Source organism: Acinetobacter tandoii DSM 14970 = CIP 107469 (genome assembly GCF_000400735.1).
GTDB lineage: Bacteria > Pseudomonadota > Gammaproteobacteria > Pseudomonadales > Moraxellaceae > Acinetobacter > Acinetobacter tandoii.
Window position 1 is genome coordinate 56178 of the sequence record NZ_KE007365.1, and the last position, 57671, is coordinate 113848.

The following is a 57671-nucleotide window of genomic DNA, read 5'->3' on the forward strand; positions in this document are numbered from 1 at the left end:
GAAAGCTTCTTTCATACATTGAAAGGTCATGTGGTCCATGGCAGTGTGTTTGCCACTCGAAAAGAAGCGAATACAGTCTTGTTTGACTATATTGAGATTTATTACAATCGGGTCAGAAGGCATTCCGCAAACGGCTGGTTAAGCCCAGAAGCCTTTGAACAGAAATATTTTAAGAATTTAGAGGGATTTGTTGTCCACGATACTGTCTAGGATCAATGTGAATTTTCAGCTAATGACAGCATCCATTTGACCTCGGAGAAATTTTCATGGATCTTTTGAACATTTCAAAAACTCGTTATACCACTAAGGCTTACGACCCTTCCAAGAAAATTCCACAAGAGCAATTTGAACGCCTACTGGAAATTTTACGCCTAACACCTTCTTCAATTAATATTCAGCCTTGGCATTTCTTTATTGCAGATAACCATACAGCCAAAGAACGCATTGCCAAGGCTTTGGTGGGAAAATATGCCTACAATGCACCAAAAGTATTAGATTCATCACATACCATTTTATTTTGCACTAAAGCAGATATTACTGAAGAACATTTAGAAAATTTATTGGCGCAAGATGATGTCAGTGGTCGCTTCAAAGACGCTACTGCAAAACAAGGTCAAAAAGATAGTCGTACAGGTTATGTCGATTATTACCGTAATGAAAAAGGTGATATTCAACGTTGGGCTGAAAATCAAACCTTTATCGCGTTGGGACAAATCCTGCTTGCAGCAGGAATCGAGAATGTTGATGCCACCCCTATTGGTGGTTTTGATGAGGATTTATTAACTGAAGAATTACAACTCACAGAAAAAGGCTTAATTCCCTCTGTGCTACTAACACTGGGCTATCGCAGTGAGACAGATTTTAACGCCAAGCTACCAAAGTCTCGCCTAAAGAAAGAAGAAGTATTCACTAAGCTGTAAAATTTACTTGTAATAATCAGGGACAATTCATTTGTCCCTTTTTTCTCTAAAGGAACAAATCTTGCTTAATTAAAATACATATTCTACCTAAGCAGAGGTTATTGATGTCTTTATTTATTCAACTTCCAATTAAATTTGAATGTAAACATTGTCAAGTTACCTATTTTCATCTCTGTACACAGTCTATGCTGCATGAACCACACTGCCCTCAGTGTCATCATACTGGCTTCCTTATGGGGGCTGCGGAGAAAAAAGACTTACTTCTCTACTCAATAACGTCTGCTGTTAAATTTATCAAACAATCATGGCATAGGCTAAACAAAGTACACTCATAATTCCTAAGCCCAATCCTAGACTGGTGCTGGTTTTAAGTTTTTCCTTAAAGAAAATAAGTCCACTCAAAACACCCAATAACACCACCAAAATATTCATCCCTGCAAATACAATTGCGGGGCTATCTTTAAGTAACATGTGTGCTTTAACGTATAGTGCGATATTGGCAAAATTAACTACCCCCAAACATAATCCCCAAAAAATGTTTGTAGATGAACCAATCTGCTTTGTAGTTAATACAACATATAAAAGTGAAAAGATAAAGGCACATATAAACATTAAGTTTAAAGCCACAGAGAACTGCACCCCCAAACCTGTCGTGTATTTCAGCAAGATATCCACCAAGGCATACCCCACCCAAACACTTACTAAATAGAACATACCTGAGGAACCAGAACTCGCTTGAGTATGACTGCTGCGATGTGAATAAATAATACATAACACTGCTGCAATACCTAAACCAATCCCAATAAGTTTGAGTGAGCTAAAGTGCTCATTAAAAATGAAATAAGCTGCACCCAACGACAAAACCACTGATAAACGCTGTGCGACTTCAGTTTTGACGATGCCCGCAGTTTGTAATGACTTAGATAAAGATAAAAACACACTTGGTAATAACATGCCTAGGCTGAGAATAAGCCACCATGGTGTATTGCTTGGAGAAACATGGCTCAAATCAGGTTTAAACCAATAGAAACACAAAAGACTTGCAATCGCATAATTCCAGCAAATCATCTGCATAGGATTTAAGCCTTTAGCCTTAGAAGCTTTAAGCAGTATTGAGACTAAAACGCTGCAAAGTGCTGCTGCAAGGATCAGTTCCATTAAACATCTACCCCATATGTTCGTCAGTCATATAAAAAGCCCACATAAATTATGTGGGCTTCTATTTATAAATAATTTGTGGAGCGATTATTTATAACGTTCAACCATTTTCTCTAAAGAAATTGGACGAATCTTGTCAGCATTGCCCGCAGTACCAAATGCTTCATAACGGTCGATACAAATTTGTTTCATTGCATCAACAGTTTTTGCGAAGAATTTACGAGGATCGAATTCGCTTGGTTGTTCAGCCATCATACGGCGCATTGCACCCGTAGATGCTAAACGTAAATCTGTATCGATGTTGATTTTACGTACACCATGCTTGATTGCTTCAACCAATTGCTCAACAGGAACACCATAAGTTTCTTTGATGTCGCCGCCATACTGGTTAATTACAGCCAACCATTCTTGTGGCACAGAGCTTGAACCATGCATTACAAGATGCGTATTTGGAAGTGCCGCATGAATTTCTTTAATGCGGTCAATTGCCAAAATATCGCCTGTAGGTGGACGCGTAAATTTGTACGCACCATGTGAAGTACCAACTGCAATTGCAAGTGCATCGACATTGGTATCTGCAACAAACTGACGTGCTTCTTCAACTGAAGTTAAAAGTTGAGAATGATCGAGAACACCTTCAGCGCCCACACCATCTTCTTCACCCGCCATACCTGTTTCAAGGCTACCTAAACAACCGATTTCACCTTCAACAGAAACACCGCACGCATGCGCCATTTGTACTGTGCGACGTGTTACATCAACGTTATATTCATAAGTAGTTGGTGTTTTACCGTCTGCACCCAATGAACCATCCATCATTACTGATGAGAAGCCCAATTGAATTGAACGTTGGCAAACGTCTGGATCTGTACCATGATCTTGATGCATCACCACTGGAATATGTGGCCATTCTTCAATTGCAGCCAAAATAAGGTGACGTAAGAATGGAGCACCTGCATATTTACGCGCACCCGCTGATGCTTGTACGATAACAGGTGAGTTTGTCGCATCTGCTGCAAGCATGATTGCACGCATTTGTTCTAAGTTGTTTACGTTGAATGCTGGTACGCCGTAAGCATGTTCGCCGGCGTGATCCAAGAGCTGGCGCAATGAAATAAGAGCCATAATGTCCTCCCAGGTAATGCGACATATTCTACATGCTGAAAGGTTTCAATTCAGCAATAAATAACACTATTTAAAAAAAATCCCTGCAATTGCAGGGACCTTCTAAGAAAATACGATAATTTATTGAGCAGCAGCCTGTGAAGCTTCTGCTTCTGTAGCAGGAGTCGCCGCATCGGCATCGGCATTGGCGACTTCAGCAGGAACATCTGTATTCTTTTCGTCCATAACTGGCTTATCTAATGAATCGATTGCAGCTTGTTGCTCTGGAGTAACTTTTTCTTCTACTGCTGCATCTGTTTTCGGTGCTTCATCTTTTTTTGCACAAGCCGTTAGAGCCAATGGTGCGATTAATAAAGCAGCAAGTGTTAATTTTAGGTTCATCACATTATTCCTACAACAGGTGATTTAATAGGCGTGATTTTATTGCAGAGATATGACAGTTTGATGACCTAAAGATGAATGCAATAAAAAAGGCTGACCAAAGTCAACCTTTTCATTTATTTCATCTGATTCGATGCATTATTTTTTTTCAAGCACGTTCTAGAAGAACAGCGACTGCTGGAAGTGTTTTACCTTCAACAAATTCAAGGAATGCACCACCACCCGTTGAGATATAACCAATTTTGTCAGCGACATTATATTTATCAATTGCAGCTAAAGTGTCACCACCACCTGCAATAGAGAAACCTTCAGACTCTGCAATCGCTAAAGAAAGCGTTTTAGTGCCTTCACCGAATTGATCAACTTCAAATACGCCTACTGGACCGTTCCAAAGAATAGTTTTTGAAGTTTTTAAAATTTCTGCAAACGCTTGCGCTGTTTCTGGACCAACATCCAAAATCATATCGTTATCAGCCACATCTTCAACTTTTTTCACAACAGCTTTTGCAGCAGCCAATGAACCCAAGAAATCATCAAAATTGATTTCGCTAGCATCTGCAACCACAACATCTGTTGGAAGTGGTACAGATACTTTTGCAGCAATCGCTTTGGCAGTGTCGATTAAATCATTTTCACACAATGATTTACCTACGTTATAACCTGCTGCCGCCAAGAATGTATTGGCAATACCACCACCCACGATCAATTGATCACAGATATCTGACAATGAAGTTAAAACATCAAGTTTAGTCGATACCTTAGAACCTGCAACAATAGCAACCATTGGTTTTTCAGGGGTTTGTAGTGCGCGACCCAATGCATCAAGTTCAGCGGCAAGAAGCGGTCCCGCTGCTGCAACAGGTGCTAAACGTGCAACACCTTCTGTTGATGCTTCTGCACGGTGCGCAGTACCAAATGCATCCATCACGAATACATCACAAAGTGCAGCATATTTTTGTGCAAGTTCTGGGTTGTTTTTCTTTTCACCGTGGTTAAAACGGCAGTTTTCTAAAAGCACCACTTGACCCGCTTGAACGTCAACACCATCAAGGTAGTCAGTCACTAACTGAACGTCTTGGCCTAGAGCTTCGGTTAAGTATGCTGCAACTGGAGCTAATGATTGTTCAGCTTTTGGCTCCCCTTCTACAGGACGACCAAGATGTGAATACACCATGACTGCTGCGCCTTTATCTAATGCAGCTTTGATTGTCGGTAATGCAGCACGTAAACGTGCATCACTGGTAATCACACCATTTTTAACAGGAACGTTTAAGTCTTCACGAATAAGAACTCGTTTACCTGCTAAATCAAGGTCAGTCATACGCTGAAAATTCATGTATAGCTCTCTGAATATATAAAATCGGCACGATTTTAAATGATTATGCAGAAAAAGGTTAGCTTCTTTTGTATAAAAGCTGCCGAAAGCGTTAGTTTTGATTATGATATTGAAAAGCCACAAATTGATTCACTGCTATGTCATTTCATCCTGATCCTAAAATTAACCGCTTAAATGTATTTGGCGAACCCTTAGCCAGTTGTTGTTTTGACCCGATTACGGGTTATTTCCGCAATGGATTTTGCCATACTGCAACGACCGATTTAGGGCAGCACACCCTGTGTGCGCAAATGACTTCTGAGTTTCTAAATTTTTCACAGAAAGTTGGCAATGACTTAATCACCCCTTTACCTGAAGTTGGTTTTCCTGGTTTACAACCAGGCGATTTTTGGTGTATTTGTGTGACACGTTGGGTGGAAGCTTATCAGGCAGGTCAAGCTCCTCCTGTTAAAATCCATGCCTGCCATCAAGCCGTTCTTTCTTATGTTCCACTGAATGTATTAATGGATTATGCCATCTGATGAATACCCAAATCATTCTGGCTTCAAGCAGTCAGACACGCAAAGATTTAATGGATCGCTTAAAGATTCAATATGATTGTGTTGTACCAGAGATTGATGAATCACCACGTGGTGAATTACATGCAGATGATTTGGCTCATCGTTTAGCCTTTGAAAAAGCCAATACCATTGCACAAAAATTTCCAGAAGCCATTGTGATTGGTTCAGACCAAGTGGCTTGGCGTGAAGGTGCTCCTGATATTTTTATTGGTAAACCACTCTCGGAAGATAAAGCCATTCGTCAGTTACAGGCTAACTCTGACAAAATTGTCTATTTTAGTACCGCGCTGAGTGTGCAACAGCAGTCAACTGGCTTTGAGCAAACTCTTGTAGAACACTATAAAGTAAAATTTAGAAAACTGAGTTTGGCAGAGATTGAACGTTATGTCGCGATAGACCAACCGCTACATTGTGCGGGTAGCTTCAAATGTGAGAGTTTGGGCATTAGTTTATTCGAACAAATGATTGGCCACGACCAAACGACTCTCATGGGGTTGCCAATGATTCAATTGTGTCAAATTCTTCGTCAATTAAATATTTTAGTTCCTTAATTTAGGCTGTAATTTATGTCCCAACCTTTAGACATTTTAGGCGGCATCACCGCTGAACAGTTTCTTCGCGAATACTGGCAAAAGAAACCTTTACTTGTACGTAATGCTTTACCTGAAATCATCAACATCTTAGAACCCAATGATGTGATGGAACTGGCTTTAGAAGAGCATGTGACAGCGCGTTTAATTAAGCAAAAAGATAAAGACCCGAATCAGTGGACAGTAAAATCTTCACCTTTAATCAAGGGTGATTTCCAAAAAATGCCAAAACTTTGGACCTTACTGGTTCAAGCCGTCGATCATTACTCTTTTGATTTGGCTGAATTGTGGAAAAAGTTTCCATTTATTCCGCAATGGCGCCGCGATGACATCATGGTGTCCTATGCGCCTAAAGGCGGTTCAGTTGGAAAACATTTTGACTTTTACGATGTATTCCTTGTGCAAGGTTATGGGCATCGTCGTTGGCAGCTTGGGCAAATGTGTGATGCCAATACCGAATTTGTTGCAGGTCAACCATTAAAATTATTACCTGAAATGCAGGTTGATTTTGATGAAGTACTTGCGCCTGGGGATTTGCTCTATGTCCCACCGGGATTATCACATTACGGTGTCGCGGAAGATGACTGTCTCACCTTCTCATTTGGTTTCCGTATGCCAAATATGGCAGATTTGATGGATCGTGTTAGTGACAAGTTTGCTGATAACACTTTTTTAAAAAATCCATTGCTTGATATTGAAAGACAACAAGCCAATCCTATTGGGCAAATCACCAAATCAGAATTAGATTATTTAAAAACCTTGTTACTCGAACGATTACAGAATTCATCTGAACTGGATAATGCCATTATCAGTTTAATGTCAGAGCCAAAATATCCTGACAATATTCCTGAACCTGATGAAATCGAAGCAAATGACTTGCGTGAAATTTTAGATACTGGTTATGAGATTTTGCTTGAACCTGCGTCACGTTTATTGTACGCCGAACAAGACCAAGCATTATTGTTCTGGGCAAATGGCGAGCAAATTTGTATTTCTGAAGATTCTAGCAATCTGTTAAAACAAATTGCAGATGGGCAAGTATTGGCCTTTGATCAACACTTTAATCATGACGACATTTTAGAAGATTTCGCTCAACTGATGAATGATTCAATTCTGATGCTACTTCCACCAGCTGAGGAATAAGTTAAAATGACAAAGGCATTCAATTTCGTTTTGAATGCCTTTTCTAATTATTTGTCTTCTCTAATTTCTAATAGTGCTTGAACCACCGTTCTACCTTTTTCAGAGCTGACCTGTAACTCTGCTCCGACACGTTCTAAACGCATTTTCATACTTCGAATTCCAATGCTCATCCCATTTTGAAAATTACTTTTCACATCAAAACCAACGCCATCATCCTCAATGGTTAAAATTAGTTGGCGTTCATACGGGAATATCATAGAAACAAAGACATGTTTCGCCTGACTATGTTTCACAATGTTGGTTAGACTTTCTTCCAAAACCCGAATCAGAGTTAAACACTGTAAAGCATTCGGCACATAGCCCCAATTTTGTGGAAAAGACCATTTAGACTCGATGTCCAATTCATCCATGAGCTGACTGAAACGATGACGAACTGGTGCCACCCATAATACTGGATTCCCAGGGACGCGTGATTCAAGACTTGACCCACTATCAATGATTTGTCTTAAATCATCCCGCAACAACTTTAAAATAGATAAAAATTGTTGATTCGTCATATTGTGTTCCGCCTGATCGACAATAATCATGGAACGTACCAAAGATGAACCTAACCCATCATGTAAATCATGCGAAAGCTGAATTCGTTCTTGTAAACGAACATTTTCCAATTCCAACTTATGTTTTTCATTCACACTGGCATATAAATCTTGACTGACCTGATGTACTTTTTCTTCTAGTCTTTGATTAAATTTTTCTACACGGCGTGTATTTCTGGCTAATTTCACCCCTAAAATGAGCACGACAAAGACCGTAATAATTGGTGAGGTATAAGGAGAAAGTGGTTTGATATTTTTATGCAAATTTGAACCTAAAAGTAAGCTATCAAATAAGGCACAAATTAAAATACCAGTAAGACATAGCAATAAAAATATATACTCTCTTTTCTTAGCTTTAATTGTAATATAAGCCAAATAAAAATAAGTCGATAAAAATAATAAAAGATAAAGGATAAAAATCTTAATAAAAACTGGTGTGATCCATTGTAGTGGTGTAAAGAAAATAATAATTAATACAATAAACGTGAGACCCCAAATACAGCGCTCTAAGCGTGGAAACTCAATACGAATAAATCGAAGCAGATACGTACAAAAACACACCATATAAAGAATAAAAAAACTGAGATTGGCTTGTGCAGAAATCACGTTATTCGGAAATGGTTTTGTTTCTGTCATTAAAATGTTTGAAATAAATAAAACCCAAAGTATGCAACTTAGTGCAAACCATGCAAAGGTTGTTTCTGAACGCCTAAAAATCCATATCGAAAAACATAAAAGACCTAATACCAATGAAATGATGATATTGATTTCAAATAATGTTCGCCTATTCCAAATCTGCTGCTGATATTGAGCATCAGCAGCTTGTACATTGTGGAAAGAAATCGCTCCTAATCCTGCTTTTTGAAAGGCATAACCATTTGCATAAATTAAAAACTCATTCTCTCCTGCTTTAATACTGGATGGTGTTAATACCCAATACCTTGGCATATTCCAGCTTTTGGATAAGGGTTCAATTAAATTTTTATCACGCCAAAGTACGTTACGATTAAAATAAACCGTACCCGCAGAATTAATATATTCAATTGAAAATGCAAAAGATTCACTAATTGTTCTCGATGAACAATCTGGTTTCCAAAGTATTTTATACCAAGCACCACCATTATAATTTGGTTCATGGATAGCCCAGTTATCAGGCAACTCTACTTCTTTCCAACCCGATGTAGGAATATGATGAATCGAATTTGTTTTTACAAATTGAATAGGTTGTACTTGAATCGTACAATATGGGTCTATGGAATAATAAGTTGATGCTGCGTAAGTCTGCATATGAATGCAAACCAATGCAAACATACCAAAAATCCGCAGAATCAGTCTGGTCATATAATCCCTAAAGTTCTTGCTGCACTTACAGCTTTCGTCCTTTTTGAAACGGAAAGTTTCCGATAAATATGCTTAATATGACTTTCTACCGTATAGCGCGAAACAAATAATTGCTCAGAGATTTCCCGATTACTTAAACCTTGTGCCACCAAATCCAAAATTTCCTTTTCACGATTGGTCAATGCTTCCATATCGGATGGTAACGCTTCCCGATGTTCACTTTTATCTTGTGAATTTTCTTGTGCCGCAATTTGACTTAAAATCTCACGTGCAATAAAAGGATCAATAGGTGCACCGCCACGCAAAATACTACGGATCGCTAACAAAACTTCAGAATCATCACGCTCTTTTAAAACATAGCCTGTCGCCCCAGCTTTAATTGCAGAAAACAAACTCGACTGTGTACTCCAAGCAGAAATCACCAGAATTAAGGCACTTGAATCTCTTTCACGTAATTTTTCAATAAACTCCACGCCATTCCCATCAGGTAAACCCAAGTCAACCAACGCCAATGAAATTGGAATTTCCTCTATTTTTTCAAATGCTTCCTTAAGATTAAAGACAAAGTGTAATGTCTCATTTTCATATCCCAGATCAGTTAGAATTCTTCTTAGACGGTTTTGTATAATTGGTTCATCTTCCAGAATAATGACTGGCACTGGCAATATTGTTTCATCATTGCTCATGTAACACCCCATTTTTGGTATGCACTATACTCAGATTTTTAAGATGACTCATATCCCTATAATTTGGGTAAATTGAAGTTTTCTCCTTAGATTTAATCCTTATTCTTCTAAGATACACTCATCGTTTACTTTTTACACAAAAAAACTGCCCAGTCGCATAAATTAAATGAAAATAAACATGATTGTTATGTAAACCACTCGACTTTTTAAATGATTTATTGAAGGCCCCCCTAACACAAATCGTTACTTGTACTCATCTGCAAATCTTGGCATTGTGAAATCAAATCAACATCAGGCACAAGGATGAATTATAACTATGCCGAATCCTGCACAAATTGTACGCCATAAATTACTGAACACTTTTTTCTCGCGTCATTCTGTTTGGTTCACTTTTATTTTTATCGCACTTAGCATCACTTGGTTTAGACTCAATTATGCTCCTCATTATATTTATTATTTTCTCTCCGATACGACCCTCAACATATTGTGGTTGGTGAGTACTGTCCTAAGCATTGTCGGCTTATATGATTTATTACAAAATCGACACTCAATTTTAAAAAACTACCCGATTATGGGACATTTCCGCTTCTTATTTGAAGAGTTCCGACCAGAAATTCGACAATACTTCATTGAATCCGATGAAGATGCTTTACCTTTTTCAAGAATGCAACGCAGCTTAGTCTATCAACGCGCTAAGAATGAAAACTCAGATAAACCTTTTGGTTCCATCATCGATGTGTATCAGCAAGACTATCGCTTTATGACGCACTCCATTCAACCCTGTCCTCCTGCCGACCCATCTACATTCCGCATTCAAATCGGGAGTTCACAATGTATTCAACCCTATAATGCCTCTATCATGAATATTTCTGCCATGAGTTTTGGTAGTTTAAGCGCTAATGCCATTCGTGCATTAAACAAAGGAGCACAATTGGGCAACTTTTACCACGATACTGGTGAAGGTAGTCTCAGTCCTTATCACTTAGAATATGGTGGTGATATTGTCTGGGAACTGGGTAGTGGATACTTTGGTTGTCGTATGGAAGATGGCACTTTCGATCCAGTAAAGTTCGCACAGCAGGCTATTCTTCCCCAAATTAAAATGATTGAGATTAAGCTGTCACAAGGTGCTAAACCAGGGCACGGTGGCATTCTTCCTAAAGATAAAATCTCTGCGGAAATTGCGCAAATCCGTGGTATTCCACGTGATCGTGATTGTATTTCACCTTCTAAACACTCGGCCTTCAATACCCCTATTGAAATGCTACAGTTTATTCAAAAATTGCGCGAACTCTCTGGTGGCAAACCTGTCGGTTTCAAACTATGTATCGGTCAACCTTGGCAGTTTATGGGGATAGTCAAAGCAATGCTGCATACGCAAATACTCCCTGACTTTATAGTAGTCGATGGTTCCGAAGGTGGTACTGGTGCTGCACCGATTGAATTGATCAATCATATGGGAACGCCGCTCCGTGAAGGCGTACTATTTGTACACAATACCTTAGTTGGTGCTGGATTAAGAAAGCAGATCAAAATTGGCGCTAGTGGGAAAATCATCAGTGCTTTTGATATTGCAAGCACAATGGCAATTGGTGCCGATTGGGTTAACTCAGCACGTGGTTTTATGTTCGCAATTGGCTGTATTCAAGCACAGAGCTGTCATACCAACCAGTGCCCCGTCGGTGTTGCAACCCAAGATCAAGACCGCCAAAAGGCAATACATGTGCCTACAAAAGCCGAACGTGTTTTCCATTTCCACAAAAATACTCTACATGCCCTATCCGAAATGATTGCTGCGGCAGGTCTACGCCACCCTTCAGATATTAAGGCCCACCATTTAGCACAACGTATTAATGATCGTGAAATTAAAAACTATGCTCAACTACATTTTTGGTTAAAAGAGGGTGAACTTCTAAACTGCGAAAATAAAGATCAGGAAAACTTTTATTTCCGTATGTGGAATATGGCAAAAAAAGAATATTTCTAATGATAAATGGACTCGGCTAAGCTTTTAACCGAGTCCATTTTAAACATGAATTTTAATAATACTCGCCTGTACTATGCGCATGTAAAAAAGCAGGGATTAGACCTGTTAAAGCGGCACGAATATCAGCTCGTTCATTAATTAATTGATGAGAACCTTCTTCCAACATCAACAAAGTCTGTAGTCGAAATTTTTGACGAATAAACTCAATGTTGTAGCGCCAGTCGACGGTTTGATCGAGTGCGCCTTGAGCCAACCAAACTGGGATACGACAAGAAGGTCGCTCTTCCATTTGCTGCATCCACTTCGACATAGCCAAAATCCAGTCCATACCCATCATACGAGGTTGCAAAGGATCTTTTAAACGAACAAAGCGTAAAAACTCAGGATTATGATTATTACGACGGAAATGTCTCGGAACTTGACGCTTAATCCGACGAATAATACCCAAGCCGACAGAGTTGTGCCACCAAGCCGATTTTGCAGGACGAATTAAAGGTGACAATAGTAACACACGCTCTACATAGGGATTTTCACGGCGCTCGGCAAACTCAAGTAAATGATGCATCAGAATTGCACCACCTGTACTTTGTCCAATTCCCAACCAAGGTTTAGGAAGTTGCGAAGCATTTTTCACATATTGATATACCGCATGTAGCACACGCTGATAATGATCAAAATCTTGAATACTTGCGGGTGAACCATCGCTTAATCCATGACCTGGAAGATCATACGTAAGCACACTAAAACCTTGTTCAAGCAGTTCACGAATAATTGGTTGATAAATTCCACTGTGCTCTAAATAGCCATGTAAAAGGAACACGGTTCCTTTTATTACAACCTTTCCTTCCGCATTCGCTTTAGGTTGAAACACTTGCACATGCAACTTAAACAAAGGCATTTGCACAAAACCTTGCCAATGCTCACAATCCAGCAGATGTAACCCATACAACTTACGATATGCTTGTAATTCTACAGATGGTGAAAAAGCATGATTCAAATTTAATGGACTTAAAACCTGTGGTGTCGTATCCCGATTAGGTACAGGTAAATCTAATTGTTTCAGAATATTCGGATTTAAGAATGGAATTTCAGGCATTAAGGTACCTCTCGGCAATCACTAGAGCCGAATAACATGTCGCGAATAGTCGCTAACATTTCATAATTTGCACGGCGGCTATGATCATAGTTTTGTTGGCTAGGCTGCCAAGCTGTTAATTGCGTCGGCATAGGTGCTTCAATAGGTACAGTTTCAATGCCATTTAAAGCAAATAAACGGCGTGTTCTAGGCATATGATATTGATCTGTAATTAGAATCACGGTCGGTGCTCCCCCTTTCTTTTGTAATAATAGCGAGCTAAAGCGTGAATTCTCACACGTATTCATACTTCTATTTTCTAACAGCTTGGCATCTACACCGCGCTCTTTTAACCAAGTCTGCATAAAAGGTGCTTCTACACCACTAAGCACAATGGGTAAGTTATACTGCTTCTCGACTTCTAAAGTTTTCTCCAGTCTTAATTTTGTATAGTCATTCACGACAATATCTTTTCTATTTTTGTCCAAGGTTAAACCGCCACCTAACACCACAATCGCATAGGGTTGTGACAAAGCCCCTTTAGGTGTTTCATTTTGTTCTTTAATTTGGGCAATATCTTTTTGAATTTGCTGTGCGTCAACACTTTCAACTACAGGCTCGATTTTATGTGTCTGTAGAAAATCCAGATATTTTTCCATCAAGACTTTATTTTCTTTGCTATCCAATTCTAATAAGTCTTTTACATTTTGTGTTGGATCTTCAGGCGTAGACGCTGTTTGCTCTGGATCTGCCAAAAGCGGAACTTGAGGACGTTCTTCCTCTTCATTCTGTTCTTGCTGCTCTTTATTAATTAAATCTTGCAAGGCTTTATAACGTGCTTGAATTTGCGGTAAATTTTCAGAATTATTTTGCTGAATTTCTTGTTCCATCAATTTAAGATACGCTTGACGTGCAATCCATAAATTAGAGCCTGGTTCAAGATTCTCAGCTTCACTCAGCGCTGCCATTTTTTGACTTTTCGCCGCAACTTCATTCACCTCTACAGGAACAAAGGTATTTAATGCTTTGACCACCAATTTTGAATAAAATGGCGAATAGATAAAAATCACCAGACAGCCCAAAAGTACAAAAAGCAGAGCTGCGATTTGCACAATACGAACCATCCAATGTGTTTTAGCCATTAATTATTCCACGTGTGATTGAATTAAACCAACTGCATTAAAAAGAACAGGTTCTGGCTCTAGACGAATATTGAATTTATTTAGCACATCTTGTTGAACTGCACGATAGGTTGCCTGAACATCCAATAAAGTAGCATCTTCATAATTCACCAAAACCAACGCCTGTTTTGCAAACATACCAACCATGCCCAAACGCTTACCTTTCCAACCCGCCTGATCAATTAACCAGCCTGCAGCAATTTTAATCTGACCGTTTGCTTGAGGGTAATGGGGCAATTGAGGGAATTTCGTATTTATTTGGTCAAAAGATTGTGCAGAGATCACAGGATTTTTAAAGAAACTGCCCGCGTTCGGATATTCTTTTGGGTCTGGTAATTTACTTTGACGAATTTGAATAACCTGATTTTGTAGATTTTCTGCACTTAAATCTTCGCCCACGGCTTGTTTTAAATCACCGTAGCTTAGCTTTAAATTTGCATGTTTAAGAAGCTGAAAAATCACTTGAGTGATGACATAACGCTCAGGTTGATCTTTAAAAATACTGTGTCGATAAGCAAATTGACAATCTGATGCAAGAATTTCAGTAAATTGCTGTGTTACGCGGTCATAAACCCGCACAGCCTGAATAAACTCACCAACTTCTACACCGTAAGCACCAATGTTTTGTACAGGTGATGCCCCGACTAAACCAGGAATTAAAGCTAAATTTTGCAGACCATATAAATGCTGTTCAGTCGTCCATAACACAAAATCATGCCAAACTTGACCCGCACCAACCGCGAGCGTCTTGGTCTGAGCATCTTCATTTAAAGTTTCAATCCCTTGAATATCCATATGGATAACCAAAGCATGAATATGTTCAGGCAAAAGCATATTGCTCCCACCAGATAGAATTAACACATTGAGCTGCTGCTGTTCTGCATAAGACAAGGCTTCCAACAACATGTGTTCAGTTTCAATTTTTATATAGTGTGATGCAACCGAACCCAAATTTAAGGTGTTAAAAGGCTGAAGTTGAACGTTATTTTGAATATGCATGCTAAAACCCGAACTAGCCTTTCAGCTGTTGTTGAAGTACCTGAACCCAAGCCAAACTACTTGATTCACATTGATCAAGTACACGCTCAAACCCATCATCGCCACCATAATAAGGGTCTGGCACCGCTTGTTGAAGGAATTTTTGATCATGCTGACTCATCAGGGCAATCTTTGCGCGAAGCATCCGCTGCCCGAGAACTGATTGAGCCTGTTGCATTAAAACTTGGATATCATCTAAGTTCTCATAATCCATTGCCAAAATCAGATCAAACTCAACAAAGTCTTGAATCTTGAGCTGACGCGCACGCAATGCGGATAAATCATACCCTCGTTTTCTGGCATGTTTTTGGCTTCTTAAATCAGGTGCCTTATTCGGATGATAATTGCTGGTTCCAGCAGAATCGACCTCAATATTTAGTTGATGTGCATCACAGTAATGTCTAAATACCACTTCTGCTGTGGGTGAACGGCAGATATTTCCAAGACAGACACATAACACCTTGTAGGGCGTTTGCGATGACATAAGCACCTCAATAGAACGTTTATTTTGCAATGTCTTATGTTAAGTTATTTGGAGGATGAATCCCACTAAAACTGTATAACAAAAACACGTAAATATTGATAAAGCATGAAGGAATTGCCAATGTATGACTTTCAGTTTCAAACTGTTTCCCGAATTATTTCAGGCCTCGGCTCAATTCAAGAACTCACAACGGTCTTGACTGAGCAAAGTAGTAAAAAAGTGTTGTTGGTGACAGATAACGGTATGCTACAACAGCAGTTACATCACCCTATTTTAGAAATTTTAGAACATCTGTCATTAGCACATGTGATTTATGCCGATGTCATTGCTGATCCGCCCGAACACGTTGTAAATTCAGCTGTAGAATTTGCAAAACAAGAAAAAATTGATACGGTGATTGGCTTTGGTGGAGGTAGCTCTTTAGATGTTGCGAAACTGATTGCAATTTTAGCCCATCCAAACCAGTCGCAAAAATTAGCTGAACTCTATGGGATTAACAATGCAAAATCTCCTCGATTACCCTTAATTCTCATTCCGACGACTGCGGGTACAGGCTCTGAGGTAACGCCAATATCTATTGTGACTACAGGTGAAACCACGAAAATGGGCATTGTCTCACCTGTACTGTATGCTGATGTAGCCATTTTAGATGCAACTTTTACCCAAAATTTACCCGCGCATATTACGGCAGCAACAGGTATTGATGCCATGGTTCATGCCATCGAAGCATATACTTCAAAAATTAAAAAAAATCTGTATGCCGATATGTTAGCCAAACAAGCATTAAGACTACTCAATCAAAATTTAAAGCTGGTATTAGAAGATGGTTCGAATCTTCAAGCACGGCAAAATATGCTGAATGGTTCGATGTTTGCAGGTCAGGCGTTTGCCAATGCCCCTGTAGGTGCAGTACATGCATTGGCCTATCCTTTGGGTGGACATTTTCACATTTCGCATGGCCACAGTAATGCCTTGGTTTTAACTGAAGTCTTGAAGTTTAATGCACCGAATGCCAAGCATTTATATGCAGAACTAATGACATGGATAGATCCTTATAGCAAAGGTTGCACTGATGGATTATGTGATTTATTTATTGATCATATGCAAAATCATTTAGACCGAAGTGGTTTGACTTTAAAGCTCAATGCACTGAATGTACCAAAGACTGCCCTTTCAACACTGGCACAGGATGCCATGTTACAAACCAGACTATTACAAAATAACCCGCGCGATCTAAACTTGAATGATGCTGAACAAATTTATCATGCAATTTACGCTTAATTCATCACTTAGCAAAGGACATGCAAAAAATGAAACCCCAAGCCAAACTTAGAGAAAACTATCCTTTTATTTTTCCCATACAAACACGTTGGTCAGACAATGATATTTACGGACATGTAAATAATGTCAATTATTATAGTTTCTTTGATAGCGCAGCGAATGCGCTGCTGATTAAAAAAGCTCATTTTGATATTCACCGCTCAACAATTATTGGCTTAGTGGTGAGTTCATCTTGTCAATTTTTACAAGAGCTTTGTTACCCCGAAGTGATTGAAGTCGGTGTGGCAATCAAACGTATGGGCAATAGTTCTTTAGAATATGACTTGGCCATCTTTAAAGCCAATCAAAATACAGCTGCGGCACAGGGACAGTTTATTCATGTTTTTGTAGATCGAGAGCAGCGCAAAAGTACACCGATTCCCATGAACATGCGTCAGGCTCTACAAGCTTTTATGCAAGTCGAGCCTGAACCTAAGCTCATCTAAGAGTTATTTCAATTGAATGTTATGTAATTCAGCATCAAAACTTTGGATTAAATCACGTACTACGGGTTCAGTTTGTAACAATTCCTCTGCCCGCTGATAAGCTTGCTCTTTGCGTTGATGCTGCAAAATATAAGGTGTAGTGTCTGTCACTGCACCATATTCAATTTTAAACTGAGTATTGGGCCACTGGTTTTTTAGCGCTTGCTCTAGTGAGTGTTGGGATTGACCCAATAATTGCTGATATTGTTCTGGGATATGAAAAACAGATTCTGCATCAATTTGCCCCGTCATTACACCATGTTGTGCCAACTCTTGTACAGCTGGTGATAATTCACTATGTCTGAACCAGAACTCCCACTTACCGAGCGTCCACTCACCTTCCAAAACTTGTTCTTGTACACGCAAAATATCTTGCGGCATAAGCTTTGCAGTTTCTGTATTCGATACAGTTGGGGCTGGCTGAGATTTAATTTCAGGCTCAGGTTGCTCAATAAGCGGCTGAACCGCTGAATGAGTTTCAACTTCATCAGCCGCTAAACTAAAGAGTGAGTCTTGCTCTGTGTCTACACTGGTAAAACTTGCATCGGCTGCTAATGACTCATTTTCATCAGATGGTTCGACTGGACGTTCTACTTTTTCTTCTACGGCAATTGGTGCAATTTCCTCAAATAAGAAGTCATCACTACTTGCTTCAGATGGAGCTTCGTATGATGTATCAGTGTCTTCATCAAGGTCGAATAAAACATCTTCACTCACAGGGTCAAACACGATTTGATCTGAATGACTCGCTAAATTGGCCGTTTCTTCAACCTGCTCTGGAATTTCTGGTAATGCAGACTCATCTTGTAGATTTGTCTCAACAGCAAAGTTTTCTACAAGTGGTGTAACTTCCGCTATCGCTTGGATTTGATCTTGCGGAGCTGCAACTACAGTATTGATATTTGTAACGACTTGTTCAGTAGCCAACACTGGTGCCGACTGAATTTGTGTAGCAGGAGTTGAAACCAAGACTTCATTTGGTTGCAAAGGTCTAAAGGCCAACAAACGCAATACGCACATTTCAAAACCTTGCTCTTGCGTCACTGCAAGTTGCAAATCTGCACGTCCTTTACATGCAATCTGATAATAAAGTTGTAAATCTTGATCTGCGATGAGCTGAGAAAGCTGGGAAATCTTTTGATTAATTTCCGCACTATATTTCAGGCTTAGATCTGGCAAATATTGCAGCAATGCTAATTCATGCAAAGTTGAAATCAACTGATCTAAAACTAAAGAAACATCTAAAGCTTGCTGTCTAAATTGCAGCAACAATTGACTCACACGCGCTTTCTGATTTTGATGAATCGCCATCAATAAATCATAAATGATCGTACGATCAATCAAGCCTAACATCTCTTTTACATCTTGATGCTGAATCGCACCTTGACCATAGGCAATCGCTTGGTCAGTTAAAGAGAGTGCATCACGCAGTGAACCTTGTGCAGACTCAGCAATTTGCCAGATTGCATCTTGCTGAGCTGAAATCTGTTCTTTTTCCAAAATTTTTGTCAAATGCTCAGTAATTTCATCGACTGCTAGAGGACGCAAGGTAAATTGTAAGCAACGCGAAATCACCGTAATTGGGAGCTTGTGCGGATCGGTCGTTGCAAATAGAAATTTCACATGCTCAGGTGGTTCTTCTAATGTTTTGAGCAAGGCATTAAATGAGTGTGTAGAGAGCATGTGTACTTCATCAATCAAGTACACTTTATAGCGTCCCTGAGTTGGAGCATACGGTACGTTATCTAAAAGTTCTCGCGTATCTTCTACTTTGGTTCGTGACGCCGCATCAATTTCAATCAAGTCGATAAAACGACCTTCATTCACCGCTTTACACGTGGCACAGACTTCACACGGCGTCGCTGTTACACCTGTTTCGCAGTTTAAGCATTTCGCCAAAATACGCGCAATTGTGGTTTTACCCACGCCACGCGTACCTGTAAATAAATACGCATGGTGTAAACGCCCACGTTCTAATGCACTGCTGAGTGCACGCGAGACATGGTTTTGCCCCACTAATTCATTAAAATTACGGGGACGATATTTACGCGCAAGTACTTGATACATGTATGCTCCTTTTCACAGGTCTAAGCATACTGTTTTTTCGCACAAGAGTGAATGAACAATCTCAAAGCGAGTTAATGATTGTGGAAATTAAACACGCTGTTGATACCTTAATCTTAAATTCAGTCAATGTGCACTTTAAATCAATCAGCAATTTGATCGTGTTCACTCTCATCTTTCAGATAATTTAAACAACATTTTCTTTAAGCAGCTTGAGTAGATTTTCCATATTTGACCACCTTCAAATATGCTTACACCAAAGACAATGTCCATCGCACCTATCATTTGTTAAGTATTTGAAGTCTCTATTATCCAATCTAAAAATCTTAAAACCAGCCTTTATGTCCTGTTAGAATTTTATCAGCACAGCGCAAAGTTTCTTGCGTTAAGCCCCACAAACGATAATCCCCAGTAATGGATGCCGTTGCAAAATTATGTGTGTAAGCAAAACTTAATTGGCGCGCTGGGTCACACCAAGCACCTGAGCCATTAAAACCCAAGTGTCCGAAACCTTGTGGGACATGTTTGCCTAAAGTCAGGACACGGTGATACCCCAAACGCCAATGCATAGGAATAGGCATAATTCGGTCACGATGCTGATATTGAATTTGCGACATGCGTTGAAATACTTCAGGTTTAGTCAACTGTTGCTGTTGCCATATCCCCCCTTGTGCCAACATGGCATAAATTTTTGCCAAACTTTCAGCAGAGAAAACACCATTGGCAGCTGGAATTACAGCTTGTAGACCTTGTTCACTAAAAAAACTAAAGTTCTTCATACCTTTAGGAATCATAGCATCTTGGAAATCTTGCGGATTTTGACCAGACCATGCCGTAACACGATCCTTTAAAGTCATTTTCTTGGCTGTATTTTTTCTTTTTGAAGAATCAGAACTTGAGCTTTTAGAGTTCGCTGTGAGGAATGGTCGTGCAACCCGATCAAGTTCTGATGTTGGCACACCAAAATAAGCATCTTGTATCTGAAGAGGTTGAAGCAAATATTGCTGCATTAAATGAGATAAACTTTGCCCTGTGGCTTTTTCCAGAACACCGCCCACTAACCAGCCAAAAGTTAAAGGCTGATACGCTGCATCCTCACCTAGAGCAAACCTTGGTTTGGCCTCAGCAATCCGATTTAACATAAGTTCCCAATCGGCCATTTGCGTTGCGTCTTGAACCAAATTGCGAATATCAAATAAGCCACTTTGGTGGCTTAAAATGTCTGCCAAGCAAATATTAGATTTACCATTTTGTGCAAATTCAGGCCAATACTTTGCAATTGGTTGATCATAATCAAGTAACCCGCGACTCACTAAAATATGAGCCAAGGTTGCCAAAACACCTTTGCCTGTTGAATAACAGACCGACAAGGTGTTCTTTTCCCATTGTTCTGTCGCTGATTTTTTTCCAATAAAAATATCAACAACCTTTTGTCCTTGAAAATACACGCAAAGTGCAGCCCCACCTTGATGCATTCGCGGATGCTGTAAACGACTGAACTGTTTCGCCAAATCTTCAAAATTTTCAGCGACATCACCATGATATTGATTTGGACTCGCTGATAAATATGCTTTTAATTCTTTCATCTTACATCCTTATAATTTTTTAATTATTGATACATACATAAGTAAAAAAGCCCAAATCCTTAAAATTTGGGCTTTTATTCAGCGCTATTAGCGTGCGGTAATATGACCTGTCACATGTGGTTTTTTATTCTTACTATTTTGTATCATAAAATCGATATCCTTACCTACCTGCGTAGTGAGGAACTCAACGTTAGAAGGCAAATACATAGGCAATTTAAACCAAACATCAGCCTCATAGCTGTCGGGTAAAGTTAAATTGGCTAAGGCTTTTGCTTTGCTCCACATACCATGTGCAATCGCTTGTTTGAAACCAAATGCTTTTGCGGTAATAGCATGAATATGAATTAAGTTAAAATCACCCGAAGTTAAGGCATAACGACGACCCGTATTTTCTGAAACTGCCCACTCTGCCTGAAGCGTATAATTTGGGCGAGTTTCTTCTTTTTTTGCTTTAGTAGCCGCTTTAGTCTCAGTTTTTTGACGTACAAGATAAGTCGTCACCCCTTGCATCACGACTTCATTGCCCACTTTTGCGGTAGTAATAAAATCAAACTGCACGCCTTTATCATGCGGCTTTAATTCACCAAACTGGCAAGATAGGCTTAAGCTTTCATTTACACCAATTTTACGACTTTGAGAAACTTGGTTACGAATATGTACCAAACCTAAAATTGCAAAAGGAAATGCCTCTTGCGTCATCATATGCATTTGTAAACTTTGCGACAAAACAGCTAAATAAATCGCTGGAATATAACCATTATTTTTAAATCCACACACAGCGTTATAGGCTTTCAAATGCTTTGGATCAACCTTAAAAGAATCCACAACATATTCAACTTGCGGTAGAACTTTTTCGCCTTTAGGCTTTTTAAAGATGAGTCCCTGCACGACTTTCGGATAAGCCAAATAAGGTTTCGGAAGTTGAGAAAAATGGCGCGTATTCATGTTGAACCTATGTGAAGTTTTTATTTCAATATTTTTTGAAAGCTTCTTCTCCTTCAGGGAGAAGGTTAGGATGAAGGAAGAATTCCATTCCCTTTATTGGCTTTCCCTCTTCTTAAAGAAGAGGGAAAATTCTAAACTTTTATAATTAAGCACCTAATAAACTTTGTCCGCAAACACGAACAACGTTACCATTTAAGCCCGTCGAAGCCGTTGAAGCAAATAAAGCAATGGTTTCTGCAACATCAACAGGTAAACCACCTTGACTCATCGAGTTCATACGACGGCCAGCTTCACGGATAGCAAAAGGAATTGCTGCTGTCATTTGTGTTTCAATAAAACCTGGTGCAACTGCATTAATGGTTATACCATTTTTTAAGATCGGTGCAGTAAATTTCACCACCCCAATTACACCCGCTTTAGATGCAGCGTAGTTGGTTTGACCTAAGTTCCCTGCAATACCCGAAATTGAAGATACACATATAATACGGCCATTGGCATTCAAACCATCATGTTCAAGTAAATAATCATTGACACGTTCAATCGCAGACAAATTGATGTTGATGACCAAGTCCCAAAGTTCTGGTTTCATATTGGCCAAAGTCTTGTCACGGGTAATACCTGCATTGTGCACAATAATATCAACACCACCCTGTGCTACAGCAGCTTCTTTAATTTTCTGACCTGCATCTGCTGCGGTAATATCAATCGCTAAAGTCGAACCACCAATTTCACTCGCAACACGGTCCAAGTCAGCTTGCTGTTGCGGTACATCCAAACAAATGACATGTGCGCCATCGCGTGATAATACATGTGCAATTGCCTCACCAATACCACGGCTCGCACCTGTCACGACTGCAGTTTTGCCTGCAAGCGGTTTCACCCAATCTACATCAATCACATCAGCTTTAGATACTCGAATGACTTGTCCTGAAACATAAGCTGAACGTGGCGATAAAGCAAAACGTAACGTAGACTCTAAATTGGCTTCTGCACCTTCATCTACATAGACCAATTGTGCAGCAATACCTTTTTTGAATTCTTTGCCTACAGATTTAACAAAACCTTCTAAAGCGCGTTGAGCAATGGCTTGCTTTACTGTTTTAGCCGTTTCAGGTGTTGTACCAACGACAATGACACGACCCGAAGCCAAAATCTGGCGTGCGACAGGGTTGAAGAAATTATAAAGCTCTTTGAGCTGTTCAGAATTTTGAATACCAGACGCATCAAAAACGACGGCTTTGAACTTCGACTCACGATCACCATCGTTAAATGCATTCAGTTTTAAACCTTGGGTTGCAGCAACTTGTTGTAATTCTGCATTGTTGCCTGCATAACTGTTGGCATGAATATTAGCCAAAACCTGAGAAATTGCACCAGATAATATGCCTGCTGGTGCAGCACCAACCAAAACTGCACCTTTAATTACAGGCGTCGCAGAGTCAAAACGATCTAAAAAAGTGGGTGCTGGCAAACCTAAATTTTTAATGACAAATTTACCAATTGGAGATTTTGCAAATGCTTGGTATTGGTCAGTCATGTTTATTATCTCTCAAAACGAATTAAATTTATTTGATGGCTTTTAAACTACTGTTTAACTTCAATATCATGTCAAAGACGTAGATTTCAATAGACCCATCAGTTTCCGTTGAATCATACTTGAGTTAATCTAGTGATGACTTGACCTGAATGTATTCTGCAATGTCATTGTAGTCAATTCGAGCTATGCTGTATTGTGTTAATGTACACCTCAAGAATACTGTAACATGCTTGGAAAAGCCTTATGAGCAAAACAACTCAAGATAATCCAGCAGTCGATCATTCTGTGGCAGAAACTGTGTCAAATACATCAAAAGCACGTACTCGTACACGCAAAACAACTGACACAGCTTCTACGTCTGCAACCCCAACGACTAAAACAACACGTACACGTGCAACTTCTTCGCCTCGCAAAAAAGCAGCACCTAGTACAACTAAAACTGAATCTACAACTCAAACTTCTGTCCAACAGGAAAAAATTATGAGTCAAAATACTCCTCGCCGCGTTGCAATTATTGGTGGTAACCGTATTCCATTCGCTCGTTCGAATGGTGCTTATTTCACAGCATCAAACATGGATATGTTTACTGCAGCATTAAATGGTCTTGTTGAACGTTATAATCTTCAAGGTCAGCGCCTAGGTGAAGTAGTCGCAGGCGCAGTGTTAAAACATAGTCGTGACTTCAATATGACTCGTGAGTGTGTGCTAGATACTGCTTTAGCACCTGAAACTCCTGCTTATGATTTGCAACAAGCATGTGGAACAGGCTTACAAGCAGCTTTCCAAGTTGCGAATAAAATTGCCTTGGGACAAATTGAAGTGGGTATCGCTGGTGGCGTAGATACCACTTCAGATGCGCCAATTGCTTTTGGTGATGGTTTACGTAAGGCATTGCTTGAGCTCAATATCGCAAAAACAGGGAAAGACCGTTTAAAAGCCTTAACCAAAATTAACCTAAAAGATTTGATGGATGCCCCTAAAAATGGTGAACCACGTACTGGTCTATCAATGGGCGATCATCAGGCGATTACAGCATTGGAATGGGGTATTTCGCGTGAAGCACAGGATGAACTTGCAGCCTCTTCACATCAAAAAATGGCGAAGGCTTATGAAGAAGGTTTCTTTGATGACCTGATCACACCATTTTTAGGTTTAGAACGTGACAACAACTTACGTGCTGATTCTACAGTTGAGAAACTGGCTAAACTTAAACCTGCTTTTGGTAAAGGCGATGCGCGTACCATGACTGCGGGTAACTCTACCCCATTAACCGATGGCGCATCTTGTGTGTTACTTGCCTCTGAAGAATGGGCAAAAGCCAACGGTCATGAAGTACTGGCTTATTTAACCTTTACTGAAACTGCTGCAGTAGACTTCATTGGCAAGAATGGACCAAAAGAAGGCTTATTAATGGCCCCTGCTTACGCAGTTCCTCGCATGCTTGAACGTGCTGGTATTACTCTGCAAGATTTTGACTATTACGAAATTCATGAAGCCTTTGCTTCACAAGTGCTTTCAACTTTAAAAGCATGGGAAGATCCACAATTCTGTAAAGATCGCTTAGGCTTAGCTGCACCTTTAGGTTCAATTGACCGTAACAAACTCAATGTTAAAGGTTCTTCTTTGGCAGCAGGTCACCCATTTGCGGCAACAGGTGGACGCATTTTAGCAACGGCTGCAAAACTTCTTAACCAAAAAGGCTCTGGTCGCGTACTCATCTCGATTTGTGCGGCGGGTGGTCAAGGTGTAACAGCAATTGTTGAAAAATAATTGACTTACCCCCTCTAAAAAAGCACTTCTACGGAGGTGCTTTTTTTCCCTCTGAGACTTCAATTAACTCTCAACTTCATGATCTATTTGTAGCAAACTCAATGATCTTTAGATTGTTTAAGGAATGAAACCATCCAAAAGAGAAAACGAACCAATAAGATACAGGTAATCACTGCGACAATGATCAAGGCTGAATATTCGTCATGTTGGACTAGCGCTTGCCAGAACAGATGCAACCAATGCGAGACTTGCAAACCAACACTTACAATAACAAATGCCCAAATAAAACAAGCCAATAGATTGATTGCCATATAACGCAAAACTGGGTATTGCTTAATCCCAATGATCATAGGAAGAACTGTTCTTAAGCCCCAAGCAAAACGCATCAATAAAATACTTAAGGTTGGATAGTTTTCAATTAATACACTGGCTTTTTGAAATCTCAGTTTTAATTTTGGATGCTGGTCAATAAAGTCATATCCATATCGTTTCCCAATTTGGTAATACAACTGATCACCAATAAAACCCCCAATCATTGCAGAAACAATCAACAGCCAAAAATTGAGAACATGCTGATGTACGGCATAAGCACCGAGCATGAGTATCGTTTCACCTTCGAAAAAAGAACCAATGACGACGGTAAAATAACCGTAATGTTGCAATAAGTAAGTCCAATCCATCTGCATACTCTTTTATCATTATTTTGGATTTCTTTATTTAAAAATCAAAGCTGAGATACCACTCGACCTTTTAAAGATTATAGGATAGATCATTTAAAAGACTAAAATCGCATTTGAAATATGATTACCAAGCTATTTAATCTAGCTGAGATCCAACTTTAGATGCATCAATTATTTATCCATCGTCAAACGATCAAAATAATGCAATATTTTTATTTTTGTAATGAGTTTGCTGTTAAGAGATTCAGAGTCCATACATAAAAAAGCCACTTATTTGTGGCTTTTTTACTTCTTAGGACTGCTGAATAGGAGAATACCCTAATCGCATTTCAATATGGTCATAACACCATTGAAAAATAAAGGTATATACCAAAATACACATGGTCAAACTCAGATCCAATAATATGGCTTGCCAGATGGTTATGTCCATTGCATACGCCACCATTGGAATAGTGGCTAACATTAAACCACCTTCAAATCCAATCGCATGCATAATACGAACGCCAACAGTACGTTGCAATTTACGGCGTTGCTCAAACTTTTCAAAAAAATGATTAAAAATCATGTTCCAAAATACGGAAGTGATTGCCATAGCTATTCCTAGGCTTCCCGTCACTTCCATGGGCATGTTAAAAATAAAACTTAATGCGATGGCAATGATGACCAACAGGATGATCTCATAGCTTAACGCATGAACAATCCTTCTCTTGGAAATCAACATTTAAAAATACTCTTTGTCTTAGATGTTTGATATTTTATGTTTATGATATTGATTAATCGAGTTAGATTCTTTCAATATTTTTGAAAGGTTCACCATGAAGCTTTTTTTAGTAACTTAAGCAAAATACACGCCAATGAATATAAACCAAGATCAACTGCTTATTTTTCAAACCGTCATTGAAACTGGTTCTTTTTCAGCAGCCGCAAGAAAGCTGGGTAAAGTTCCCTCTGCGATTAGCATGTCTATTGCGAATCTTGAAATTGATCTAGATCTTACGCTTTTCAGCCGTCAAGGTCGTGAACCAATTGCAACTGCACAAGCCATGACTTTATATGAGAAGACTCAACAGCTTCTCATTGAAATGAATCAATGGAAACAACATGCCTTTGCCTTAGCTGGTGGCCTAGAATCGAATTTAAACATTGTGGTGGTTTCTGAATTACTCCATACGCATTGGACGGACTATATTTTGCTACTCGAGCAACGTTTTCCTGAACTTCAAATCAACATTTTTTCGGCACCTCAAGAAGATGCATTGCAAATGCTGCTCGATCAATCTGCACAATTAGCATTAATGTTTGAGCGTGAACAATTACAAAGTGGTGAACAATTTGTAGAGCTCAAACGAGAAACGCTTATTGCAGTCGCATCGAAACAACATCCTCTCGCTCAACATGAAAAAATAAGCTATGAACAATTATTACAAAGTCGGCAAATTGTTGTGGCCAGTCGTGACCGAAGTTTAAAGCCTGAATTACTTTTTTCTAAAAATTATTGGCGTACAGATAATCATCACTCCTCATGTGCCATGATTTTGCAAAATTTAGGCTGGGGTGTACTCCCGTATGAAATGCTCAATGAAAATCCAGCATTACAACAACAATTAAAAATCCTGAATTTCCAAGATTTCTCACCCAAATTTGAATATTCGGTTGATTTAGTCTGGAGCCGTGAAAGTCAGCTTGGTGCGGCAGCTCGGTTTTTGATTGAACATATTCGAAACAACAAAAAAAATACGAATTAAATGTACTCGAAGCCCTGATTTTGCTTGGGCTAAGTAAAGTTTGTGGTATAACTTAATGACGGGTATAACTTTTAAGAAATAGATTTCAATGACACAAAATGCGTTAAACCAATTAAAAAAGATGACAACCATCGTTGCTGATAGTAGTGACTTAGCGGCAATTCAAAAATTTCGTCCGCTCGATGCAACGACCAATCCTTCTTTAATCACAGCAGCAGCCAATCAACCAGAAAATAAAGTTTTAATTGAAGCTGCGTATGATCAAGCAAAGCAAGAAGGCTATACTTCTGATGAATTGATTGAACGTACCATTGATATTCTGACTGTAAAATTTGGGGTAGAAATTCTTAAACTGATTGAAGGCCGTGTTTCAACCGAAGTGGATGCTTCATTATCTTATGACACCGAAGCAACCATCGCCAAAGCCAAAGCGCTTTTAGCACTTTATAAAGCTTATGGTATTGATCAAAACAGAATTCTGATCAAAATCGCATCTACTTGGGAAGGTATTCAAGCAGCTCGTGTGCTTGAAGCTGAAGGTATTCATTGTAACCTCACCTTATTGTTTGGTTTACATCAAGCTCAAGCTTGCGCTGATGCTAAAGTGACTTTAATTTCTCCATTTGTAGGTCGTATTTTGGATTGGTACAAAAAAGCCGAGAATGTACAAAACTATCCTATAGAAAAAGACCCTGGCGTACTCTCTGTAAAACAAATTTACCAGTATTACAAACAACACAACATTCAAACTGAAATTATGGGGGCAAGTTTCCGTAGCATCGATCAAGTCCTTGGTTTAGCAGGTTGTGATTTGTTAACTGTATCTCCTGGATTATTGGCTGAATTAGAACTTGATACCCGTGAAGTACAACTTCAGCTCGACCCAAACCAAATTACAAGCAGTTCTGAACAAGCAGTCATTCTTGATAAAGCTATGTTTAAAGACCATTTAGAACATGATCTAATGGCCTTCCAATTGCTGCAAGGCGGCATTGATGGCTTTATTAAAGCACGTGAACAATTGAGTACTTTATTACGTCAATCATTCGGTTTGGATGCTGAAATTCAAGCTTAAAAATTCTGCACCATAAGTGCGCAAACTTTAAGCTCATTTGGTTATAATAGCAAAATGAGCTTTTTATAATGAGTATATTGTGTTTGGCATTACGGATCTCAGTACCTATATTATTGGAACAATTTTAATTGTTATTCTTCCAGGTCCAAATTCGTTATATGTCATGTCCATTGCATCGCGTTTTGGAACACGGATAGGCTATCTTGCTGCTTTAGGCGTTTTTACTGGCGATCTCATTCTGATACTTTGCACCATCTTCGGTGCTGCTTCTTTATTACATAGTTTCCCATGGCTATTTATCATTTTAAAAGTGGTTGGCGCAGCGTATTTATCCTATTTGGGTAGCCGACTTATCATTGCAAGTATACGAACTTGGAAAGGAACTACTGCTCAGGCTTTAGAGGGTTCCAATACTCAGCTCACCTATAAAGAGGCTCAGCCCTATCGTACCGCTTTGACCATTAGTATTCTGAATCCTAAAGCGATTTTGTTTTATCTGTCTTTCTTCGTTCAATTTGTCGATCCGAACTATGCATACCCAGCGATTAGCTTTACCCTGATGTCTGTTATTTTACAGATCATTAGTATGCTTTATTTAAGTATTCTGATTTTCTCTGGCGTACGTTTTGCAGCATTTTTCAACCAGCGTTATCGCCTCACTTCAGTTGCTGTAGCAATCGTTGGATTTGCTTTTTTAGGCTTTGGCATGAAATTGGCATTTTCAACACTGTAGTTGAAGAAATTTCAATAATGATCTTTAAAACGTGAAATATCGTATAATTTTAAGATATTTACTTTTCCCCAATATAGCTTAAGCGTATGATGCAAGACCTATATTTAAACTTTTGGTCAAAATAGAATAAGTACGGATACATGCAAAAACTCATTCAAGATTTTTCTATTCCCGCAGTCTTCGCTGGTTTCATTACATTTTTAATTGGGATCAGTGTATCTGCGGTGTTGATCATTCAAGCAGCTCAAATTTTAGGTGCAAGTACCGAACATATTACCTCATGGTTTTGGGCTTTAGGGCTTGGTATTGGTCTGGTGGGCATGTTTCTATCATGGAAACTAAAATACCCAGTGTCGACTGCGTGGTCTACCGCTGGTCTAGCGCTCATCATTGCCACAGGCAGTGGTTATAGCTTAAATGAAGCCATCGGTGCTTTTCTGGTTTGTGGTTTAATTACTGCGGTTTTAGGTTATTTAGGCATTTTTGAAAAAATTCTAACGCTTATTCCACAAAGTCTAACCAGCGCAATGTTGGCCGGCGTACTGTTAAAATTCGGCATCGAACTTTTTGCCAGCCTTAAAACTGATTGGGAATTTATTCTATCCTTATTAGCCGTTTATATCGTTGCAAAAAAACTTACACCTCGCTATAGCATCGTATTAACAGTGATCGCGGCGATTGCCTTGTGCCCCGTGTTTTTGGACTTCCATCCCCCTACTGTTACATGGAGTATGGCTCAACCTGTCTGGATGACACCTGACTTTACTTGGTCTGCGATTTTAGGTCTTGCACTTCCACTATTTGTCATTAACATGGCTTCGCAATATTTACCCGGCATTGCCATGATTAAAAGTTATGGCTATCAACCTCATGTCAATCAATTAATTGGTGGCACAGGACTCATTCAAACGCTACTGGCACCTTTTGGTTGTTATAGTGTCAATATTGCAGCCATTAGTGCAGCAGTGAGCTTAGACGATCAAGTACATCCAGACCCAAGTAAGCGCTATATTGCGGGTATTAGTTGTGGATTTTTTTATGTTTTGATGGGGCTATTTGCTGCAACCCTCACTAGCCTTTTAATGTCTTTTCCACATATTTTTATTGTGGCCTTAGCTGGAATTGCACTATTTGGAACCATTAGCCACAACATAGCACTGGCTTTTCATGATGTTTCTGATCGTGAAGCTGCATTGATGACTTTTTTATTTAGTGCTTCAGGCGTTCAGTTTTTTGGCATTGGTTCTGCATTTTGGGGGCTACTATTTGGTTTTGCCGTTGCATTTATTATGAAATTGAACATCAAAAAATAAGCTCTGTCTAATAAAAAAAGCATACATATTTTGTATGCTTTTTTTATATTATTTCGTATCAATGCCCAATTGAGTTTGAGAAAACATTCATAACAATTACTCCACCCACAATCATGCCGATTCCAATTAAAGCAGGTAAATCCAAAGTTTGTTTAAATACAAAAAAACCGACTAAAGCCGTCAATACAATACCAACACCACCCCAAATTGCGTAAGCAATTCCCAAAGGAATAGTTTTGATTACTTGCGATAACAAATAAAAAGAAACGACATAAAACACGACGACCAATAAACTAGGTCCTAATTTTGTAAAACCCTCAGATTTCACTAAAAATGCCGAACCCGTGACTTCAGAAACAATTGCCAAAGCCAACATGGCATAAGCTAACAGTAGGACATTCATGCTTGTGTTACTTCACCAAATTTTCTGGATGCAGATTAACAGTTCATAGATACGGATTATAGAGTTTTTCTACGATGAGGCATCCAAATTACTGAATTGTTCTATAAAAGAAATGGTTTGATCAAAAGTTTGCTGACTGGCTTTTAACCCCATAAAAAATTGATACTCATGAACTAATGGCTCTTTACTTTCAGGATAAAACACAGCAGTTACAGGTATTTCATGCTGCTTTAATGCAGCAACGAAAGGAACAGATTGAGTCTCTGTTAAAAAGTCCTTATGACCTCCACTAATAAATACTGGAGGATAATTTGCAGTTAGATGCTTTATTGGCGATATTTCATTTAAGAAAGCGCCATCGTCCTTACGCTCCCCTGTGTATGCCTTAACGAGGCTATAAATACCCCATTCTATAATTTTATGCTCATCAGGTGCTGTCGTCACAAAAGATGCTATATCGTAAATACCGCAATGTAGAATTAATCCTTTCAACTGTTGCGGTTGGATTGCAGGTACAAAATTTGATTCTCGGGCAAATTGAGGATTTGTAAGCAACGCTGCGTAGTGACTTGCTAAATTAGCACCTGCTGAATCACCTGCCATATAAAGTTGATTGGCATCAATATGATAGCCCTCAGCATGCTTACTAATAAACTTAAGTGCCCGATTTATTTGCAATAACTGATTAGGATAAATCACTTGAGGGGCAAATTGGTACTCGACTGATACAATATTAAAACCTTGTGCAGCAAGCAACTTAAAGTATCCACGAGCATTTTCTTTTGAACCAGAAATCCATCCCCCACCATGAATCCAGATAATTGTCGGTCTTAAACCCAGTTCTTCAATATTTTCAGGTTGATATAGATCGAGTCCTAATTTTGGATCTTTTAGATACTCAATATTTGAATAGATCAACACATTTTTAGGTGCATGTTTATCCAACATTCTTTTCTGTATTTCTGTGGCCGTATTAAAACTTCGTGCAATAACTTTGCTACTTTTTTGAGTATTTTGGCATGCCGTTAACAACACCAAAATACAGCTTAAAATGATAAAAATTGTCTTTTTATACATGAGCAATTCCACAGTTTTTAAATATTTTCATAATGATGTGTTTTAAAGAATCTTTTTCAGCAAGCGTATTTTAGCGAAAAAATAATACTCGATCATAAAAAATGAAAAAAACCATTCCATTTTGATTAAGCCTTTCCTGATAAATCTGATAAAAACACTCAACTTACTAGCTTTTAGAAAGCCTTGAGAAAGATTAAAAATCTCTAATTAATTGAATGAATTTACGCTGTTTTTTCATTTTATAAATTGATCACAATCCGACTATGTGCTATCTATAAATAAGTAGCAATAATGATAAACAACAGGAGTAAATCCGATGTCTTACCAACATATTTTAGTTCCAGTAGACGGCTCTGCAATTTCATTTTCCGCAGTTAAACAAGCCGCGATTATTGCGAAAGCATTTGGCAGCGAATTGACTTTGATTAGTCTTGTTGCAGAAGATCCTTTTACAGAAGTCGACTTTTATTATTCTTCTGCCATTATGAAAGAATACTTTGTACAAGCTTATGCCAATGCTGAAAAAGCCCTAAAAGAAGCCATTGTTTTTGCTCAAGCAGAAGGTGTTGAGCCAACAACACAAATCATTAAAGGACAAGTTTCTGCTGAAGGTGTAGTGCAAGCTGCTGAAGAGAAAAAATCTGATTTAATTGTGATGGGTTCACATGGTCGTAAAGGCTTCCAAAAGTTTTTACTTGGTAGTTTTGCACAAGATGTACTTCGTGGTACGCATCTGCCTGTTTTAATTGTAAAAGAATAAGCCAATAAATCGAGCACCTACTTTTAGGTGGGTGCTTATAGAAGTATCTTTTAAGGATACTTTTAAATTTTACAAATGCAGAAAGCTAAGTTTTTTATAATCATAATCGAAGGTGTGCCCCATGACTTATCAACATATTTTAGTACCTGTCGATGAATCTCCAATCTCATATACGGCTGTTGAGCAAGCACTTTCTTTAGCAAAACTCCTGAATTGTCGCGTAACGGTCATGTGTGTCGTGGCTGTCGACCCCTTTGTCGGCGTCGACTTTTACAAAGTTGCTCCAGCAATTACCGATTATTTCATGCAAGCAGAAGAAAATGCCCAAAAGCGTTTGGCAGACATTAAACAATCCTTCATTCGAGATGAAATAGAGGTCGACACTAAAGTAATTCGTGGCGTTTCCGCCGCAGAAGGCATTATCCAAATTGCAGATGAAGTTAGTGCTGACTTAATTATTATGGGCTCACATGGTCGTACTGGTTTCAAAAAGATGATGCTAGGTAGTGTTGCACAAGCCGTACTTACTCAATCCCCTATTCCAGTTCTTGTTGTAAAAGTCTAAAGTTAAAAAATCCCTCTGCATCGAGGGATTTTTTAAATGATTTAAATAAATGCAATAAAAAGGCTATTTTCCATTGCTGAAAAATAGCCTGAACCAGCTTAAACACTAGAATTTTTTATCAGATGCTCAGCATACTGTTTAAAGTTTCCACCACATTTTTAGATTTCACTTGTGGCTTTAAGGCTTCTAAAGATGCCAGTACATCTGAACGTTGAGGTTCGGCTAAAGTATACCAACGAGATAAAACCTGTAATAAACGTGAACCTAAAATTGGATTTTTTTCGTCTAAATACTTAGCTAAATCTACAAAATGGTCAACACCAAAGCTCCAAGTATTTACAGGGTTGCTATTTAACCCACCACTCACAGCACGAATTCGGTTTGGTACTCCCAAATCATAATCTGGATGATTAATCAAAGTTTGAATACTTTCCGCAGTTGCATTCGGATTTGATGCTTGCACTGTAAACCACTGATCAAGAGAAAGTGCTTCATCTTTGAAGCGCGTATAAAAGTCTTGGAGCGCAGTTGAAGCTTGTGGTGCATCATTCCAGACTAAAACACGTAAAGCCCCTAAACGCTCAGACATATTGGTCGTACTGGTATATTGACGGTAAGCCAAATCAAATACTTCCGTATCACCTTGTCGTGCCAACATCATCAACATGATGTTTTTCAATGCACGCACACCCATTGCTTGTGAAAAATCTTTTTGCAAGTCAGGGTCTAAAGCCAAATATGTTTCTTTACAAAATTGACCTAATTCACGTGCCAAGGTATTTAACAATGCATTACGCTTTTCTTGAATTACCTCAGGATTATAGTTTTCATCAATACGACTGCCCAAGTAACCTTCGCTTGGTACATCAAACAAACGAGAAGCCAGTAAAGGATCTTTTTCGACAAGTGCTGGCAACGTATTTTTAATGGCTTGAACATAAATTGCTACATCGTGATCATTCAATAAAACACGCTCTAACAAAGTTTGTGTTGCCTGCCATTGGTTAAAGCCATTGGTTTCATACTGAATCAGGAACGCCAATTCTTCATCTGAATAGTTAAATTCAAGATTGACTGGTGCAGAGAAATTACGTAGTAAAGACACAACAGGTTTCGCTGTTACATTTGTAAAGATAATGCTCGCTTGTTCTTGATCGAATAAATACACACCATCTTTCACGCTATTCTCAAATAATGCATCAGATTGTAGCGTGTATTGTTCACCTGTTTCCGCATTAAATAATGCCAGTGCCACAGGAATCGGAACTGCTTTTAAGTTCGGGTATTTCGCATGGGCTTTAAGGCTTTGCTTAAAACTCAAACGATAGGTTTGTGCCGCAGCATCATACTCACCTGTCGCTTCAAGTTTTGGCGTACCTGGTTGATTGTACCAAGTCAGGAAATTTGACAAATCAACACCTGAACCCGCAGTTAAAGCAGCAACCCAATCTTCAACTGTTACAGCTTGACCATCGTGACGGCAGAAATATTCATCTGTGCCTTTACGGAATTTTTCTTTTCCTAATAAGGTCGCCATCATGCGGTTAATTTCAGCCCCTTTCTCATATACAGTGGCTGTGTAAAAGTTATTAATTTCTACAAAATGGTCAGGACGCGGTGGATGAGACAATGGGCCCGAATCTTCTGGAAATTGATGTGCTTTGAGTACCGCCACATCATCAATCCGTTGCACAGCTGCCGATTGCAAATCTTCCGAAAAAGATTGATCACGAAAAACTGTTAAGCCTTCTTTTAGACATAATTGGAACCAGTCACGGCAAGTAATACGGTTACCTGTCCAGTTATGGAAATATTCATGTGCAATCACCGATTGCACACGCATAATTGCAGCGTCTGTTGTGTATTCTTCATCAGCCAGTACACATGAAGTATTAAAGATGTTTAAACCTTTATTTTCCATTGCGCCCATGTTGAAAGCACTGGTGGCAACAATCATGTAATTGTCTAGATCATATGGACGACCATAGTGTTCTTCATCCCAACGCATCGAATGTTTTAAAGCTTCCATCGCAATATGGCATTTTGGAATATCTTTTTCTTCAGCATAAATTTCCAAAGCGACATCACGTCCTTCAAAGGTGGTGTATCGATCTTTTAAAACAGCTAAATCACCAATCACACAAGCAAAAAGATAGCTTGGTTTTTTGGTTGGATCTTGCCAAATCGCAAAATGGCGGTCTTCACCAACTGAACCTGTTTCGAGCAAATTACCATTGGCTAGAAGCACTGGATATTTTTTATCGGCCTCTACACGCGTCGTAAATACACCTAAAACATCAGGACGGTCTGGATAGAATGTAATTTTACGGAAACCTTCTGGCTCATTTTGCGTTACATACAAATCTGATGCTGCTTGGTATAAACCTTCAAGCTGCGTATTAGATTCGGGATGAATGATCACTGATGTTTCTAAGATGACTTCATTTGGGGCATTATGGATAACAAGCTGCTCACTATCTAAAGTGTAATCGCTCGCATTTAAAACCTGACCATTTAAGCTTATAGACTTCAGCTCTAAATCACGCCCCAATAAGACCAAATCACCGTCAGTCTGGCGTTTCATGACCAAATTGGCATCCACTTGAGTGTGTTCTGCATACACCTGAATATCTAAATTGATCGAATCAACCAGAAATACAGGTTTTTGATAGTCTTTTAAATATACAGTTTGATCTGCTTCTACCACTGGGTTTGCCGCAATGTTCATATCATTTCCTATTTGTCTTTTTAGCATTGACTTTTGCATTGCGTAAAATCATTCATCACAGTACAAGTATCTTTGCCCTTGTTTATCATTCAATATGGGTGTTTATTTTCAGCATTTCAATCACGATTGCGCATAATTTTAAGGAGATGTATTTTATTTATACGCTTTATTCCTCCTCTACGAGTATGTCGGCTAAAAATGAAAATACAACACCTGATTTACGGCATCATCTTGTCAAGTTTTGCATCCATTGCAATTGCCGCGCCAACTCTTCAATACATGGAATGTCTTGCAGCGGATCAACAACATCATTTTGTTTTGGTTGCCCCAGCCCAAAATGGGCAAACAATAAAACTGATGTATTTTCCTTATTTAAAGCTCATTTCTTTGCATTATATAAAAACTGAAAATATTGAAATGGCAGAAGACCGTCCCTATGAACAACACCTTTTTTTTAACGAACGTAATTACGGACGCAATACAGGGCAATATGAAATTATTCTGCAAGGTGCACGCATTTATGCAGTGATTTATAGTGCGAAGCAGTCTGGTGCTATAACAACTTATCAAAATTATCTAGCCGATGAACAAAAACAGAAAGTGAATCAGACACTCATAGCCCATAAATTACAGTGTATTTAGCGCATACCTCTCTATTTCAGTTACACACCGTTTCGTATCACTTGTGCGAGTGACATTTTGATGAATTATCTTTCAAACTGACTACAATTTGTGCACGTTTTTTGCTTGTAAATAGATGTGCAAAGCGCACTATAAAATGAGCAAAATAAAAACGAGGTGCAAAATGTATATCAAAGAACATTTGATTCGTACGGAAAATATCAAAATCATGCAAACCTTGCACGCGGCAGGGATTGATCACAAAGTAATTGCGACATTTATGTGTTGTGAAGGTATTGCAATACAAGCCCAAGAGGTTAGCACCGTTTTAAATCAATATGATGCTTTAGGAAGCAAAAAAATTCCTTCCAAAAAAGTGAAAGCTTTAATTTATGCCAAACAACTCGGAGAAGATGACGAAACACTGCCTTGCCCTGCAGCCTATTAAATTCTTTCTAACTGCTACCGAATAAAGAGCTACTCGAAGCAGTAGCTCTTTTTATTTGCAAAACATCAGCAAAGCTTTGCACAAATGCTTAACAGTTCAACTCTGAACAACACCTAAACGGTGTATAATCTTAAGCACTGATTCAATTATTCGATGACTAACCATGCTGCTCCAAATTCTGCAAAAACAACTGGATGAAAGCACAACTTGTCCGCTTTGTCAGGCAGCAATGTATTGGGTAGAAGCCGAACAATATGATCAAGATGTACAATTTCATGAATGCAGCCACTGTCTGCATCGGGTATTTCAGTCAGATAAATTCACTTGCCACTGTGACAGTTGTGCTTCAAAACGTAAAAAATTACTTCAAGAAACGCGACTGCAAGAACAACGAAAACTCAAGAAGAAAGAGATTGTAGAGCTAGAACTGCGCCAACTTAGCTTTCTACACAAACTGTTTTTACTCAGTATTCTGGATAATCAGATTCAGGAATATTCAGCACATGACGAATTTATTCACTGGGAAAAAATTAAATATCAACCCATTACCCCCAATTATTATTTTCAAAGTACCTTGCTCAAGCAACTGTTAAAAGACCAAATTTTAATTGCCAAAGATTTCGCAGAAGAAGTGCATGAATATTATGTCAATGTTCGTTTAGAAGGTTATACAGAACCAAGCTTGTTCAGTATTACCCAACAACTCAGACATTGGTTTTACGAAAATTTAAAACTCGGCATCCCATTTAAAGATGCTGAAGAAGTTAAAAACACCCTGTATTTGATCTTATATCAAGAAATCGTTCAGTTCATGCAATATTACTGCAAATCTTGGGGAGTTCAAATTGCAGGAAATCAGAGCTTTCAAGCCTTTTGTTATCGTTTAATGGATACCCTCGCGGTAGGTCAGATTTATTATCTCATCCAAACTGCTTTGGAATATCTATATGAACAAAAAGCACTAAAGCCACGCAATGAGAACTTCATCAATACCAACTTACTCAAAAAAACTGTTCAGCAGTATCGGGAACGATCTCTCACAGAAAAATGGGAAACATCTACACTTCCTCGTTTACCCACTATGCCGCTCAGTAAAATGAGTGAAATCCTATTTTTTAAATTTCTCGGTTATGATGAACGGATTTTCTTTCAACCTGTCTGGCGTTCGTGGAAGAAAATTGAACCGCGTTTAAATTTCTATTCAGTCAAACGCTGTATGTATTGTGGTTCCAACGACTTAGCCGTTGACTATGATGCCGAAGAATACGTATCTTTATTTTGTCGACATTGTAAGCATCAGGACCACTATTTCACACGGTGAATGGTGAACATCATGTCTACACTTTCAAACCAGCCAATATTTGACCTTCAGGATAATCTAGTGGATCAAACTGCACCATTACTACAGAAAATTGTTGAAGCGCATACCCAACTCCGTGCAAATCAACCTCTAGTGCAATGTATTACCAATAGTGTCGCTGCCAATTATGTAGCCAACGTACTACTTGCCTGTGGTGCTTCGCCCGCTATGATTGATAACCCATTCGAAGCAGAAAATTTCACTCGGATTAGTAGCGCACTCAGTATTAATTTAGGTACACCAACAACGGAACAAATGCAAGCAATGCAAATTTCTGCCAATACAGCACAGCAAGCTTCCGTTCCTTGGGTACTTGACCCTGTGGGTTATGGCAATATTTTATCTTGGCGCTCAGAAATGACCAATGAGCTGTTGCAATATCAACCCTCTGTAATCCGAGGGAATGCTTCGGAAATGAGTGGATTAGCAGGCAATCAAGTGACAGGTAAAGGGGTAGATAGCACACTAGATAGTGCAGAAGTTTATATACAAGCTTGGACTTTGTTAGACCATGCTGAGTGTATTGCAATTTCAGGTGAATCTGACTTTATTCTCTCTAAAGAATTAAACAGCGTCATTCAAGTCAATGGCGGTTGCTTTCTACAACCAAGGGTGACTGCAACAGGTTGTGCGCTTGGTGCTTTAATTGCAGCTTATTGTGCTGTAACCGATGTTACAATTGCCACTTTGTCCGCACATGTACATTTTGCTGTCGCAGGACAATTAGCATACCAAACAGCACAAACTGTAGGTTCATTTAATGTGGCTTTCTTAGATGCACTTGATAGCCTTACAGCTGATCAAATCAGTGAGTATGCAAATTTCAGCATCATTCACAGGTAAAAAACAGATGTGAGCATAAGTAGAATATGCTCACATCTATTAACTCGCTGCGCGTTCTATCGCATTTAAAATTGCGGCTTCGGTTAACATTTTAGTATTCAATTTACTGACACACATCATCCCCATCCCATCAAAAAAATCTGGTGTGTGCTGCATGAAGAAATCAATATGCTGATTCGCCTGATCATGCATATGAATCGACTCATCTAAAGTCGTTTCTGGAATTACTCTTGGATGCACATAAATATCTTCACGACGTTTTTGTACATCTGGTTTACGTACCGCAACCAATTTAAGTACGTCCAGATAATCCTGTGGCGTATCTACATCTGTTCTCGGGTAAAAATTTTGTGCACACGATGCAAGCAAGGCATAGGCTTTCGGCTGCATCATCGTCACGACAAACCATAATGGAATCAGCGGATGTTTAATGCTGTGCTGTACAGCGACTTTAATCACTGAATTCACAGTTTTATTGCCACGTTGATAATTCGGTAAGAATGACCCACGTGAATTCACCACAAAAATATTCTTATCTCGAATAGTCAGTTTTAATATCAGAATACTGTTATACCCAATTAAACGAACACCATCAAAATACTCTACAACTTGTACAGATATCGCATCTGAATCATGCATAAAATCATGCAATTCTTGCTTACAGGTATCTGGAAAAATAATACGGTCAAATGCTAAAAGTTGTTCTAGATATTGGTTCTGATGTTCAGGTAATAGCTTCTTATAATCTGTTATTGTTTCGGAAATATTCATAACTCCGTCCGAGTTGAATAGACCTGATCATTCTAATACGAGATGATTCTGTCCGACATCCCCTAAACTAGGTACTTAAGGCTCATATGCTTTATTAAAGGGTGATTATTCATATTTTAAATCAATAGATTACAGAATTGTGTATTCAGCAAAATCAATAAGATGCAAGTAAAATACAACTTTAACCCAATGAGTCTAAATCTTTTAAATTTTAATAAAATAACCCATAAAAAATTTAAGCATTTTTATCAATCATTTTTTAGTTTTAGATCATTTTCACTGATTGTTTGAATATCTGATGACATCGTAAGTTATAAAAACGAACCATTAGCACCTTTAAGTCACCCTTCCCTAAAGGTGCTAATGGTTCAATTATCACCTTTAACCCATTCAGTGATAATTTATATCTCTAGTCTAATCATTAACTTGCACAAATGTTTACTGTATTTGAAGGAATTTATTTAAATTTCAGCATAAGAATGAAGTATATTTATATTTTAAAGAAGATTCTTCTGTGGAGTAAGTTTTGAGCAGCACAGAATACATGCTAGATAAAATTGATCGAAAGATTTTATCTGCTTTAAGACAAAATGGCAGATTGACCGTCGCACAACTGGCAGACGAAGTCGGACTTTCCTCCTCTCCGTGTTGGACACGCTTAAAACGTTTAGAGAATCTAAAAATTATTGATGGCTATACAGCCAACATCAATCCGAAGGCAATTGGCATTAATGAATTATTTTTCATCGAAATCACCTTAGAACGACATGATGATGAAATTTTGGAGCAATTCAGCCAAACCTTAGCAGATATTCCTGAAGTGATTGAAGCGCATTTAGTGACGGGTGATTATGATTATTTAGTCAAAGTAGCAGTGAAAAATGCTGAACACTATGAACGGTTTTTAAGAAAAAAACTCTATTCAATTAAAGGTATACGTCATACGCGCTCTACTTTTGCCTTACGCCCGCTTAAGTCTGCCACCACATCTGATTTAATGTTGATTGAATAATCGAAAACTCGTTTACTGCAATTTATGTAGATCTATGTTTTAATAGGCGTAGTATGAGATGAGCCTTATATGAGTATAGAAATATCTATACGACTAGCCCTGCGAAAGCAGGGCTTTTTATTGTCTATTTGAAACGATAAATTCATAGTAAATGTATATAACAACTATAAAGAAAAAATGAATTGAGCAGCATCATGGTGTTATTGACGTCAAAGACTGATTAGGCAAAATTAAAATCAATCTTTTATTGGGAATATGTTACTCACACTAGACTTCAACATAATCAATGTTCATTATTTATTCACATAATAACTATATTTTTGGAGTGTGCTTCAATGGGGTTTAAACTCATACCAACCATAATTTCAGTATCACTTACCCTTATTATTTGGTTTTTCATCCCAGTCCCACACGATGTCTCTGCAAATGCTTGGCTTCTATTTGCCATGTTCATCGGGGTGATTGCTGCCATTATTGGCAAAGCCATGCCAATTGGGGCAATTTCGATTATTGCTATTGCACTTGTTGCGATTACCCGAGTAACCAACGATAACCCAAGTGATGCCATCAAGGACGCATTAAGTGGTTTTGCCAATCCACTGATCTGGTTAATTGGTATCTCCATCATGATCTCAAAAGGATTACAAAAAACAGGCTTAGGTGCTCGACTTGGATATTACTTTATTGCAGTTTGGGGCAAAAGAACCATCGGTATTGGCTACAGTCTCGCGTTATCTGAACTCATCCTTGCCCCAGTGACCCCAAGTAATACTGCTCGTGGTGGCGGAATTATCCATCCCATTGTACGCTCTATTGCAACGAGTTTTGACTCCGACCCTGAAAAAGGTACAGAAGGAAAAATTGGTAAATATTTGGCTTTGGTGAATTACCACTCAAACCCCATCACTTCGGCGATGTTTATTACCGCTACCGCACCGAATCCATTAGTTGTTGAGCTTGTAGCAAAAGCCACCAATAGCCAGATTCAGCTGAGTTGGACGACATGGGCATTAGCCATGGTGTTACCCGGTATTGTGGCTTTGGCGTTAATGCCAATTGCACTTTACTTTATGTACCCGCCTGAAATTAAAAAAACACCCAATGCCGCTCAGTTTGCCAAAGAGCGTTTAAAGGAAATGGGCCCCGTTACCTTACACGAAATGATCATGCTTGCTGTGTTTGGAATTTTACTCTTACTCTGGGCGGGTATTCCCGCAATGCTGTTGGGTGATATGTGGACATTAGACCCCACCACAACCGCATTTATTGGTTTATCTCTTTTATTACTTAGTGGTGTTTTAACTTGGGATGATGTCTTAACTCAAAAAAGTGCATGGGATACCGTAACATGGTTCGCTGCACTGGTGATGATGGCCACCTTTTTAAATAAGCTCGGCTTAATCGCTTGGTTTTCTGATGTTTTACAAACGAGCATTGGGCAGCTTGGCTTAACCTGGGTTCCAGCTTCCATGCTTTTACTATTTGCTTATATGTACGCCCACTATATTTTTGCCAGTACTACTGCACATATTACCGCTATGTTTTCAGCATTCTACATTGCAGGTATCGCATTAGGTGCTCCTCCAATGTTCTTTGCACTGATTATGGCAGCAGCATCAAGCATTATGATGACACTGACCCATTATGCGACGGGTACATCCCCTATTATTTATGGTTCGGGTTATACAACACTTGGTGAATGGTGGAAAGCAGGTTTTGCCATGAGCATTATTAATATGGTTATTTTTATAGTCTTAGGTGGAATTTGGTGGAAGATGTTGGGTTATTGGTAAGATAATTCAGTATTAAAAAGCCCCATCAAGGGGCTTTTTAACGTCTGTATTTTCAATAGACTAAGCTACAACTCTATTTATTGGATTTACACTAATCAGGTTCATTAATCAGGCTTAATATCATAAACCCAATTTCGCGCCTGTTTGTCTGTGGCCGTTTCACAGACATAGTAGTCATGATCCCATGAGTCTTGGTGGAAAATTTCCATTTTTCGGTAAGTGACTTGTTTGCCATTTTCGACACATACAAAGCTGTCACCTTGGTCTTTTACGGCAGAACCGTTAAGAAATCCACCAATACAGAGGAAGCGGGATTGTTTAGGCATTTGCTTAGATCTACTTTTAATCTTACTAAATAATGAGGTAATTAAACGATTTATTAGCTAAACTGTATATATTTTTATTGCATTCTCTTTATCTAAAAAAACAACTTACCTAATATCAATATTACTTCGATTCTAGTCGTAGGCTACGGTTTCTTAATGACTGTATCACTCACATTCTGGTATTTGAAAGTCATTTTTAGATGCAATTTCTTTGAAAATCTTGAAGGTTTCAACAGGATTTTGTCTACATGCCGACTTAAACCATTTTAATGACTCAGCTTGGTTCTTTTCAACACCTAACCCACCATAATAGAGTGAAGCTAAGCCAATTTTAGACTTATAATCCCCTCTACCTGCCGCCTTTAAAAACCAATTATATGCTTTAACATAATCAGGGTTTTGAATATTGCTTTTAAGATATATCATTGCAATCCTTGATTGATATTTCAATACTCCTTTTTCTGCTAGCAATAGTGTTGGTTGCTCAGCCAAAATCATATTATCTAAATCGATATAATAATAGTCTGCTAAACTCTCGATATCTTTTTGTTGCCCTTTTTCAGCTAAATCTATGAGAATTTCTTCAACTTTTTTTTCATTTCTTGGTACTTCTTTTAAATAATACATTCTCAACAAATTACGCTGAGAGTCTTCAACTTTTCGGTCAGCTGCAATCGAAAACCATTTGGCAGCCTCAGGATAATTAACAGCAACACCTTCACCTTTATAATAGATTAGTCCTAAATTATGATTTGCAGAACGATGCCCTAATGCCGATGCCCGTTTATATAATTCAATAGCTCCCTTTAAATCTTTTTCAACTCCATACATACCATTTTGCTTTAGTACAGCCAAATCATAGAGCCCTTGCTTGTTATTGTTTTTTGCCTTTTCTAACGTACCAGCCAGATCAAAAGATATTTGTTCTTCCGCATGTATAACTGTTATAAAGCTAATAACCATCATAGCAATGCTAAGTATATTTTTCACAGACTTCATTTTTCTTCATTTAAAAATTAGGTAGAGTAGACCGATTAGCCTCAATATATAAGTGACTATATAAAATAATGACTGATTCTAAATAAAATTACTTAGTATTTATTTTAAAAAATAAGGGCTGATTAATCAGCCCTTATTTTTAACTCATTAAAACTTAATTATCAATTAATTAAGTTAACTGAGCAGCAGCAATTTTCTTAGTATCTACCTTATCCGCAGCATTTGTATATTCGCCCATTTGGTCGAAATTCAAATATTTGTAGATGTCAGCAGACATACTGTCAATTTGAGCTGCATATTGTTGGTATTCTTCTGGAGTTGGTAATTTACCAAGTACAGCAGCAACAGATGCAAGCTCAGCAGACGCCAAGTAAACGTTAGAACCTTGACCTAAACGGTTAGGGAAGTTACGTGTAGAAGTCGATACAACCGTTGTGTTCGGCGCAACACGTGCTTGGTTACCCATACATAATGAACAACCAGGCATTTCAGTACGTGCACCAGCACGGCCATAAGTGTTATAGAAGCCTTCTTCCATTAACTGGTGTTCGTCCATACGTGTTGGTGGAGCCAACCATAAACGAGTTGTTAATGAACCGCTTGGTACTTTCTCAAGTAACTGACCAGCAGCACGGAAGTGACCAATGTTCGTCATACAAGAACCGATGAATACTTCATCAATTTTGTCGCCTTGAACGTCAGAAAGAAGTTTTGCATCATCTGGATCGTTCGGGCAGCAAAGGATAGGTTCTTTGATGTCAGCAAGGTCGATTTCATACACTTTCGTGTATTCAGCATCAGCATCAGCTTTAAGAAGTGATGGGTTAGCCAACCATTTTTCCATGTTTTCAACACGGCGAGCCATCGTACGCGCATCGCCATAGCCTTGTGAAATCATCCACTTAAGCATTGTGATGTTAGAACGTAGGTACTCAGCAACTTTCTCTTCAGAAAGTGTGATTGCACAACCAGCAGCAGAACGTTCAGCAGAAGCGTCAGAAAGTTCGAATGCTTGTTCAACAGTCAAATCAGTTTCCATTTCTGACAAGTCGATTTCTAAGATACGACCAGAGAAGATATTTTTCTTACCTTTTTTCTCAACAGTAAGATCGCCTTCCTTGATTGCATAGTAAGGAATTGCATGTACAAGGTCACGTAAAGTGATACCAGGCTGCATTTTACCTTTGAACTTCACAAGAACTGACTCTGGCATGTCAAGTGGCATAACACCAGTTGCTGCAGCGAACGCTACAAGACCAGAACCCGCTGGGAATGAAATACCAATTGGGAAACGAGTATGCGAGTCACCACCAGTACCTACTGTATCTGGAAGTAACATACGGTTTAACCAAGAGTGGATAATACCGTCACCTGGACGTAAAGAAACACCACCACGGTTCATGATGAAGTCAGGAAGCGTATGTTGCATTTGTACGTCAACTGGCTTTGGATAAGCAGCAGTGTGACAGAAAGATTGCATAACTAAGTCAGCAGAGAAGCCCAAGCAAGCTAAGTCTTTTAACTCGTCACGAGTCATAGGACCAGTTGTATCTTGAGAACCCACTGTAGTCATCTTAGGTTCACAGTAAGTACCAGGAATTACACCTTGACCTTCTGGAAGACCACATGCACGACCAACCATCTTCTGAGCTAAAGTGAAACCTTTACCAGTTGCAGCAGGTTGTACTGGAGTACGGAATAACGTAGATGGAGCAAGACCTAAAGCTTCACGCGCTTTAGCAGTCAAACCACGACCCACGATCAAGTTAATACGGCCGCCAGCACGTACTTCGTCTAGAAGAACTGGAGTTTTAAGTTCAGATTCAGCAATTTTTTCGCCGTTTTTGAACGCAGTTACTTTAGCCGCTGAGTGATCAATCTTAAGAACGATTTCGTCACCCATGTTCATGTTTGCAACGTCAATCTCTACAGGTAACGCACCAGCGTCTTCCATAGTGTTGAAGAAAATCGGAGCGATTTTAGAACCTAAGCAGTAACCACCGTCTTTTTTGTTCGGAATGTGCGCGATTTCGTCACCGAAGAACCAAAGTACAGAGTTAGTTGCAGACTTACGAGAAGAACCTGTACCAACAACGTCACCCACGTAAGCAACTTGGTTGCCTTTCGCGATGAGTTCTTTAATTTGGTTAAGTGGGCCAACTTCACCTGCAACTTCTGGGTTGATACCATCACGTACGTTTTTCAACATCGCATTCGCGTGTAATGGGATATCTGGACGGCTCCAAGCGTCTTGAGCTGGAGACAAGTCATCAGTGTTTGTTTCACCAGTTACTTTGAATACTGTAAGTTTGATTTCTTCAGGAACATCTTTACGGCTAGTGAACCATTCAGCATCAGCCCAAGATTGAAGAACTGCTTTCGCATTTTCGTTACCCGCTTTCGCTTTGTCAGCAACGTCATGGAATGCATCAAATACAAGAAGAGTTTTCTTTAATGCTTCAGCAGCTAAGCTAGCCAATTCTGCATTGTCTAAAAGCTCAACTAGAGGTGCTACGTTATAACCACCAAGCATAGTACCTAGTAAGTAAACCGCACGTTCTTTAGAAACTAATGGAGAAGTCGCTTCGCCCTTAGCCAAAGCAGCTAAGAAAGCAGCTTTAACGTATGCAGCTTGGTCAACACCCGCTGGAACACGGTTTTCTAGTAAATCAACTAAAAATGCTTCTTCGCCAGCTGGTGGGTTTTTTAATAATTCAACTAATTCAGCTGTTTGAGCATCATCAAGTGGCTTCGGTGGGACTCCGAGTGCGGCACGTTCTGCAACGTGTTGGCGGTAAGCTTCTAGCACGGTGTTATTCCTCTTTTTTAAAAAATTATTTACGCATTCCTGCTTTAAACAAAGCTACGCAAATAATATGGACTGCTTGATTTTACTAAAATTCCAGTTAAAAGTTAATGCGCTACAAGTGTTTCTTCGTGATGCCCATTATTTTCTAACTAAATGATGCTCATATCGATTGCATATAAAAACAGCAATATAGTCAGATCATTTGGGCTTTTTTCACATTAACTTTGAACTGCCATTCAAAAACAAAAAAGGCAACCTATGTTGCCTTTTTTTACTACAGATAAATATTCAACCTTAGTGGACAGTCGTGTCCTTTAAATATTCAGCTAATCCTGATTCATCACCTTCAAATTTGATCTTAATCTCATCTTCATGCAACATCATGTGTTGTGCACTGGCAAAAGAGATTTTTACAGCATAGAGCTTCAGATCTGTATCAATTGAGTGTTGTATGTAAACTCTATCACCAAGACTCAGCACATAATGACTCCCTGATATGATCATACAATGTGTTTCGTCCTGTAAAAGAAAATCAGCTTGATTTAAATATCCAGCTACTTCCATATCTCACTCCTTCTGCTTGTTATTATTCTGTCTTTATTATTGTTTAAAAATGGACTGTTTTCTATATCTACAACCCTATCAAATCATATATTTAAAATATGCTTAGGCTATTTCAATGACCTTAAATATCAAATCATTCCACTTAAAAATCTAGTAAATAAAAGCCTTATGTATCTTTCCACAAGGCTTTTATTTAAATTTTAACCGTAATGAGCAAGTTAGAACTGCTTATACTCTGGCAATTTATCGTGTGGGGTGACCAAACATTTCTCAGTAATTTGCGTCTTAATTTGCTCACGTGCCGCATCTTTATCTTGTTTAATTTGCGCTTCAGGCATTGCGTACACTTGTTCAATAATGTCCAGAATGAATTTTTTGGTAAATTCATCATCAATTTTGTTGGCGTGCTCAATCGCCTTATTTTTTTCAATAGCACTTTGGCGATCAAGCATAATTGAACGCGCAGCATTCCCCATACTGGTACAGTAGCCGTGCCATTGTTCTTCAGGAGTTAATGGCTTCTTTTCAGAACATCCTGCTAATGCTGCCACAATAGCTAAAAAATAAATTCTTTTCATGCATACTCTCCAATTTTGCGCACTATGATAGTCAAACTTTTTGAAATGATGAACCATTACTGGCTTTGAATATTAAAAAAGCCCTAATTAGGGCTTTTTTACTCGATCAATTAACCGCAATTTGCTTGAACTACTTTATTATCTTTAGGATTAATAGTTACAGTTACCCGGTCCTCGCGATAATCCATCGTCACAGGTTGACCTGGCTGAACTAAGCGCACAGTTTGAGCATTGGTTTTTTGTTTAATTTGTGCCTCAGTTAAGCCACTTTGCCCAACTAAAGTTGCTGCTTGTTTTGGTACACATTTTGCCTGATTCTGACGGAAAAATTGCCATTCCTCTACAATCTGCCCATTCGGTAAATGACAATACCCAACCTCACCATTAGCTTCTTTTCTAATTTCCAATTTACCATCTTGTTCAACACAAAAAGTACTTGCTGGATTTGCCATTCCAATGTTCGTTTTTTCAGTTTCTGTCTTTTGCACTGTACTACAACCCGACAGAATCACCATGATCAACCCAAACATCATATTTTTTTTCATAAAGGATATTTCTTTAAATAAAAGATTAACATAGCAAAGATATTGAAAATAAACTGTGCGAGTTTTGCAAAATATCAATTAAAAAAAGCCCATCAATCGAAGGACTTTTTACTTAAGACTTATTTTATATGTTAACTTTAATTCACTGAATGAATATCAAGTTCTTCATTTTTCGCTAAAACTACTGAAGCTAAAATTGGCACACCCAAAATAAAAGGTACCGCAAAAATCCAAAAAATCACGGTATAGTGCGGATTAAAGAGAAATTTAATAGCTATTGCCGCCAAGATTAAAACTGAAAATAAAATCGCTGCAAAACGCAGTACAAATTTGATTGGCATGGTGATTATCGCTCAAAATTAGCAAGTCCAATTACTATACACCTACTTTTCATATGGTTTAATTGGTTTTAGGTATCTAGTGGCTGTTATCTATAGGTTTTCTTGATCTAGACAAATTACCTCAAGTACGATGGAAATACTTTTTCGAAGCTCATTAAAATATAAAGATGGTAGTGGAAGCTATATTTTTAAAAATAATACTTTAAAGATACTCTTTCGAGGTTCAGTTCTTAAATTTAACGCATTAAGCCAATTAGATAAATCTGAATTTGGAGATCCTGAGCTCTAAAATGATCCACATAGCAAATGAAACAGCCTATAAAGCAATAAACCTAGGATTTAATATATTCAAAAATTAAAAATTATGTGGAAATATAAGAAAGGCATACATAAAATGCCCACGTAATCTTTTCATCAACATCATTATGCAATTTTTTCCAATTGATGCCTTATATCTTTTTCTAGTCCTAGTTTTGTGTATCGGGCTTGCCGCTATTCTCTTAAAAAGAGCTCAATTTTTACCGAGTGAAATCATTCAGCGTGCTTCTCCACTGGACGGTTTACGTGGGATTCTTGCTCTTTCTGTACTTGCTCATCATTTCTACATCACTTATGTATGGAAAACTGTGGGTGAATGGAAAAAACCTGAATTTATTTTAATCAATAATTTCGGAGGAACTGCCGTTTCGCTCTTCTTCCTCATTACTGGTTATCTTTTTATTAATAAAATGATGCAAGTGGATATCAATTGGAAGCAACTTTATCTATCTCGAATAAAGCGGATCTACCCTCTTTATATAGCAGCTTTCATCTTCATTTTTGTTATTACTTTACTTAATGTTGAGATCAATAGTGCTAATTTTGGGGCTTTATTGAAATGGGTCAGTGACTGGCTTCTTTTCAAGGGTGGAAGCTTTGAAGGATTTGAAAGTGGTCTCATCATAGCAGGCGTAAGTTGGACATTGGCGTATGAATGGAAGTTTTACTTTAGTCTTCCAATTATTTATTGTATTTATCACAAAAAAATTCCCTTAACTTTATCCATTATCATTATTGCAGCCTTATTTTTCTATATTTTTAAGGAAAAGTCTCACTATTATTATGCCCTATTTGTTCTTTCTATCCCCGCAATTAAACTGAAGCAACAATTTAAAAAATTTATGTGTGAGTATCCTCATACAACCAATGTAATTGTAATAACATTAAGTTTGTTTTCTTTATTCTTTACAGAGCCTTATACATTTTCACAAATGATTCCTCTAGCAATCATTTTTGGATTTATTGCAAATGGTTATAATTTCTTTGGTGTACTCTATCACAATGGTTTACGGATACTTGGAGAAGTTAGCTATAGTATCTATCTTATTCATGGTGCCGTTTTGTACTTTTTCTTTTCTATTCTAAATGTTATAGACTTCAATAATATTTCTTTGCACTCCTATTATCTTTTCTTTCCAATTATCTTCAGTATTGTTGTGTTGTTATCAATTTTTACATACAAATTTATTGAGAGTCCCTTCCTAAGAAAAAAAGCAACACAATCTAAAGTTGATCATTCATTAGTTATAAATAGATAGATAACAATGGTCACTTTTCGAGTGATCATTTTATTGAGAAATAATTTTGATAGACTCCATTCAAACATACTTTTATTATCATAATTCAGCGAAGTTATAATATATTTTTTGCATAAATCATAAGTTACCAAAATCGCATATAAGATATTTTCACATCATAGATTCCAATACTGAACTAAAAGTATCTATAATCTTTTGAAAATAGATAACTAGTCCCCTCATTTTAATACTATATTAAAATGGGAAATTTTTTTAATAATAAATCTACTCTACATAAAAAAGCTCGATCCTAAATCGAGCATTATTTTATCTATAAGATTTAAAAATTTTTCCCACGTAACTTTCTTAACAATGATTTGAAAAAGAAAGGGAGGATAGATGTTTTTTTTGCTTGGCTGAATAAATCTAAAAACGATTTCTGATCTAACAGCATTTGCTTTACAAGCTCATACTTATTCATTCTGTCTTCAATAAGTTTAATAATGCTTGGATCTACCTGCGCTGTTTTACTATCTATAAGTCTTTGGGATAATACTGGAAGCATAATGTTCACTTCTCTTATCTGCATTTTTTTACGAAGTTCAGAATCGGCTTTAGCTTTATTATCATACTTTCCAGACTCGGATATACCCACACCTAAACGATATTTCACAAGGGGTTTATTTACATAAACCAGTCCTTTCAGTATTGAACTACGATATGCAAGCACTAAATCTTCATAAGCTTTAAGCTCGGTAATCTCACCAAATTTTTCAAATAAGCTTTTATGCCAAGCATGTGAAGCACCACAAATTAAAGCTGAACTAACAGCACATTTTTCTACAGTTCTACCATGCTTTTCTACTGGTGGAAGACTAACCTTGCCAAGTTCACCAGAGGGTGACATTTCCAGAACATCTGAGTAAATCGATGTAGGCTGATTCGTTGACTTGCAATAAGCAGTGACAATTTCAGTAACCCTATTCGGCTCAGAAATATCATCTCCTGCTGCTGCAACCAATAACTCTCCAGCAGCTAATTTGTTCGCTAGGTTAATGTGCGGAATTAATCCAATGTTATGCTCATTTTTATTAAGTTTTACCTTATGCGGCCCCGAATATTGCTCTGCAACTTCAGTCATTACCTTAAAAGTATCATCACTTGAACAATCATCAGAAAAAATAATTTCTAATGGTGAATAGTCTTGCGCTAGGATGCTTTCACAAGCTTGTTTAATATATTCGGCTTGATTATAAGCAAATAAAAAAACTGTTACCGAGGGTGCTTCTCTCACAAACTCTTGATTAGTGCTATTCATGAGAACCCTTTTAATACATCAATAATATAAGAAACTGATTCCTCACTTAGATGAGGACCAATTGGCAAGCTCAATATTTCATTAGAAACGTTTTCAGTTAGTAGAAGCTTACCCTTCAAATGTGATAATTCAGTCACATAAGCACACTGAGCATGTGGTGGGATAGGGTAATGAATCAGACTTTGAATACCATGCGCTTGTAAATAGTCTTGTAACTTGTCTCTCTGTTTAGATCTAATTACAAATAAGTGCCACGCAGAATTTGCCTCTGGGATAATCTCAGGAAGTATAAAATTTGTACCTGAAAGTCCTAAAAAATACATTTCGGCAATTTTTTGTCGACGCGCATTCCATTGATTCAAATGTTTTAATTTCACACCTAAAATAGCCGCTTGAATTGGATCTAGGCGACTGTTATACCCTTTCTCAATATTTATATATTTTTGTGCAGAGCCATAATTTCGAAGAGTACGTAATTGGTCAGCAAGAACTTTATCATTAGTTGTAATTGCACCACCATCACCTAAAGCACCCAAATTCTTACCTGGATAAAAACTCCATGCTACAGCATGACCATGACCACCAATTTTTTTCCCCTTATAGGTAGAACCATGTGCTTGAGCAGCATCTTCTAAAACTTTTAAACCATATTTTTCAGCAATTTCTAAAATTGGATCTAAATCAACAGGCTGCCCATATAAGTGTACAGGAATAATGACTTTTGTTTTATCTGTAATTGCTGATTCAATTAATTCAGGATTAATGTTGTAAGTTAACTCGTTGAATTCTACTGGAACTGGTATAGCACCACACTGACTAACTGCTAATAAAGTTGCAATATAAGTGTTAGATGGAACAATTACCTCATCCCCCTGAGTTACACCCATTGCTCTTAATGAGAGCGTCAATGCATCAAGGCCATTAGCGACACCAATACAATAGTTTGCTCCACAATATTCTGCAAAATCTTTCTCAAACTGCTCGACTTCAGGGCCTAAAACATAATAGCCACTATTTGTCACTCTTAAAATTGCTTCATCAATTTCTGCTTTTAATTCTAAATATGCAGCTTTTAAATCTAAAAATGGAATATTCATGTTTCGTCACTAGGCTTTGAAATTTTAAGAATTTTTGCAGGATTTCCTACAACAGTAGCATATTCAGGCACATCTTTAGTTACGACAGCGCCTGCCCCAACAACGGCATAAGCTCCTATTACAATTCCTGGCAAAATTGTGGCACCACCACCAATTGAGACATTATTGTGAACTAGTGTATCTAACTGCTCATAATGTTTATTACCGCTAATTGGATATCTATCATTTGTAAAAGTCACATTAGGACCAATAAAAACGTCATTACCAATCGTTAGACCATCCCATAATTGAACGCCCGATTTTACTGTAACGTTATCGCCAATTACCACTCGATTTTCAATTAAACAATGAGAGCAAATATTACAATTTCGACCAATTATGGCTTGCGGTAGTATTACAGCAAATTGCCAAATTCTTGTCCCGTCACCAATTGCTTTACTCTGAACATCAGATAAAGGATGAATAAAGTAGTTCACTATTGGCACTCTTTTATAAAGTCTTCATAATTACGAATATAATCACTTTCATCGTAGAGCTCACTTGCCAGCACCATAAGCACGCAGTTTTCTGAAAAAGCGAACATTTCACGCCAAATTAAGCCTTCCAAATATAAACCTTGATTGGGTGAGTCTAATAATACGGTGGTTTTTTCTTTCCCATTGTCGATTAAAATTTGACACGATCCATTCACACAAACTAAAACTTGTTTTAAGTTTCTATGAGCATGAAATCCTCTTTTAACATCCGTCTTCGTGTCAAAAATGTAATAGACTCGTTGAATATCAAAAGGGATGCTTATATTTCTTTCAAGTGAAATCAATGACCCTCTATCATCTCCTTTCACATTAAAATCAATGAGCTGAACGGCTCGAGAAAAATTTTTCATATATAATTCATAATTAAATAATGTAGCCAATTATACAATTTACCTGTTTACTGTCTAATAAAACATACTCTAAATAGTTCAAAATTTTAGCATTAATTCAAATTTAAGGCATAAATTAATTTTCAACTAGTTATCACCTAGCACTAGCTTTGTGTTATACATAACCTTTTTCCCATTTGGGCTTTTTATGAAAACTTCTTCTTCTAACGACACCGAATCAACCGTATTAGGTTGGAAATTTATTGTTATTGTTGGAATTATCACAACCATCTTTTTTTCTTTTTTATATTTAGCGATGTCAAGCGATCCAGACTATATGCCTAACCGCGAACCAAAAGTCGCCCAAAAACCAACAAACACCGCAGAACATTCAACAACTGGATCTCAACATCCAACTCATAACGGCGGAGATAGCTCCCAATAAATAAGATAACAATAGACCTGTTCAGTGTCATTTCAGACTAAATCTACAAGTTAAACCTTTGTATTTTTAATCTGAAATCACTCAACAGTCTACACAACTATTTAAAATTTAGCTTAAATTAAATAATAAGCATTTAAAAACAATATACTAAAAAATATGATTCCCGTGACTTAGAAACGCCAGTTATAGAAGAAATCTACAGCGCGATCAACAGACTGACTTGCTTCCAAATACAATTTTTGATTGATTTGATAACGTAAAGTTAACTTGTTAACAGGCGTAAACACTCCAACTCCATAACGAATATACAAATCTGGCGTAATATATCCCGTTACACTCACTTGAGTATCATCCCCTGTGCCTTGAGCATCTAGTGCCAGTCCACTTAAACCAAAGGATTGCCCCAATTGATTGGTAAAGGCGCGTGTACCCCCTAAGCCCATACTAATTCCAGCTGCAGCGATGGTGTTATTTACATCAGACTTAAATGTTTCAGTCTGATTAATATTATTCGCCCCCTCATTAATACGCCCTGTAATCAATGCATTCATGGCTTCTTGTTCAGTCAAACTGCCATCATTGTAAACTTGAATATTTGGATTACTCGCGGTACCCGTAACACGTACTCCAACGATGGTTCCTTGTATGATTTTATTGGTATCGACATCCAAGGTTGGATTTGACAAAGGACCATTGAAACGTGCAATTGCACGATTTAAATCGAGACTTTGTCCATAGGCTTCGATTTTAACTTTCTGACTTACGCCTATCGCACCATTCGCACGCATTGCTGTTTCAAGGCCGCGTTGTGATAAATATAAGCGCCCAACCAATGGAATCCGACTATTAAAACCTTGGAATACAACTTGTTTGCCTAAATTAATCATCACATCTGCTTTAATATCCCAAGGACGTGCTGACTTTAAGATTGCCAACTGATCTTGACCTTCTTGTACAATTCGAACATCGGAAGAGACATCTACCACTGGGGCAGAAGATTCAGGCATTGAAATTAAAGCACGTGGTACGTCAACCTCACCTTTTAATACTAATTTTTTCTGAAAAGGCATAACATCCAGACTAAAATCAGGCGTAACAAGTGCAGTGATCAATGGAGCCTGGCGAATTAATAGATTATCTCCTTTTAAATGTAATTGAATACGTGGCTCATTTTTCCAGTCCACATTTCCTGTAAGTAAACCCACTCCCTGACCACTGTTAAAGGCTCCATTAATAATGGCATGATCATTACGAATAGAAGAATAAACTTGTACATTAGTCAAATTAATAGGTAGCGAAATCATACTGATTACGCCATCTTTCAAACGCATTTCACCCGTTAAGCGCGGTGCCATAAGCTCACCACCCACTTTCCCTGCAAAAGAAAGCGTTCCACTTAATGTACGTATATCTTTTATAAATGGCTTGAAGACTTTCAATTGCACTTCATTAAATGCAATCTCACCTTGTAGAGGCTTATTTGGTTTGAAAGGATCAATAATTACATTGGTATAACCCGTACCAATTTCTGGAGCCTTTACATCTAAACGGAGCTGCAAGCCTTGCGTAACACTTTTTGCATTTACTGAAATCTCATCATATCTCAATGAAGATGCTGTATCTTGAGGATCCTCAGCAGCAATCCCAATAATGCCTTGACGCGATACCATTCGCGCATCGATTTTAGGTTTGCTACCTTGTGCCCAAGCTGCTTTGGCATAACCATTGGCCTTTCCTGTAATTGCTAAACCTTCTGGCATAAATGCAGCAAAGTCATTTAAGTCAAGGTTCTTAGTCAGAAAAGAAATATTGCCTTTAACTTTACTGATTCGAATCGGTTGATCGAAACACAACTCACTTTGCTGACTCGCCCAACAATGTGCTCCCACAAATAATTCTGTCGTATTTTGATTAAACACTACCGAAGCATTCTGACGTTGCACCAAACGCACGCGAACCGAGTCAAAGTCACCCTTTTGGATCTGACCTAACCATGAGTTATTACCATTGAACCCACCAGCAAGCTGTACATAAAAATTACTAAATCGGTTGTTACCTTGGACCTTTAATACATGTGCTTTTCTTGTACCAGCAAGTGAAACCACACCATGTTGGATTTCTCTATTGCCACTTCGTAAATTTGTCATTTCAGCTTTAAGCAATGTTGGTGTAATTTCAGAAGTTGGTAACTGACCTTGTACGCGCAATTTTTGCATACTCAGAATATTACCCACTCTAAAATCATCAACTGCAAGATTTGCCGTTGCCTGTAAACGCGGTTGCGACTGTATATTAAGATAACCGTAAGCTCGACCTCTTAAGCCACCATACAGTTCGTATAATGCAGGTGCATTAATTTTAAGTCTTAAATTTTGCGCATTACCTGTAGCTTGAATTTGGTTATTTGCATAAGACATATACAAATTATTGGCTTCAAACTGCTGTGGTAAAAAACCTTTTTGGGTGTTATTTAAAACCAAAGCCAAATTACCCGTACCACGTAAAGGCTTATTATTAATATAGCCTGCTACATTCAACTTCTGAATATTGATACGTTTGAGTGCATCAGACCAAAAACCTTCCGTTTGTACGATACCTGATATTTCACCACGAACCGTAGAGACGAAATACTGCGGTTTAAAGCGAACCAGTGAAGCATTAATATTCCATCCTATACCCTTGCTTAAATCGACTTTACCTTGTGCAAGAATTTTACCAGCAACACCATCATGTTGAAGTTGATCGATTTTAAGCAGCTGAGGTGTACCAGAAATTTTAACTTTTAACAGTCCGCTACTTTCTTGGATTTTGCTCGATTTTAATGCACCATCGTAATTTACCGCAAAGCTTTTAAAGCCACCACCCGCTTTAGTATCATGGAAAAGAACCGCTACAGTACTTTTTCCTGTGAGCTGTACCGTTTCTTGTTGAGCCTGTTGTGGTAAATGCCCAATCAGGTTAATTGCTTTAATCTCAATAATATGTTGATTCGG

55 protein-coding genes (1 of these 55 only partly in view) are annotated in these 57671 nt (G+C 38.2%); 23 read left to right on the forward strand and 32 right to left on the reverse strand.

Annotation, left to right across the window (positions count from 1 at the left end):
- Both I593_RS04180 and nfsB read left to right on the forward strand, forming a co-directional pair.
- Window positions 1-210: IS3 family transposase (locus tag I593_RS04180; protein ID WP_016166319.1), on the forward strand; the 210-nt coding region annotated here is incomplete at its 5' end.
- A 56-nt stretch (window positions 211-266) separates the two neighbouring features.
- On the forward strand, window positions 267-920 hold the full coding sequence (gene nfsB, locus I593_RS04185) for an oxygen-insensitive NAD(P)H nitroreductase (protein WP_016166320.1): 654 nt from the start codon (window positions 267-269) through the stop codon (window positions 918-920).
- A gap of 294 nt (window positions 921-1214) precedes the next feature.
- Here the strand turns inward: nfsB and I593_RS04190 are convergent, their stop codons facing one another.
- The 4 genes from I593_RS04190 to I593_RS04205 form a co-directional block, all read right to left on the reverse strand.
- A complete protein-coding gene (locus I593_RS04190) occupies window positions 1215-2078 on the reverse strand; it encodes a DMT family transporter (protein ID WP_026441071.1) in 864 nt (287 codons plus the stop codon).
- Window positions 2079-2165: 87 nt separating this feature from the next.
- Complete coding sequence (fba, locus tag I593_RS04195; protein WP_016166323.1) at window positions 2166-3203, reverse strand: class II fructose-bisphosphate aldolase; 1038 nt, start codon at window positions 3201-3203, stop codon at window positions 2166-2168.
- Window positions 3204-3323: 120 nt separating this feature from the next.
- Entirely contained in the window at window positions 3324-3584 is a 261-nt protein-coding gene (locus tag I593_RS04200) for a hypothetical protein (RefSeq protein ID WP_016166324.1), read from the reverse strand.
- A gap of 148 nt (window positions 3585-3732) precedes the next feature.
- A complete protein-coding gene (locus I593_RS04205; RefSeq protein WP_016166325.1) occupies window positions 3733-4920 on the reverse strand; it encodes a phosphoglycerate kinase in 1188 nt (395 codons plus the stop codon).
- 137 nt (window positions 4921-5057) lie between these two features.
- Here I593_RS04205 and I593_RS04210 point away from each other — a divergent pair, with 137 nt between their 5' ends.
- Genes I593_RS04210 through I593_RS04220 form a run of 3 tightly spaced genes read left to right on the forward strand, consistent with a single transcriptional unit; the run spans window position 5058 to window position 7213 of the window.
- Complete coding sequence (locus tag I593_RS04210) at window positions 5058-5441, forward strand: DUF2237 family protein (RefSeq protein WP_016166326.1); 384 nt, start codon at window positions 5058-5060, stop codon at window positions 5439-5441.
- Window positions 5441-6031 carry a Maf family protein gene (locus I593_RS04215; RefSeq protein WP_016166327.1) on the forward strand — a complete coding sequence of 197 codons (591 nt, stop codon included), beginning with the start codon at window positions 5441-5443 and terminating at the stop codon, window positions 6029-6031. Before I593_RS04210 ends, I593_RS04215 begins: the two co-directional genes overlap by 1 nt.
- 15 nt (window positions 6032-6046) lie before the next feature.
- Window positions 6047-7213: a ribosomal protein uL16 3-hydroxylase gene (locus I593_RS04220; RefSeq protein ID WP_016166328.1), complete on the forward strand. Its 1167-nt coding sequence runs from the start codon at window positions 6047-6049 to the stop codon at window positions 7211-7213.
- A 47-nt stretch (window positions 7214-7260) separates the two neighbouring features.
- Here the strand turns inward: I593_RS04220 and I593_RS04225 are convergent, their stop codons facing one another.
- Window positions 7261-9150, reverse strand: a complete 1890-nt coding sequence (locus I593_RS04225; RefSeq protein ID WP_016166329.1) for a sensor histidine kinase — start codon at window positions 9148-9150, stop codon at window positions 7261-7263.
- On the reverse strand, window positions 9147-9836 hold the full coding sequence (locus I593_RS04230; RefSeq protein ID WP_016166330.1) for a sigma-70 family RNA polymerase sigma factor: 690 nt from the start codon (window positions 9834-9836) through the stop codon (window positions 9147-9149). Before I593_RS04230 ends, I593_RS04225 begins: the two co-directional genes overlap by 4 nt.
- A gap of 316 nt (window positions 9837-10152) precedes the next feature.
- Here I593_RS04230 and I593_RS04235 point away from each other — a divergent pair, with 316 nt between their 5' ends.
- On the forward strand, window positions 10153-11823 hold the full coding sequence (locus I593_RS04235; protein ID WP_016166331.1) for an FMN-binding glutamate synthase family protein: 1671 nt from the start codon (window positions 10153-10155) through the stop codon (window positions 11821-11823).
- A gap of 52 nt (window positions 11824-11875) precedes the next feature.
- Here I593_RS04235 and I593_RS04240 read toward each other — a convergent pair whose 3' ends face one another.
- The 4 genes from I593_RS04240 to I593_RS04255 are packed head-to-tail and all read right to left on the reverse strand — an operon-like array spanning window position 11876 to window position 15601.
- Window positions 11876-12919: an alpha/beta hydrolase gene (locus tag I593_RS04240; protein WP_016166332.1), complete on the reverse strand. Its 1044-nt coding sequence runs from the start codon at window positions 12917-12919 to the stop codon at window positions 11876-11878.
- Window positions 12919-14040 (reverse strand): YdcF family protein, encoded by a 1122-nt coding sequence (locus tag I593_RS04245; protein WP_016166333.1) that lies wholly within the window; start codon window positions 14038-14040, stop codon window positions 12919-12921. Before I593_RS04245 ends, I593_RS04240 begins: the two co-directional genes overlap by 1 nt.
- A gap of 3 nt (window positions 14041-14043) precedes the next feature.
- Window positions 14044-15078 (reverse strand): UDP-N-acetylmuramate dehydrogenase, encoded by a 1035-nt coding sequence (murB, locus tag I593_RS04250; RefSeq protein WP_016166334.1) that lies wholly within the window; start codon window positions 15076-15078, stop codon window positions 14044-14046.
- Window positions 15079-15091: 13 nt separating this feature from the next.
- A complete protein-coding gene (locus I593_RS04255) occupies window positions 15092-15601 on the reverse strand; it encodes a low molecular weight protein-tyrosine-phosphatase (protein ID WP_016166335.1) in 510 nt (169 codons plus the stop codon).
- 120 nt (window positions 15602-15721) lie between these two features.
- On the opposite strand from I593_RS04255, the gene I593_RS04260 reads away from it, so the two are divergent.
- On the forward strand, window positions 15722-16882 hold the full coding sequence (locus tag I593_RS04260) for an iron-containing alcohol dehydrogenase (protein WP_016166336.1): 1161 nt from the start codon (window positions 15722-15724) through the stop codon (window positions 16880-16882).
- Between the two features lie 29 nt (window positions 16883-16911).
- Window positions 16912-17367 (forward strand): acyl-CoA thioesterase, encoded by a 456-nt coding sequence (locus I593_RS04265; RefSeq protein WP_016166337.1) that lies wholly within the window; start codon window positions 16912-16914, stop codon window positions 17365-17367.
- Window positions 17368-17370: 3 nt separating this feature from the next.
- On the opposite strand, the gene dnaX is transcribed toward I593_RS04265, so the two are convergent.
- From dnaX to I593_RS04285, 4 genes are all read right to left on the reverse strand, one after another.
- On the reverse strand, window positions 17371-19473 hold the full coding sequence (gene dnaX, locus I593_RS04270) for a DNA polymerase III subunit gamma/tau (RefSeq protein WP_016166338.1): 2103 nt from the start codon (window positions 19471-19473) through the stop codon (window positions 17371-17373).
- Between the two features lie 323 nt (window positions 19474-19796).
- Window positions 19797-21056, reverse strand: coding sequence for a serine hydrolase domain-containing protein (locus I593_RS04275; RefSeq protein ID WP_016166339.1), 1260 nt, complete (start codon window positions 21054-21056; stop codon window positions 19797-19799).
- Between the two features lie 87 nt (window positions 21057-21143).
- Window positions 21144-22001, reverse strand: coding sequence for a MaoC/PaaZ C-terminal domain-containing protein (locus I593_RS04280; RefSeq protein ID WP_016166340.1), 858 nt, complete (start codon window positions 21999-22001; stop codon window positions 21144-21146).
- A gap of 145 nt (window positions 22002-22146) precedes the next feature.
- Window positions 22147-23538: a 3-oxoacyl-ACP reductase gene (locus tag I593_RS04285; RefSeq protein ID WP_016166341.1), complete on the reverse strand. Its 1392-nt coding sequence runs from the start codon at window positions 23536-23538 to the stop codon at window positions 22147-22149.
- A 243-nt stretch (window positions 23539-23781) separates the two neighbouring features.
- Between I593_RS04285 and I593_RS04290 the strand changes: the two genes are divergently transcribed.
- A complete protein-coding gene (locus tag I593_RS04290; protein WP_016166342.1) occupies window positions 23782-25308 on the forward strand; it encodes an acetyl-CoA C-acetyltransferase in 1527 nt (508 codons plus the stop codon).
- A gap of 98 nt (window positions 25309-25406) precedes the next feature.
- On the opposite strand, the gene I593_RS04295 is transcribed toward I593_RS04290, so the two are convergent.
- On the reverse strand, window positions 25407-25988 hold the full coding sequence (locus I593_RS04295) for a DedA family protein (RefSeq protein ID WP_016166343.1): 582 nt from the start codon (window positions 25986-25988) through the stop codon (window positions 25407-25409).
- Window positions 25989-26280: 292 nt separating this feature from the next.
- Window positions 26281-26709, reverse strand: coding sequence for a chlorhexidine efflux PACE transporter AceI (aceI, locus tag I593_RS04300; RefSeq protein WP_016166344.1), 429 nt, complete (start codon window positions 26707-26709; stop codon window positions 26281-26283).
- A 133-nt stretch (window positions 26710-26842) separates the two neighbouring features.
- On the opposite strand from aceI, the gene aceR reads away from it, so the two are divergent.
- The 4 genes from aceR (at window position 26843) to I593_RS04320 (ending at window position 30854) form a co-directional block, all read left to right on the forward strand.
- Window positions 26843-27733 (forward strand): HTH-type transcriptional regulator AceR, encoded by an 891-nt coding sequence (gene aceR, locus I593_RS04305; protein ID WP_016166345.1) that lies wholly within the window; start codon window positions 26843-26845, stop codon window positions 27731-27733.
- Between the two features lie 88 nt (window positions 27734-27821).
- Window positions 27822-28808, forward strand: coding sequence for a transaldolase (gene tal, locus I593_RS04310; RefSeq protein ID WP_016166346.1), 987 nt, complete (start codon window positions 27822-27824; stop codon window positions 28806-28808).
- Between the two features lie 79 nt (window positions 28809-28887).
- Complete coding sequence (leuE, locus tag I593_RS04315) at window positions 28888-29541, forward strand: leucine efflux protein LeuE (protein WP_016166347.1); 654 nt, start codon at window positions 28888-28890, stop codon at window positions 29539-29541.
- A 140-nt stretch (window positions 29542-29681) separates the two neighbouring features.
- The gene (locus I593_RS04320) at window positions 29682-30854 is read left to right on the forward strand and encodes a benzoate/H(+) symporter BenE family transporter (RefSeq protein WP_016166348.1); all 1173 of its coding nucleotides are present in this window, start codon (window positions 29682-29684) and stop codon (window positions 30852-30854) included.
- A 58-nt stretch (window positions 30855-30912) separates the two neighbouring features.
- Here I593_RS04320 and I593_RS04325 read toward each other — a convergent pair whose 3' ends face one another.
- Both I593_RS04325 and I593_RS04330 read right to left on the reverse strand, forming a co-directional pair.
- Window positions 30913-31257: a DMT family transporter gene (locus I593_RS04325; RefSeq protein ID WP_016166349.1), complete on the reverse strand. Its 345-nt coding sequence runs from the start codon at window positions 31255-31257 to the stop codon at window positions 30913-30915.
- A gap of 69 nt (window positions 31258-31326) precedes the next feature.
- On the reverse strand, window positions 31327-32334 hold the full coding sequence (locus I593_RS04330; RefSeq protein WP_016166350.1) for an alpha/beta hydrolase: 1008 nt from the start codon (window positions 32332-32334) through the stop codon (window positions 31327-31329).
- A 316-nt stretch (window positions 32335-32650) separates the two neighbouring features.
- Here I593_RS04330 and I593_RS04335 point away from each other — a divergent pair, with 316 nt between their 5' ends.
- Together I593_RS04335 and I593_RS04340 are read left to right on the forward strand one after the other, a co-directional pair.
- On the forward strand, window positions 32651-33094 hold the full coding sequence (locus I593_RS04335; protein ID WP_016166351.1) for a universal stress protein: 444 nt from the start codon (window positions 32651-32653) through the stop codon (window positions 33092-33094).
- 121 nt (window positions 33095-33215) lie between these two features.
- The gene (locus I593_RS04340; RefSeq protein WP_016166352.1) at window positions 33216-33659 is read left to right on the forward strand and encodes a universal stress protein; all 444 of its coding nucleotides are present in this window, start codon (window positions 33216-33218) and stop codon (window positions 33657-33659) included.
- Between the two features lie 118 nt (window positions 33660-33777).
- Here I593_RS04340 and pepN read toward each other — a convergent pair whose 3' ends face one another.
- Window positions 33778-36387, reverse strand: coding sequence for an aminopeptidase N (gene pepN, locus I593_RS04345; protein WP_016166353.1), 2610 nt, complete (start codon window positions 36385-36387; stop codon window positions 33778-33780).
- 198 nt (window positions 36388-36585) lie between these two features.
- Here pepN and I593_RS04350 point away from each other — a divergent pair, with 198 nt between their 5' ends.
- The 4 genes from I593_RS04350 to thiM all read left to right on the forward strand — a co-directional run bounded on the left by I593_RS04350 (window position 36586) and on the right by thiM (window position 39659).
- A complete protein-coding gene (locus I593_RS04350; RefSeq protein WP_016166354.1) occupies window positions 36586-37029 on the forward strand; it encodes a hypothetical protein in 444 nt (147 codons plus the stop codon).
- A 163-nt stretch (window positions 37030-37192) separates the two neighbouring features.
- Window positions 37193-37456, forward strand: a complete 264-nt coding sequence (locus I593_RS04355; RefSeq protein ID WP_016166355.1) for a hypothetical protein — start codon at window positions 37193-37195, stop codon at window positions 37454-37456.
- A 163-nt stretch (window positions 37457-37619) separates the two neighbouring features.
- Window positions 37620-38777 (forward strand): hypothetical protein, encoded by a 1158-nt coding sequence (locus tag I593_RS04360; RefSeq protein WP_016166356.1) that lies wholly within the window; start codon window positions 37620-37622, stop codon window positions 38775-38777.
- 12 nt (window positions 38778-38789) lie between these two features.
- Complete coding sequence (gene thiM / locus I593_RS04365; protein WP_035302188.1) at window positions 38790-39659, forward strand: hydroxyethylthiazole kinase; 870 nt, start codon at window positions 38790-38792, stop codon at window positions 39657-39659.
- A gap of 39 nt (window positions 39660-39698) precedes the next feature.
- Here the strand turns inward: thiM and I593_RS04370 are convergent, their stop codons facing one another.
- Window positions 39699-40430, reverse strand: coding sequence for a hypothetical protein (locus tag I593_RS04370; RefSeq protein WP_016166358.1), 732 nt, complete (start codon window positions 40428-40430; stop codon window positions 39699-39701).
- 526 nt (window positions 40431-40956) lie between these two features.
- Here I593_RS04370 and I593_RS04375 point away from each other — a divergent pair.
- Together I593_RS04375 and I593_RS04380 are read left to right on the forward strand one after the other, a co-directional pair.
- Window positions 40957-41442 carry an Lrp/AsnC family transcriptional regulator gene (locus I593_RS04375; RefSeq protein WP_026441074.1) on the forward strand — a complete coding sequence of 162 codons (486 nt, stop codon included), beginning with the start codon at window positions 40957-40959 and terminating at the stop codon, window positions 41440-41442.
- Window positions 41443-41777: 335 nt separating this feature from the next.
- Window positions 41778-43235 carry a DASS family sodium-coupled anion symporter gene (locus I593_RS04380; protein ID WP_016166360.1) on the forward strand — a complete coding sequence of 486 codons (1458 nt, stop codon included), beginning with the start codon at window positions 41778-41780 and terminating at the stop codon, window positions 43233-43235.
- A gap of 104 nt (window positions 43236-43339) precedes the next feature.
- Here I593_RS04380 and I593_RS04385 read toward each other — a convergent pair whose 3' ends face one another.
- The 7 genes from I593_RS04385 to I593_RS04415 all read right to left on the reverse strand — a co-directional run bounded on the left by I593_RS04385 (window position 43340) and on the right by I593_RS04415 (window position 49397).
- Window positions 43340-43561 carry a hypothetical protein gene (locus I593_RS04385; RefSeq protein WP_016166361.1) on the reverse strand — a complete coding sequence of 74 codons (222 nt, stop codon included), beginning with the start codon at window positions 43559-43561 and terminating at the stop codon, window positions 43340-43342.
- Window positions 43562-43726: 165 nt separating this feature from the next.
- The gene (locus I593_RS04390; RefSeq protein WP_051195102.1) at window positions 43727-44560 is read right to left on the reverse strand and encodes a tetratricopeptide repeat protein; all 834 of its coding nucleotides are present in this window, start codon (window positions 44558-44560) and stop codon (window positions 43727-43729) included.
- 169 nt (window positions 44561-44729) lie between these two features.
- Window positions 44730-47369, reverse strand: a complete 2640-nt coding sequence (locus tag I593_RS04395; RefSeq protein ID WP_016166363.1) for a bifunctional aconitate hydratase 2/2-methylisocitrate dehydratase — start codon at window positions 47367-47369, stop codon at window positions 44730-44732.
- A 294-nt stretch (window positions 47370-47663) separates the two neighbouring features.
- Window positions 47664-47933 (reverse strand): hypothetical protein, encoded by a 270-nt coding sequence (locus I593_RS04400; RefSeq protein WP_016166364.1) that lies wholly within the window; start codon window positions 47931-47933, stop codon window positions 47664-47666.
- 218 nt (window positions 47934-48151) lie between these two features.
- Window positions 48152-48511 carry a hypothetical protein gene (locus I593_RS04405; RefSeq protein WP_016166365.1) on the reverse strand — a complete coding sequence of 120 codons (360 nt, stop codon included), beginning with the start codon at window positions 48509-48511 and terminating at the stop codon, window positions 48152-48154.
- Between the two features lie 110 nt (window positions 48512-48621).
- Window positions 48622-49056, reverse strand: a complete 435-nt coding sequence (locus I593_RS04410; RefSeq protein ID WP_016166366.1) for an I78 family peptidase inhibitor — start codon at window positions 49054-49056, stop codon at window positions 48622-48624.
- 137 nt (window positions 49057-49193) lie between these two features.
- Complete coding sequence (locus I593_RS04415) at window positions 49194-49397, reverse strand: hypothetical protein (RefSeq protein WP_016166367.1); 204 nt, start codon at window positions 49395-49397, stop codon at window positions 49194-49196.
- A 425-nt stretch (window positions 49398-49822) separates the two neighbouring features.
- Between I593_RS04415 and I593_RS04420 the strand changes: the two genes are divergently transcribed.
- Window positions 49823-50974: an acyltransferase family protein gene (locus I593_RS04420; RefSeq protein WP_016166368.1), complete on the forward strand. Its 1152-nt coding sequence runs from the start codon at window positions 49823-49825 to the stop codon at window positions 50972-50974.
- A gap of 319 nt (window positions 50975-51293) precedes the next feature.
- Here the strand turns inward: I593_RS04420 and I593_RS04425 are convergent, their stop codons facing one another.
- The 4 genes from I593_RS04425 to I593_RS04440 are packed head-to-tail and all read right to left on the reverse strand — an operon-like array spanning window position 51294 to window position 54254.
- A complete protein-coding gene (locus I593_RS04425) occupies window positions 51294-52271 on the reverse strand; it encodes a glycosyltransferase (protein WP_016166369.1) in 978 nt (325 codons plus the stop codon).
- The gene (locus I593_RS04430; protein WP_016166370.1) at window positions 52268-53368 is read right to left on the reverse strand and encodes a DegT/DnrJ/EryC1/StrS family aminotransferase; all 1101 of its coding nucleotides are present in this window, start codon (window positions 53366-53368) and stop codon (window positions 52268-52270) included. The genes I593_RS04425 and I593_RS04430 overlap by 4 nt, the downstream gene beginning before the upstream one ends.
- A complete protein-coding gene (locus I593_RS21030; RefSeq protein WP_016166371.1) occupies window positions 53365-53844 on the reverse strand; it encodes an acyltransferase in 480 nt (159 codons plus the stop codon). Before I593_RS21030 ends, I593_RS04430 begins: the two co-directional genes overlap by 4 nt.
- On the reverse strand, window positions 53844-54254 hold the full coding sequence (locus I593_RS04440; protein WP_016166372.1) for a sugar 3,4-ketoisomerase: 411 nt from the start codon (window positions 54252-54254) through the stop codon (window positions 53844-53846). Before I593_RS04440 ends, I593_RS21030 begins: the two co-directional genes overlap by 1 nt.
- A 187-nt stretch (window positions 54255-54441) precedes the next feature.
- On the opposite strand from I593_RS04440, the gene I593_RS04445 reads away from it, so the two are divergent.
- Window positions 54442-54678 (forward strand): hypothetical protein, encoded by a 237-nt coding sequence (locus I593_RS04445; protein WP_016166373.1) that lies wholly within the window; start codon window positions 54442-54444, stop codon window positions 54676-54678.
- 170 nt (window positions 54679-54848) lie between these two features.
- Here the strand turns inward: I593_RS04445 and I593_RS04450 are convergent, their stop codons facing one another.
- Window positions 54849-57671, reverse strand: partial view of a translocation/assembly module TamB domain-containing protein gene (locus I593_RS04450; protein WP_016166374.1) — the 3' portion only. Its footprint extends 1698 nt past the window's final position; 2823 of the gene's 4521 nt are visible here — the last part of the coding sequence; its start codon lies off the right edge, out of view; its stop codon occupies window positions 54849-54851.

Coding starts and splice junctions, on each gene's coding strand:
- nfsB (WP_016166320.1), top strand. CDS start 267: ATGGATCTTTTGAACATTTCAAAAACTCGTTATACCACTAAGGCTTAC.
- I593_RS04190 (WP_026441071.1), bottom strand. CDS start 2,078: ATGGAACTGATCCTTGCAGCAGCACTTTGCAGCGTTTTAGTCTCAATA.
- fba (WP_016166323.1), bottom strand. CDS start 3,203: ATGGCTCTTATTTCATTGCGCCAGCTCTTGGATCACGCCGGCGAACAT.
- I593_RS04200 (WP_016166324.1), bottom strand. CDS start 3,584: ATGAACCTAAAATTAACACTTGCTGCTTTATTAATCGCACCATTGGCT.
- I593_RS04205 (WP_016166325.1), bottom strand. CDS start 4,920: ATGAATTTTCAGCGTATGACTGACCTTGATTTAGCAGGTAAACGAGTT.
- I593_RS04210 (WP_016166326.1), top strand. CDS start 5,058: ATGTCATTTCATCCTGATCCTAAAATTAACCGCTTAAATGTATTTGGC.
- I593_RS04215 (WP_016166327.1), top strand. CDS start 5,441: ATGAATACCCAAATCATTCTGGCTTCAAGCAGTCAGACACGCAAAGAT.
- I593_RS04220 (WP_016166328.1), top strand. CDS start 6,047: ATGTCCCAACCTTTAGACATTTTAGGCGGCATCACCGCTGAACAGTTT.
- I593_RS04225 (WP_016166329.1), bottom strand. CDS start 9,150: ATGACCAGACTGATTCTGCGGATTTTTGGTATGTTTGCATTGGTTTGC.
- I593_RS04230 (WP_016166330.1), bottom strand. CDS start 9,836: ATGAGCAATGATGAAACAATATTGCCAGTGCCAGTCATTATTCTGGAA.
- I593_RS04235 (WP_016166331.1), top strand. CDS start 10,153: ATGCCGAATCCTGCACAAATTGTACGCCATAAATTACTGAACACTTTT.
- I593_RS04240 (WP_016166332.1), bottom strand. CDS start 12,919: ATGCCTGAAATTCCATTCTTAAATCCGAATATTCTGAAACAATTAGAT.
- I593_RS04245 (WP_016166333.1), bottom strand. CDS start 14,040: ATGGCTAAAACACATTGGATGGTTCGTATTGTGCAAATCGCAGCTCTG.
- murB (WP_016166334.1), bottom strand. CDS start 15,078: ATGCATATTCAAAATAACGTTCAACTTCAGCCTTTTAACACCTTAAAT.
- I593_RS04255 (WP_016166335.1), bottom strand. CDS start 15,601: ATGTCATCGCAAACGCCCTACAAGGTGTTATGTGTCTGTCTTGGAAAT.
- I593_RS04260 (WP_016166336.1), top strand. CDS start 15,722: ATGTATGACTTTCAGTTTCAAACTGTTTCCCGAATTATTTCAGGCCTC.
- I593_RS04265 (WP_016166337.1), top strand. CDS start 16,912: ATGAAACCCCAAGCCAAACTTAGAGAAAACTATCCTTTTATTTTTCCC.
- dnaX (WP_016166338.1), bottom strand. CDS start 19,473: ATGTATCAAGTACTTGCGCGTAAATATCGTCCCCGTAATTTTAATGAA.
- I593_RS04275 (WP_016166339.1), bottom strand. CDS start 21,056: ATGAAAGAATTAAAAGCATATTTATCAGCGAGTCCAAATCAATATCAT.
- I593_RS04280 (WP_016166340.1), bottom strand. CDS start 22,001: ATGAATACGCGCCATTTTTCTCAACTTCCGAAACCTTATTTGGCTTAT.
- I593_RS04285 (WP_016166341.1), bottom strand. CDS start 23,538: ATGACTGACCAATACCAAGCATTTGCAAAATCTCCAATTGGTAAATTT.
- I593_RS04290 (WP_016166342.1), top strand. CDS start 23,782: ATGAGCAAAACAACTCAAGATAATCCAGCAGTCGATCATTCTGTGGCA.
- I593_RS04295 (WP_016166343.1), bottom strand. CDS start 25,988: ATGGATTGGACTTACTTATTGCAACATTACGGTTATTTTACCGTCGTC.
- aceI (WP_016166344.1), bottom strand. CDS start 26,709: ATGTTGATTTCCAAGAGAAGGATTGTTCATGCGTTAAGCTATGAGATC.
- aceR (WP_016166345.1), top strand. CDS start 26,843: ATGAATATAAACCAAGATCAACTGCTTATTTTTCAAACCGTCATTGAA.
- tal (WP_016166346.1), top strand. CDS start 27,822: ATGACACAAAATGCGTTAAACCAATTAAAAAAGATGACAACCATCGTT.
- I593_RS04320 (WP_016166348.1), top strand. CDS start 29,682: ATGCAAAAACTCATTCAAGATTTTTCTATTCCCGCAGTCTTCGCTGGT.
- I593_RS04325 (WP_016166349.1), bottom strand. CDS start 31,257: ATGAATGTCCTACTGTTAGCTTATGCCATGTTGGCTTTGGCAATTGTT.
- I593_RS04330 (WP_016166350.1), bottom strand. CDS start 32,334: ATGTATAAAAAGACAATTTTTATCATTTTAAGCTGTATTTTGGTGTTG.
- I593_RS04335 (WP_016166351.1), top strand. CDS start 32,651: ATGTCTTACCAACATATTTTAGTTCCAGTAGACGGCTCTGCAATTTCA.
- I593_RS04340 (WP_016166352.1), top strand. CDS start 33,216: ATGACTTATCAACATATTTTAGTACCTGTCGATGAATCTCCAATCTCA.
- pepN (WP_016166353.1), bottom strand. CDS start 36,387: ATGAACATTGCGGCAAACCCAGTGGTAGAAGCAGATCAAACTGTATAT.
- I593_RS04350 (WP_016166354.1), top strand. CDS start 36,586: ATGAAAATACAACACCTGATTTACGGCATCATCTTGTCAAGTTTTGCA.
- I593_RS04355 (WP_016166355.1), top strand. CDS start 37,193: ATGTATATCAAAGAACATTTGATTCGTACGGAAAATATCAAAATCATG.
- I593_RS04360 (WP_016166356.1), top strand. CDS start 37,620: ATGCTGCTCCAAATTCTGCAAAAACAACTGGATGAAAGCACAACTTGT.
- thiM (WP_035302188.1), top strand. CDS start 38,790: ATGTCTACACTTTCAAACCAGCCAATATTTGACCTTCAGGATAATCTA.
- I593_RS04370 (WP_016166358.1), bottom strand. CDS start 40,430: ATGAATATTTCCGAAACAATAACAGATTATAAGAAGCTATTACCTGAA.
- I593_RS04380 (WP_016166360.1), top strand. CDS start 41,778: ATGGGGTTTAAACTCATACCAACCATAATTTCAGTATCACTTACCCTT.
- I593_RS04385 (WP_016166361.1), bottom strand. CDS start 43,561: ATGCCTAAACAATCCCGCTTCCTCTGTATTGGTGGATTTCTTAACGGT.
- I593_RS04390 (WP_051195102.1), bottom strand. CDS start 44,560: ATGAAGTCTGTGAAAAATATACTTAGCATTGCTATGATGGTTATTAGC.
- I593_RS04400 (WP_016166364.1), bottom strand. CDS start 47,933: ATGGAAGTAGCTGGATATTTAAATCAAGCTGATTTTCTTTTACAGGAC.
- I593_RS04405 (WP_016166365.1), bottom strand. CDS start 48,511: ATGAAAAGAATTTATTTTTTAGCTATTGTGGCAGCATTAGCAGGATGT.
- I593_RS04410 (WP_016166366.1), bottom strand. CDS start 49,056: ATGAAAAAAAATATGATGTTTGGGTTGATCATGGTGATTCTGTCGGGT.
- I593_RS04415 (WP_016166367.1), bottom strand. CDS start 49,397: ATGCCAATCAAATTTGTACTGCGTTTTGCAGCGATTTTATTTTCAGTT.
- I593_RS04420 (WP_016166368.1), top strand. CDS start 49,823: ATGCAATTTTTTCCAATTGATGCCTTATATCTTTTTCTAGTCCTAGTT.
- I593_RS04425 (WP_016166369.1), bottom strand. CDS start 52,271: ATGAATAGCACTAATCAAGAGTTTGTGAGAGAAGCACCCTCGGTAACA.
- I593_RS04430 (WP_016166370.1), bottom strand. CDS start 53,368: ATGAATATTCCATTTTTAGATTTAAAAGCTGCATATTTAGAATTAAAA.
- I593_RS04440 (WP_016166372.1), bottom strand. CDS start 54,254: ATGAAAAATTTTTCTCGAGCCGTTCAGCTCATTGATTTTAATGTGAAA.
- I593_RS04445 (WP_016166373.1), top strand. CDS start 54,442: ATGAAAACTTCTTCTTCTAACGACACCGAATCAACCGTATTAGGTTGG.